Genomic DNA, 57259 nt, shown 5'->3' with positions numbered 1-57259 from the left:
CCGATCGGTGCGGGGCCGTTGTCGTGCGAGGTGTCAGCGGCGGCCGACGGCCTTCCACGCGAGCGGCAGGATGCCGGCGGCGATGAGCGCCTTGGCGACGCCACCGACGATGAACGGGTACAGGCCGGCGGCGAGCACCGACTGGACGTCGTTCGGGGCACCGAGCTGGCCGAGCGCGACGGCCAGGTACGGCAGGCCGGTCACGAACGGGATGGCACTCGCGAGCAGCATCGCGACTGCCGCGCGACCCACGTTGCGGTCCCAGTTGCGGCGCGCGAGCCAGCCGACGAGCCCGGCGGCAGGGATGAAGCCGATGACGTACCCGAAGCTCGGCAGTGCCAGGGCCTGCAGGCCGCCCTGCATGTCGGCGAAGAACGGCGCACCCGCGAGTCCGGCGACGGCGTAGACGAGCAGCGAGAGCATGCCGCGACGTGCGCCGAGGGTCGCGCCGACGAGCACGACGGCGAGCGTCTGCCCGGTGATCGGGACCGGCCACATCGGGACCTCGAGCTGCGCCATCGCGGCGGTGAACAGGGCTCCGCCGGCGACGAGGGCGGCGTCGGTGGCCAGCCCGTGCGTGCGCAGACGGTCGGCGAGGACTGCGCGGGGAGCGAACCCGGTGGCGTTCGTCATGGATTCTCCTAGAATGGACTGCTGGTTCCGTTCGGAACCATCGGTCCCGTCAGCGTAGCGGTGCACCTCACGCACACACCGTTGTGCAAACCCACCAACTGATTGGACGTCCACTGTGCTTGCCGTGCACGAACTCGAGATCCGCGTCGGAGCTCGTCTCCTCATGGAAGACGTGTCCTTCCGTGTCGAGAAGGGCGACAAGATCGGACTCGTCGGCCGCAACGGCGCGGGGAAGACGACGATGACCAAGGCCCTCGCGGGCGAGACGCAGCCCACCGGCGGCAAGATCGAGCGCGGTGGGGAGATCGGCTACCTGCCGCAGGACCCCCGCTCGGGCGACCCGGAGGAGACCGCGCGGAAGCGCATCCTCGACGCCCGTGGGCTCGGCGAGCTCGTGGAGGGCATCCGCCTCGCGACCCTCGACATGGCGAGCGACGACGTGGCCGTGGCCGAGAAGGCGATGCGGCGCTACAGCCGCCTCGACGACCAGTTCAACGCGCTCGGTGGCTACGCGGCCGAGGCCGAGGCTGCCTCGATCGCGTCGAACCTGAAGCTGCCAGACCGCATCCTCGACCAGCAGCTCAAGACGCTCTCGGGTGGTCAGCGCCGGCGCATCGAGCTCGCCCGGATCCTGTTCTCGGACGCCGAGACGATGATCCTCGACGAGCCGACCAACCACCTCGACGCCGACTCCGTCGTGTGGCTCCGCGAGCACCTGAAGACCTACCCCGGTGGCGTCATCATCATCTCCCACGACGTCGAGCTCGTCGACGAGGTCGTGAACCGCGTCTTCTACCTGGACGCCAACCGCCAGACCATCGACATCTACAACATGGGCTGGAAGCTGTACCAGCGGCAGCGCGTCGCCGACGAGGAGCGCCGCCGCAAGGAGCGCGCGGGTGCCGAGAAGAAGGCCGCCACGCTCAAGGACCAGGCCGCCCGGTTCGGCGCCAAGGCGTCGAAGGCCGCGGCAGCCCACCAGATGGTCGCGCGAGCCGACAAGCTGCTCGCCGGTCTGGAGGACGAGCGCGTCGCCGACCGGGTCGCGAAGATCCGCTTCCCCACCCCGGCGCCGTGCGGCCGCACCCCGCTGATGGCCGAGGGGCTGTCGAAGTCCTACGGGTCGCTCGAGATCTTCGCGGGTGTCGACCTGGCGATCGACCGCGGTTCGCGCGTGGTCATCCTCGGCTTCAACGGTGCGGGCAAGACGACGCTGCTGCGCATCCTGGCGGGTGCGGACCAGCCGGACACGGGTGAGATCCAGCCCGGCCACGGTCTGCGCATCGGCTACTACGCGCAGGAGCACGAGAACATCGACATCAACCGCACGGTGATCGAGAACATGGTGTCGGCGTCGACCGACCTCAACGAGACCGAGGCCCGTCGGGTGCTCGGGTCGTTCCTGTTCACCGGCGACGACGGCTACAAGAAGGCCGGAGTCCTGTCCGGTGGCGAGAAGACCCGTCTGTCGCTCGCGATGATCGTGGTCTCCGGCGCGAACGTCCTGCTGCTCGACGAGCCGACGAACAACCTGGACCCGGCGTCGCGCGAGGAGATCCTCAATGCCCTCGCCGGCTTCGAGGGTGCGGTCGTCCTGGTGTCCCACGACGCCGGCGCGGTCGAGGCGCTCAACCCCGAGCGTGTGCTGCTGCTGCCGGACGGCACCGAGGACCACTGGAACAAGGACTACGCGGAGCTCATCGAGCTCGCGTAGCTGCCTGCGAGACGGCGTCTTGCGCACTCGCCGCGGGGACAGGCGGACGGGAGGCCCGTGGCGACGCCGCCACGGGCCTCCCGTCCGCTGTGGGGTCGCGTTCGCGGACACGTCAGACGCCGTCGTGTCGGCGAGACGCCCCGAAAGCGGCGCGACGCCGCCGTGTTCGGCGGCGTGTTGCGATGACGACGGCGTCTTGCGGAACAGCACCAGCGCGTCAGCGACGTGACGCGATGAGCTCGTCCTCGATCTCGGCGTCGGTCTTCGGCTTCGCGTTCTTGCGGCGTTCGCGCTCGAGGGCGCGCTCGCGCTCCTCGGGGTCGTCCTGGTTGAGGTTCCGGTACTCCTGCACCATCACGTACGCCAGGAAGCCGAAGCCGCCGGCGGCGAACAGGAACCACTGGATGAAGTAGCTCAGGTGCAGCCCGGTGTCGGCGGTCGGACGCTCCCATCCGAGCGGGCGAGCCTCGGTCGGGGCGGGGGACTCGGAGGCGAGTTGCCCGTACGCACCGGTCCAGATCGGGTCGTCGACCTTGTTCGCCACGTCGGCCAGCGTGACCGACTGCACCTGGTCGGTGTCCTTCGGGTCGGAGCGGCCGGGGATGCGCGGCTCACTCTGCTGCAGGCGGACGATCGCGGTGACCTCGCCGGACGGGGGAGCGGGCACGTGGTCGGGCGCGTCCTGGGCGTTGCCGGTCGGCACCCACCCGCGGTCGACGATGAAGGCGCGGCCCTCGGACGTGACCAGGGGTGTCAGGACCTCGAACCCGGGCTGCCCGTTGTGCACGCGGTTGCGCACGAGCAGCTGCGCGTCGACGTCGTAGCGGCCGGTCACGGAGACCCGGAGCCACTCCTGCTCGTCCTGCCAGCTCGAGGCCTTCGGCAGCGCCCGGTCGAGGGGGACGGGGGTGTGGTCGTAGTTCTGCGCGACCTGCTCGTTCTGCCGGACGGCCTCGTTGCGGCGGTCCCACTGCCACATGCCGAACAGCGCGCAGACGACGGCGAAGGCGACGGCGATCGCGAAGTAGCCGAGCCAGCGGCGGCTCCGGACGAAGCGCCAGCCGACGAACGGTTCGCGGGGGTCGTGCTGCTGTGCCGCGGCACCCGACTCGGCGGACGCGCGCTGCAGCTTGGCGGCGTGCTTGCGGCCGTACCGGGACTGCGGGTCGAAGCCGTCGGTCATCGCGAGGTGCCGGTGGAGCGCACCCCGACGTCGTTCTTCGGCGCCGCGGTCGACTCGCGCTCGTCGTCGAGGTGGTCGACGTCCTCGTGCATGCCGGTGACGCGCACCGGGAACGAGCGGGAGCGCAGGTAGTCGGCGAGGAAGTCGCGGTGCTCCTCGCACGCGGCCCAGATCTTCACGCGGTCGATCGCGTGGATCCGGGGGTTGCGCCAGTTCACACGCCACCCGGCAGTCGACACGCAGCCGGCGCGGGAGCAGACCGGGGTGGAACCGGGTTCGGTCTGCAGGTCGAACGTCGCACCCATCAGCGGGGTCCCCACATCTTCGATCGGTCGCCGTTGCGCTGCCACTCGTCCTGCGCGTGCTGCGCCTGCTGGCGGAGGCGGTCCTGCTCGTCGCGGTAGGCCTGGGCCCGGGCGTCCTCCTGCTGTTCCCGGAGACGCGGGTCGACGGCGTCGTAGAGCTCGATGGACCCGGCGGGGGAGATCATGTCGCTCTCGGTCCGGCTGCCGGCGTTCGCGATGACGACGGCGACCCAGGGGATCACCGCGGCCAGGACGATCGGGATGACCGCCAGCCACGAGTGCCAGATCGAGTACACGAGCACCGCGGAGATGAAGAGGACCACTCGGATGGCCATCTGCCAGACGTAGCGGGACAGGCGGTGCGCCCGGTCCTGCTCCGGTGTGTCCGGCAGCGACGTGATGCTCGTGTGCGTGCTCTTCATACAGATGGTCTCCGTCTACCCGTGGTCAAGCCTAATCCCGCCGGACCGATCGTGGGTGCGCCGCGCGCGAACCGGCGGGGTGGTCCGCTCCGGTACGCTCGTCCGGGCGTGTCCGCCGGGTCCCCGGCACCGCGTGCCGAGCAGATCCCACCGAACGGAGCGACCATGAGCACCCCCCGTACCGTCCTCATCACCGGCGGCAACCGCGGCATCGGCCACGCGCTGGCCGAGCGGTTCGTCGCAGCCGGCCACCGGGTCGCCGTGACGTCGCGCAGCGGTCAGGGTGGTCCCGAGGGTGCGCTGACGGTGCAGGCCGACATCACCGACACGGCCTCCGTCGACGCCGCGTTCACGCAGGTCGAGGCCGAGCTCGGTCCGATCGAGGTCCTCGTCGCGAACGCCGGCATCACGAACGACCAGCTGCTCCTCCGCATGTCCGAGGACGACTTCACCAGCGTGGTCGACACGAACCTCACGGGCACCTTCCGCGTCGTCAAGCGCGCCACGAAGGGCATGATGAAGGCCAAGTTCGGCCGCATCGTGCTGATGTCGAGCGTCGTGGGCGCCTACGGCCAGATCGGCCAGGTCAACTACGCGTCCTCGAAGGCCGCACTGGTCGGCATGGCCCGGTCGATCACGCGTGAGCTCGGCTCGCGCGGCATCACCGCCAACGTCGTCGCGCCCGGCTTCATCCAGACGGACATGACCGCCGCGCTCTCCGACGAGCTGCAGGCCGAGTTCAAGAAGGCGATCCCGGCCGCCCGCTACGGCACGGTCGACGACGTCGCCGACGCCACGCTGTTCCTGGCGAGCGACGGCGCCGGGTACGTCTCCGGTGCGATCATCCCCGTCGACGGCGGCCTCGGGATGGGCCACTAAGCCCTCGGACTGATCAGCCGCGCAGGCCGAGCGTCGCGAGCACGGCGGACAGGTCACGGTCGACGACCGCGACGTCCGCCTGCTCCCGCACGCGCGGCTTCGCGTCGAACGCGACCGACAGCGCAGCGACGCGCATCATCTCGAGGTCGTTCGCGCCGTCGCCGATCGCGATCGTCCGTGCCGGGTCGACCCCGTCCGCGTCCGCCCACTCGCGGAGTGCGACGGCCTTGGCGTGTCCGTCGACCACGTCGCCGAGCACGCGGCCGGTGAGCACGCCGTCGGTGACCTCGAGGCGGTTCGCCCGGCAGTGGTCGAGGCCGAGCTGCTCGGCGAACGGGTCGAGCACCTCGTGGAACCCGCCGGACACGACGCCGACGGTGCCGCCAGCGGCGTGCAGCCCGCGGACGAGCTGGTCGGCGCCCCGCGTCACACGGACCGCCTGCTGTGCGCGGACGAAGACGTCTGCCTGGAGGCCCGCCAGGGTCGCGACACGCTCCCGGAGGCTCTCCGCGAAGTCGAGTTCCCCGCGCATGGCGCGCTCCGTGATCGCCGCCACCTGTGGCCGGGTCCCGGCGCTGTCGGCGAGCAGTTCGATCACCTCGTCCTCGAGGAGGGTGGAATCGGCATCGAGGACGACGAGGAAGCGGGGCACGTACCAACGGTACCGACTGACGGAGGCACGGCCGCGTCCGTGACGCGAGCCGTGCCTCCAGGCCGTCCGTCCGGGGCTGCGCCCCGGGGGTCTGCTTCCCTACGCGTCGACGCGGACGCCCTTGCCGACCACGGTGATGCCCGACTCGGTGACGGTGAAGCCGCGTGCCTCGTCGGCCTCTCGGTCGACGCCGACCTGCGCACCCGGCGCGAGGACGACGTCCTTGTCGAGGATGGCGCGGTTGACGACCGCCCCGGCGCCGATGGTGGCGCGCTCGAACACGATCGAGTCGAGGACCTTCGCGCCGGAGTCGATCGAGCACCAGGGCCCGATCATGCTGCGCTCGACCTGCGCACCCGACACCAGGCAACCGAGCGACACGAGCGAGTCCACCGTGGACCCGGTGTTGCCGTTCGCGTCGCGGACGAACTTCGCCGGCGGCAGGTTCGTCTGCTGGTTGAAGATCGGCCAGTCCTGGTTGTACAGGTTGAAGACCGGGACCGGCGCGATGAGGTCCATGTGGGCGTCGAAGAACGAGTCGATGGTGCCCACGTCGCGCCAGTAGTACTTGTCGCGGTCGGTGGAACCGGGGACCTCGTTGCGCTGCAGGTCGTACACGCCGGCGTCGCCGCGGTTGACGAAGTCGGGGACGATGTCGCCGCCCATGTCGTGGGCCGAGGTCTCGAGCTGGCCGTCGCGCAGGACCGCGTCGACGAGGGCGTCCGCGTTGAACACGTAGTTGCCCATCGAGGCCAGGATCTCGCCGGGGGAGTCGGCCAGCCCGACGGCGTCCTTCGGCTTCTCGAGGAACGCTTCGATCTTCGTCGGGTCGTCGTCGGCCACCTGGATCACGCCGAACTGGTCGGCGAGCCCGATCGGCTGACGGATCGCCGCGACCGTGGCACTGCGGCCGGAGGCGATGTGCGCCTCGACCATCTGGTGGAAGTCCATCCGGTACACGTGGTCAGCACCGACGACGACGACGATGTCGGGGCGTTCGTCGCGCAGCAGGTTGAGCGACTGCAGGATCGCGTCGGCCGAGCCGGCGAACCAGCGCTTGCCGAGCCGCTGCTGCGCGGGGACGGACGCGACGTAGGAGCCGAGCAGCCCCTCCATGCGCCACGTCTCCGCGACGTGCCGGTCGAGACTGTGCGACTTGTACTGGGTCAGGACGACGATCTTCTGCAGACCGGAGTTGACCAGGTTCGACAGTGCGAAGTCGATGAGACGGAAGTTGCCGCCGAACGGGACGGCGGGCTTCGCGCGATCGGCAGTGAGCGGCATGAGTCGTTTGCCCTCTCCGCCGGCGAGCACGATGCCGAAGACCTTCTTTGGTGCCATGCCGCTCACAGTAGGCGTCAGCACTGGGAACCGGTTACGTTGAACCAGTGCGAGTCGATCTGCTGACCAGGGAGTATCCGCCGGAGGTCTACGGCGGAGCGGGTGTCCACGTGTCCGAACTCACCGCCGCGTTGCGGTCGGGGACGGACACGGAAGTCCGTGTCCGGGCCTTCGGGGCCTTCCGTGACGAACCCGACGTGTGGGGCTACCGGACCCCGGACGGCCTCGGCCAGGCGAACGGCGCGCTGCAGGCCCTCGGCACCGACGTGGCCATCGCGGCCGACGTCGAGGGTGCCGACCTCGTGCACTCGCACACCTGGTACGCGAACTCCGCAGGCCGGATCGCGCAGCTGACCTACGGCATCCCCCACATCGTGACCGCCCACAGCCTCGAGCCGCTCCGCCCGTGGAAGGCCGAGCAGCTCGGCGGCGGCTACCGCCTGTCCAGCTGGATGGAGCGCGAGGCGTTCGAACACGCCGACGGCGTCATCGCGGTCTCGAAGGCCATGCGTGCGGACATCCTGCGCTCGTACCCGTCGATCGACCCGGCGAAGGTCCACGTCGTCTACAACGGCATCGACATCGACGCGTGGAAGCCGACCGTCGACGAGGACGCCGTGCGCGCCCTCGGCATCGACCCGACGCGCCCGAGCGTCGTGTTCGTCGGACGCATCACCCGGCAGAAGGGCCTGCCGTACCTGCTCCGTGCCGTGGCGTCGCTGCCGTCGGACGTGCAGATCGTGCTGTGCGCCGGCGCGCCGGACACCCCCGAGATCCTGGCCGAGGTCACCGAGCTCGTCGACGGGCTCCGGGCCGACCGCGAGGGCGTCGTCTGGATCGACCGGATGCTCGCGCACCAGGAGATCGTGAACGTGCTGTCCTCGGGCACCGTGTTCGTGTGCCCGTCGGTCTACGAGCCGCTCGGCATCGTGAACCTCGAGGCGATGGCGTGCGGCATCCCGGTCGTCGGCACCGGCACCGGCGGCATCCCCGAGGTCGTCGCCGACGGGCTCACCGGCCGCATCGTCCCGATCGACCAGGTGCAGGACGGCACCGGCACCCCGACCGACCCCGACCGCTTCGTGGCCGACCTCGCCGCGACCCTCACCGAGGTGCTCGCCGACGAGGGGCTGGCGAAGCTCATGGGACGCGCCGGACGGCTCCGTGTCGAGACCGAGTTCACCTGGGACGCGATCGCCACCAGGACACGGCAGGTCTACGACCAGGTGCTCGGCCAGAACCCGTAGGCTGGTCGCATGCCCTCGGTCGTGCGCTTGTCAGACGTCTCCGTGGTCCGCAACGGGGCCACCATCCTCGACGCGATCTCGTGGGAGGTGCAGGACGACGAACGCTGGGTCGTGCTCGGCGCGAACGGTGCCGGCAAGACCACGCTGCTGCAGGTCGCCGGTGCCCAGACGTTCCCGACCTCGGGCGACGTCGAGGTGCTCGGGACCGAGCTCGGCGGCGCCGACCTGTTCGAGCTGCGCCCGCGCATCGGCTTCGCGTCGACCGCGCTGGCACGTCGCATCCCGGTGACCGAGAAGGTCATCGACGTCGTGCTCACCGCGGCGTACTCGGTGACGGGTCGCTGGAACGAGGAGTACGAGGAGCTCGACGTCCGCCGTGCGCAGCGTGTGCTCGAGGAGTGGGGCCTGGGGTCCTTCACCGACCGCACGTTCGGCGACCTCAGCGACGGCGAGCAGAAGCGGGTGCAGATCGCCCGTGCCGTGATGACCGACCCGGAGATCCTGTTCCTCGACGAACCGGCCGCGTCGCTCGACCTCGGCGCCCGCGAGAGCCTCGTCCGCACCCTCGGCGGCTACGCCCAGAGTGCGGACTCGCCGGCCATCGTCATCGTGACCCACCACGTCGAGGAGATCCCGGCCGGGTTCACCCACGCGCTCGTCCTCGCCGACGGCCACGTACAGGCCGCCGGCCCCATCGACGAGGTCCTGACGGACCAGACCCTGACCGAGGCGTTCGGCATCGACCTCTCGGTCACCAAGGACGCCGGTCGCTACACGGCACGCGCCGCGTAGCGCTGCGATCCCGCCGTCTCTCTGGTATCGTGGACGGCTGGCGCAAGCCGACGACTTCCCGCGCAGTTCGCGCAATCCCATCACCGCTATCGAGGAATCTCCATGAAGACCGACACCCACCCCGAGTACCGCGCCATCGTCTTCCGCGACCTGGCCTCCGGTGAGACGTTCCTGACGCGTTCGACCGCGAACAGCGACAAGACCATCGAGCTCGACGGTGCGACCTACCCGGTCATCGACGTCGAGATCTCGTCCGCTTCGCACCCGTTCTACACGGGCAAGCAGCGCATCCTCGACTCGGCCGGTCGCGTCGAGAAGTTCAACCAGCGCTTCAAGGGCTTCAGCAAGTAAGCAGCCCCCACGCCACGCCCACGGGCGGTCCTCCTCCGGGAGGGCCGCCCGTTCGCGTTGTGCGGTCGTGGGCCCTGGACGCAAGACACCGGTGTTCGCGCGTCACGCCGCGTTCTGCGGGTGTTCGGCGCGCGAACACCGGTGTCTTGCGGGGGGCTGTGCGGGGTCAGGCGCCGTTGCGGTGCGGCCAGCGGCCGTCGGCGGTGAAGTTCGGGTCGCGCTTCTTGCGCATGTAGTCCTGGAACGACGTGGCCTGCTCGGCACACCAGCCGACCTGCTTTCGGTGGAGTTCCTCGGCGGAGATGCCGAGCTCGTCCGGGTACTTGCCCGCGATGGCCTGGGCGACACGCCCGGCAGCGATCGCGTCGGCTCCGGCGTCGTGGGCGTCGTCGAGCGTGACGCCGTAGAGCTCGGAGGCGGCTTCGAGCGTGCGCTTGCCCTTGCGGAAGGTGTCGAGCGCCTTGTCGATCACCAGCGGGTCGACGACGTTGCCGATGACGGGGGAGGCGAACCCGTGCCGCTTCGCCTCGCGGTCGAGGACGGTGAGATCGTACGGGGCGTTGTAGATCACCAGGGGGATGCCCCGGGCGAACACGGCCTCGATCGCGGCGATGATCTCGGCCACGACCTCGGCCGCGGGACGCCCCTCGGCCTGGGCACGCTCGGTGGTGTACCCGTGCACGGCGGCGGCGCCCTCGGGGATCGGCACGCCGGGGTCGGCGATCCACGCACCCTCGACGATGGAGGCTCCGGTCATGTCGATGAGGCCGACGTGGGCGGTGACGATGCGGGCCGTCTCGACGTCGACCCCGGTGGTCTCGAGGTCGAAGACGCCCAGCGCGTGCCACCAGGGGCGACCCGTGAGGTCCTGGGACGGAGCGGGCGCGTCGAGCTGTGCTGTGGGGAACGTCACGCGGTCAGGCTAACGGGACGCACCGACACCCCCGACTACCGGGTCGGCGCGCCGACGTGCAGCCAGTAGAACGACTGCGTACCCATGGTCAGCGTCACGTTGCCGTCCTCGTCGAAGGACGGGAACGAACCGCCGCCGAACAGGTCGTAGAGCGGACGCCCCGCGAACTCCGGAGCGGACACCGTGACCGAGGTCGGGTTCGTCGCGAACGAGAACACGCAGAGGACGTCCTCGGCGGACGGGCCGAACTGCTGGCCGGAGCCCTCCCACGAGCGGACGAAGGCGAGGACCGAGTCGTTCGAGGTCTCCTGCACGTGCAGGGACCCGAGGCCGAACACCGGGTGGGCCTTGCGCGTGTGGATGACGTTCCGGACCCAGTGCAGCAGCGAGCGCGACTGGGCGAGCTGCGCCTCGACGTTGACCTGCGCGTAGTTGTACACGAGCGACTGGACGACGGGCAGGTAGAGCTTGCCCGGGTCGGCGGTGGAGAAGCCGGCGTTGCGGTCCGGCGTCCACTGCATCGGCGTGCGCGAGGAGTCGCGGTCCGGCAGCCAGATGTTGTCGCCCATCCCGATCTCGTCGCCGTAGTACAGGAACGGCGATCCGGGCAGGGAGAACAGCAGCGCGTGGATGAGCTCGAGCTCGGCGCGGGAGTTGTCGAGCAGGGGAGCGAGGCGTCGGCGGATCCCGATGTTCGAGCGCATCCGCGGGTCGTAGCCGTACCAGCCGTACATCGCCTGCCGGTACTCCTCGCTCACCATCTCGAGCGTGAGCTCGTCGTGGTTGCGGAGGAAGACACCCCACGCCGCGCTGGCCGGCACGTCGAGGGTCTCGGACAGGATCGCCTTGAGCTCGGCGGCGTGCTGGGCACGGAGCGAGTAGAAGATGCGCGGCATCACCGGGAAGTCGAACGCCATGTGGCACTCGGGCTCCTCGTCGGTCCCGAAGAACGCCGCCGTCTCGCGCGGCCACTGGTTGGCCTCGGCCAGGAGCACACGGCCGGGGTACTCGTCGTCGACCATCGCGCGAAGCTTCTTGATGAACTCGTGGGTCTCCGGCTCGCCCTCGCCGTTGCCCTCCTCGGACTCGAACAGGTAGGGGATCGCGTCGAGCCGGAGCCCGTCGACGCCCATGTCGAGCCAGTGCCGGACGACGTCGTAGATCGCCTCGATGACCGCGGGGTTCTCGAAGTTCAGGTCGGGCTGGTGCGAGAAGAAGCGGTGGAAGAAGAACTGGCGTCGGACCGGGTCGAAGGTCCAGTTGGACTCCTCGGTGTCGACGAAGATGATGCGGATGTTCGAGTAGTCCTCGTCGGTGTCCCGCCAGACGTAGAAGTCGCCGTAAGGGCCGTCCGGGTCCTCCCGGGACTGCTGGAACCACTCGTGCTGGTCGCTGGTGTGGTTGATCACCATGTCGATCACGATGCGCATGTTCCGCTCGTGCGACTTCGTGACGAGCTCGCGGAAGTCGTCGAGCGTGCCGAACTCCGGCAGGATCGCCCGGTAGTCGGCGATGTCGTACCCGCCGTCGCGCATCGGCGACTGGAAGAACGGCGGCAGCCACAGGGCGTCCACGCCGAGCCACTGCAGGTAGTCGAGCTTGCCGATCACGCCCTGGATGTCGCCGATGCCGTCTCCGTTGGAGTCGACGAACGACCGGATCATGCACTCGTAGAAGACCGAGCGCTTGTACCACTGCGGGTCGAGCGTCAGGCCGGGCAGCTGGATCGGGGCTGTGAAGGTCACCGTGCTCCTCGTCGTCATCGACGGACCGGTCGACGGCCCGCCCCGGACACGATAGGCGCGAGATGCTGCGGGTGTCCGGGGTTTCGTGCGGTTCGCTCCCTAGACTGGCGCGGATGCAACCGCCCGTGCTCTCCCCGTACCAGTCGTTGATGGCCGCCACCCCGGTCGTGCACCGGGCCGTCCAGGTCGACGGCCGGACCACGCACTACTGGGTCTACGGGCCCGAGGACTCGGATCGCACCGTGCTCGCCGTGCACGGGTTCCGCGGGGACCACCACGGCCTCGAGACCATCGCCGCGCACCTGCAGGGTGTGCGGGTGATCGTGCCCGACCTGCCCGGCTTCGGCGTGTCCGATCCGCTGCCGGTGTCGGACGTCGACGCGTACGTGGCCTGGTTGACCGGGTTCCACGCCGCGCTCGGGCTCGGCCGCGACACCGTGGTGCTCGGGCACTCGTTCGGGTCGATCGTGGTGTCGGCCACCGTCGCCGCCGGGCTCGACACCCGACTGCTCGTCCTCGTCAACCCCATCGCCGCCCCGGCCCTGCAGGGACCGCGTGCCGTGGGGACCGCGATCGCGATCGGGTACTACCGCGCCGGCGCGGTGCTGCCGAAGCCGATCGGGCTCGGGATCCTGCGGAACGGCGCGATCGTCCGGGCGATGAGCATCGCGATGCTGAAGTCCCACGACCCCGCCGTCCGCCGGTGGGTGCACGACCAGCACGACCGGTACTTCTCGGCCTTCGCGAACCGCACGAGCGTGCTCGAAGCGTTCCGCACCTCGGTCACCCACGACGTCTCCGAGTACGCGGACCGGATCGAGGTGCCCGTGCTGCTCGTCGCGGCCGAGCACGACGACATCACCGCCGTCCCCGAACAGCGCGCACTCGCCGAGCGCCTGCGTGACGCCGAGCTCGTCGTGATCCCGGGTGTCGGCCACCTGGTGCACTACGAGACGCCGGCTCCTGCCGCGGCGGCGGTGCTCCGCCGGATGGCGGACACGACCCGACGTACCGGGCGCCAGGGACGCCCTGGGCGCGGCGCGGCCACGACGGACAGCCGACCGTCGGGGGCGGGGCGGGCCTCCCGGACGGCGGACGCGTCGTGACGCGCCTGCGCATCGGCATCGACTGCCGGTACGTGCGGATCGGTCGGCACGACGGCATCAGCCGGTTCACCGCCGGGGTCGTCGCGCACCTGCCGGACCGGCACGAGTACGTGCTGCTCGTCAGTGACGAGCGCCAGCTCGAGTCGCTGCCGAGCGACCTGCCGTGGGAGCTGCTGCCCGCACCGACGGACGCGGGGGAGCCGCTCGTCGCCCGGCGCGTCAACCGGCTCGGGCTCGACGCGGTGTTCTCGCCGATGCAGACGATGGGTTCGCGGGGCCGTCGGTACGCGCTCGTCCTGACGCTGCACGACCTGATCTACTACCGCAACCGCACGCCCCCGCGGGAGTTCTCGTGGCCGCTGCGGCTCGGCTGGCGGGCGTTCCACCTGTCCTGGGCACCGCAGCGGTTCCTGCTGAACGGCGCCGACGGGGTGGTGACGGTGTCGGAGACGACCGCCGGGCTGATCGCCGAGCACCGGCTGACGAAGCGACCCGTGACGGTCGCCTACAACGCGGCCGACCCGGCGACACCGCGGTCGGCCGGAGCGCCACGTCGACGCTCGCTCGTCTACATGGGCTCGTTCATGCCGTACAAGAACGTCGAGACCCTGGCGGCGGCGCTGCCGCTCCTGGGGGCGGACTGGACGCTGCACTGCATGTCGCGGGTGTCCGACGCCGACCGGGCACGGCTCGAGGGGCTCGCGCCCGCTGGGGCGATCGTGTTCCACGACGGCGCCACCGACGAGGAGTACCTGTCCGTGCTCCGTTCGGCCACGGCGCTGGCGACCGCGTCGTACGACGAGGGGTTCGGCATCCCGCTCGTCGAGGCGATGGGCGTCGGGACCCCGGTCGTCGTCAGCGACATCCCCATCTTCCGGGAGATCGGCGGCTCCGCTGCGGAGTACTTCGATCCGGCGTCGCCGTCCGCCGTCGCCGCGGCCGTCCGGCGGGTCGAGGAACGGTGGGACGAGGCCTCGCGGCAGTCGATCGAGCGTGCCGGCCGGTTCCGGTGGCAGGACTCGGCGGAGCAGGTCGTCCGAGCCGTCGAGCGGGCCGTGGGGGACCGGCGGGGCTGAGGGATGGCGCTGGCGCTGGCGCTGGTGCTGGTGCTGGTGCGGTCTCGCGGTTGGTGACGATGCGGAACGACGATGTCGATGTCGTACGACGTCGACGGTGTCGTTCCACGTCGTCCGCCCCGCCCCGCGACCACCGCCGATCACTTCGCCGCGATGACCTGCACGTCCGCCCCGGGGAACACTTTCTGCGTCTCCTGGGTCGCCCGCGCCACGATCGGCGGCACCGCGGCACCCCGACCCGGGGTCCGGACGACGACGGACTGGTCGCCTGCGGTGTCGGACGGGTCACCACCACGCTCCCACGAGCAGCGGACCTCGGTGACACCGCCGATGTGGTCGAGCGTGTCCGCCAGCGCCAGGCGCTTCGCCGCGACCTCGCCGGCACCGGTGACGCCGATCTCCAGGTTGCCGAGGTCGGCGATCACGACGACCCGGACGCCGTTGCCGCCCGACTCGTCGGCAGCCCGACTGATGGCGGCCACCAGGTCACCCCGCGCCGCGCTGTCGAGCGTGGGGTCTGCGCGGACGGTGGCGACGGCGTCGTAGCTGGCGAACGCGGTCTTCGACGGGGTGTGGTGCCGAACGTCGGTGACGCCGGGCAGGGCACTCACCCGCTCGTCGAACCGGTCGAGCGCGACGTCCGGCCGCGGGAAGACCCCACCGATGCCGTTCTGGACACTCCCGATGATCGAGCCGAGCACCACGGCGATGACCACGGCGACCGCCAGGACACTGCCGCCGATGATGAACCAGGTGCGCGCCCGCGTGCGGGTCGGGACGCTCGCCGTCTCGGGACCGAACACCCGGTCGAGGTCGTCGCCCTGTTGGTCGAGGGCATGCTGGCCGTGTCGGCTGGTCCCGTCGTCGGACATGTGGCTCCCCTCACCCCGGTGTGCGGGTGCGTCGGAGCCTAGTCCCCGGTCAGCCCCGGCGTTCCAAGGGGTTCTGGTACTCGAACGCCGACCCACCGGTGGCGTCGGACACGTCGTCGATCGGGTCGTCGAACCGGACGAGTTCGGCGTGGAAGCGTTCGGGGTCCCACCGGAACGAGTGGATGGACCCGTTCCGGATCGGGGTGTGGCGGCGGTCGGCGGTGCCGGGGGCTGCGGCGTTCACGACGCTGCGGATCACCGCCCCGTGGGTCGCGACCACGACGACGCCGGCGTCGAACCGGACCGCGATCTCGCCGAGGGTCTCGGTGACGCGGGCGAGCAGCGCGGAGCGGGACTCCCGGCCGGGGATGTCGTCGTGCGGGTACCGTGCCGACACCTCGTCGTCGGTCAGGCCCTCGGCTTCTCCGTAGGAGCGCTCGGCCAGGCCCGGGTACGTCGTCGGTGCGTCGAGGCTCAGGCGGTCGGCGATGATCGCGCCCGTCTCGGCCGCGCGCGACAGCGGGGACGCGACGACGGCGTCGAACGGCCTGCGGGTCAGGAGCTCGGCGGCCTCGGCGGCCTGCCGTCGTCCGGTGTCGTTGAGCGGGATGTCGGTGGAGCCCTGGATGCGGCGTTGCGCGTTCCAGTCGGTCTCGCCGTGCCGGACGAGGTACAGGAGGGTCGTCACCCGTCGATCTTCGCAGACGCGCCCGGCGCGCCCGTCCTGCGACCGCGCAGGCCCGTCCGGCGACGCCGCCCGCGCTAGTCGGTCGAAGCCGCTGCGCTGAGCCGCTCCGCCAGGTGCACGAGCGTCTCGGTGGTGCCGGCGTCGAGCTTCACCGCCGCACGGCGGTCACTGCGGGTCTCGCCGCGGTTCACGATGACCACCGGGTTCTTGCGGCGCGCAGCGTGGTCGACCAGCCGCACGCCCGAGTTCACGGTGAGTGAGGAACCGACGACGAGCAGCGCGTCGGCGTCGGCGACGATCGACACGGCCTCGCGGAACTTCTCGGCCGGCACGAACTCGCCGAAGAAGACGACGTCGGGCTTCAGGTCGCCGCCGCACACGGAGCACGCGGGGACGACGAACCGCTCGACGTCGGTGATCTCGACGTCACCGTCCGGCTGCAGCTGCACGGACCCGGGCTCGTCGATCCAGGGGTTCGCCCGGTCGATGGTGGCGGCGAGGTCGGAGCGGGAGAACACCTGGCCGCACCGCAGGCACACGGCGCGGTCCATCGAGCCGTGGATCTCGACGACGCGGCGGGACCCGGCGCGCAGGTGCAGGCCGTCGACGTTCTGCGTGATGACCCCGGCGACGATCCCGGCGTCCTCGAGTGCGGCGAGCGCACGGTGCCCGTCGTTCGGCACGGCGGCCGCGAAGCTCCGCCAGCCCAGGTGCGATCCGGCCCAGTAGCGCTGGCGCTTCGCGGGGTCGGCCAGGAACTCCTGGAACGTCATCGGCTTGCGCACCACCCGCCCGGCGCCGCGGTAGTCGGGGATGCCGGAGTCGGTGCTCAGACCGGCACCGGAGAGCACGGCGATGCGCTTGCCGCCGAGCACCTCGACGACGCGGTCCAGGTCGTCGGCGGTCACCGACCCGGCGGCCGCCCCGGTGGTCGGTCCGGTGGTCGGTCCGGTCGTCGACGCAGCATCATCCAGCACCCTGTTCACGGTACCCTCAACACCCGACCGTCCCGGTCGCTTCCCAGGCGGATCGGACCGTCGGCGGACCCGCGCCAGCGCCGCCACACCGGACCCACGCCGGGCCCCACACCACCCACACCCCCCGCACCACACCGAAACGAGACCCGTGCACCCCGTCCGCATCGACTCCCTCGACGATCCCCGTCTCGACGACTTCGCCCGGCTCACCGACGTTGCGCTCCGCCGGGTCTCGGAGCCCGCGGGCGGCCTGTACATCGCCGAGTCGAACACGGTCATCGAGCGCGCGGTCCGCGCGGGTCACGTGCCGCGGAGCATCCTGGTGCAGGAGAAGTGGCTCGACAGCGTCCTGCCCCTGGTCGCGGAGCACGACGGCCCCGTGTTCGTCGGTGCCGACGCCCTGCTCGAGGAGCTCACCGGCTTCCGCATGCACCGCGGTGCGATCGCCGCGATGCAGCGCCCCGAGCTGCCGAGCGTCGCCGACGTGGTGCGGGACGCGAAGGTCGTCGTCGTGCTCGAGGACATCGTCGACCACACGAACGTCGGCGCGGTGTTCCGCAGCGTCGCCGGCCTGGGCGCCGACGCGGTGCTCGTCAGCCCGCGGTGCGCCGACCCGCTGTACCGCCGGAGTGTCCGCGTGAGCATGGGCACGGTGCTGCAGGTGCCGTGGACCCGCATCGGCGACTGGCCCGCAGCGGGCGAGGAACTCCGCGCGCAGGGCTTCCACCTGGCCGCGATGGCACTGACCGACGAGTCCGTCGACCTCGACGCCTTCGTGGCGGACCTGCCCGACCGGGTCGCGCTCGTGATGGGCACCGAGGGGCAGGGGCTGACGCCGGCCGCGATCGCGTCGGCCGACACGACCGTCCGGATCCCGATGGCGCACGGCGTCGATTCGCTCAACGTGGCCGCGGCGAGCGCCGTCGGTCTGTGGGCGGTCACCCACGCCCGGCGGCTCGCCTCCTAGCGCACCACCGAGACGGTCGGGAGGCCCGGGGCGGCCTGGTCTGGCAGCATGCCCCCGGCGCGGATCACCAGGGCACGGTCGGTGGCCGGCCCACCGACCAGGCAGACGCCGACGGGCGCGCCGTCCACGGTCAGCGCCGGTGCGCTCACCGCGGGCAGCCCACCGACGCTCGCGAGCGCGGTCATCGCCGTGGTGGCGGTCCGGGTGCGCTCGAGCGCCGCGGCGTCCGCGTGGAGCAGGGGCGCGGGTCCGGGGACGGTCGGGAACAGCAGGGTCCGACCGTCCAGGGCACGGCGGATCGTCGCACGGACCTCGTCGAGACGTGCCACGGCCTCCGCGGTGGCTTCGGGGTCGTTCGCCCGTGCCACGCGGAACCGGTCACCGACGACGGTGCTCAGGGCGCCGGGGTGCGCGTCGATCCAGGGGCCGTGGACGGCGAGGGCCTCGGCGGCCTGGACGAGGCGCATCTGCTCCTGCATCACTGCGGGATCCGGGATGCCGAGGTCGCGCAGTCGGACGGTCGCGACGGGTTCGTCGAGCGCTTCGACGAAGGCGGCGAAGGCCCGGGCGACGGCCGGTTCGACGAGTGCGACGAGTTCCTCCGGCACGACGAGCACGGTCGCATCGAGCGGCCCGCCGGGCGCCGACGGTGGCGGGACGGTGGCGTCGAGTGCGGCGAGCAGCACCACGGGGCTCCGCGTGAGCCACCCGACGGTGTCGAACGACGGCGCGAGCGGGAGCAGCCCGTCGCGGGACACCGTGCCGTGGGTCGTCCGGAGTCCCCAGAGCCCCTGGTACGAGGCGGGGACCCGGACCGATCCCGCGGTGTCCGTGCCGATCCCGATCTCGGCCGTGCCGAGGCCGACGGCCGATGCGGATCCGCTGGACGAGCCTCCAGGCAGTCGGGTGGGAGCCGCACTGTTCGGCGGCGTGCCGTGGTGCGCGTTCCGGCCCGTCAGGTTGTACGCGAACTCGTCGGTGCGCGCGATCCCGCGGATCGAGGCACCGGCGGCGAGGAGCGCGGCGACCGCTGCGGCGGGCGCGGTCTCGATCGGTGCTTCGCGCAGGTACGTCGGGTTGCCCGCGCCGACCGGCTGGCCGGGGACGGCGTAGAGGTCCTTGACGGCGACGGTCAGGCCGTCGAGCGATCCGGAGGCGGTGGGGGCGACGAGCGGGTCGCCGACGGCCCGCCAGACGGTGGTGTCGACGGCCTTGGGGCGGCCGGTGACGTGGGCCGCTTCGATGCGCCAGCCGGTGCCCCCGTCGCGGCGCCAGAGCTGGGTCTGGAGGCCCTGCCCGCCCGCGGCGAACCGGGACACCGACACGACGAGGGCGCGGTCCTCGGTCAGGGGGCGGACCTCGACGTGCGTCAGCGACCGGGTGGCGACCCCACCCCGCGCCCCGCGGAACGCGCTGATCGCGTCGTGCCCGACGAGCAGGCCACGGTCGTCGCCGCGCATCGTGCCGGGGGAGTCGACGAAGGCGGCGTCGAGGGCGTCGAGGTCGTTCGCCAGCAGGGCGGTCTCGTAGGCATCGAGCGCCTCGAGCAGTCCGTCGGGTGCCGTCGACGTGGGGGGCGTGGTCATCGGACGGGCTCCTCGAAGTCGGCCTTGCGGATGCGGGCGTGGACACCGGTGACCAGGTCCACCACCTGCGAGATGTTGAAGTCGGTCGCTGCGGACAGGTACGCGTACGCCAGGTGGCGTTCCATGCCCCAGCGCGCGCCGAGGATCGCGACGGCGTGCCGGACGCACTGCCGGACGGCCTCGTCGAGGTCGGGGTCCATGCCGGTGGGCACGAGGAACTCCTGCGTCTCGGCGACGGGCCAGACCAGGTCCCCGAAGCGCGCGGTCGCCTCGGCGGCCGGGGTCAGGTCGAAGCGGATCGTGGCGCGGAGCGAGGCCTCCATGGCGGTGAGCGCCACCTCGCCGTCGCCCTGGGCGAAGTGCGGGTCACCGACGTGGGCGAGCGCGCCGGGGACGAGCACCGGCAGGTGCAGCTGCGAGCCGGCCTGCAGCAGGTTGACGTCGATGTTGCCGCCGTGGCGACCGGGCGGGACGGAGTGCAGCCGCTCCCCGGGGGTGGCGACGCCCATGATCCCGAGGAACGGGGCGAGGGGGAAGTGCGCGAAGCGGTCGCGGGCGGCGGTGAGCGGGATGCGGCCCCGCCGGCCCAGGTCGGTGTCCACGACGTCGGCGAAGACGCTCACCGTCGTGCCGTCGACCGGGAACTCACCGTGCAGGGCACCGCGGCCGTGCCGGTTCGACACGACGCCGTAGTGCACCCGGGGCAGGGTCTCCAGGACCGTCATCGTCAGCACGTCCCCGGGACGGGCACCGCGCACCGCGATCGGCCCGGACACCACGTGTGGACCGTCCACCGCGGGGTCGCGGTGGCCGGAGCGGGCGATCGCGACGGCGTCGGCGAGGACGTGCTCCGGTGCGACGCCGTGGTCGCCGAACCAGGCAACGGGGTCGCTGCCCTGGTCGGGGAGGATCCCCTCGTGGCTGACCGTGTCGATGGTGACCGACTCACCCGGGGCGATGGTCAGGGCCGGGGTGTCACCCTCGCCCGGCAGGCGACCCCACAGGACGGCCTCAGGGTCGACCGGCAGGAAGTGGTCGCCGCGGACGGGTCCGGCGCCGGGCTGCAGTGTCGCCACCGCCGGGGCGGTGGTCTCGTGTGCGGTGGTCATCGGTCCGTCCTCCGTTCGACCAGGTGGGCCACGTCGGCGAGGTGGTCGGCCATCGCCCGCGTCGCGCCCTCGACGTCGTGCTCCCGGATCCGCCCGAGGATCCGCTCGTGCCACTCGAACGACGACCGGCGCCCCTCGCTGGTGCTGTGCGAGCGAGCACGCACGTCCTGCACCCAACCGCTGCTGAGCTCGCACAACGACACGAGCAGGGGGTTGCCCGAGGTGCGGGCGACCTGCACGTGGAAGGCGACGTCCTGGGCCAGCGACTCCTCCGGGCTCAGACCAGCGTGCGTCGCGGCGAGGATGCGTTCCAGGGTCAGCAGGTCGGCCTCGCCAGCCCGCGCCGCCGCGAGTCCGGCGACCTGCGGCTCGACGACGGTCCGGAACTCGGCGACGTGCTCGGCCCGGTGGTCCAGGTCGTCGCGGTGGTGGTCGAGCAGGGCGGACGCCTCCTCCGGTCGCGGCAGCACGACGGTGCCACGGCCGGGGGTCCGGGAGACCAGACGACGGCGCTCGAGTTCCTGCAGCGCCTCCCGGATGGTCGTGCGGGACACGGCGAGGTCCTCGGCGAGGGTGCGTTCCGGCGGCAGCTTGTCGCCGGGCTGCAGGTCGTCGAGCACGAGCGTGCCGAGGTGGGCGGCGGTCGCCGCGCTCAGGGTCCGTCCACGGTGCATGCCCTCGACCGTAGGGCCGGTTGGTCTGCTTGGTTCATTGGTACGACCATCTTTTACACGGCCGTCACACGCGGCGTCGGAACCCGAAACACGGCGGGCGAATGGTGGAGCACGTCCCACCCGCACCGACCGGAAGAGGGTTCGACGTGGACCTGGTCCTCACCAACGCACGGCTGACCGACGGCCGATCCGTCGACGTCGCGATCGCCGACGGCGTGATCGACAGCGTGACCGACGCGCTGCCCGGTCCGGGCTCGGCGCACGGCACCGACACCGGTGCTGCTCCCACCCGCGTGGTCGACTGCGCCGGGCGCGTGGTCATCCCCGGGCTCATCGAGGCACACCTGCACGTCGACAAGGCCCTGCTCGACCGGGAACGCCCGAACCCCGACGGCACCCTCGCCGGCGCCATCGCCGTCACGGGGGAGCTCAAGCGCGGCTTCACCCACGCCACCGTCCGCGACCGCGCCCGCACCCTGCTCGACCAGGCCATCACGAACGGCACGACGCTCGTCCGCGCACACCCCGACGTCGACCCGATCGTCGGGCTCACCGGCGTCGAGGTGCTGCTCGACCTGCGCGACGAGTACCGGGACGCCCTCGACCTGCAGATCGTCGCGTTCCCCCAGGAGGGCATCGCCAAGGCACCGGGCACCCTCGCGCTGCTCCGTCAGGCGCTCGCCGCGGGGGCGGACGTCATCGGGGGATGCACCTACAACGAGCACACCCTGGCCGCCTGCCACGAACACGTCGAGACGGTCCTGGACCTCGCCGAGGAGTTCGGGGTGCCGGCCGACCTGCACGCCGACTTCGCCGACGACACCTCCGACCCGCGGTACGCCCTCGCCGGGCACATCGCCGACCGCGTGACCGTCCGCGGGCTGCAGGGACGGGTGGCGCTCGGCCACGTGACCTCGGTCGCGAGCCTGCCCCGCGGCGAGCGCCGGGTACTGTTCGACCGCCTCGCTGCCGCCGGGGTCGCCGTCGTGCCGCTGCCCGCGACCGACCTGCACCTGGGGGGACGGTCCGACGACCACGACGTGCGGCGCGGGGTCGTGCCGGTCCGCGAACTCTGGGACGCCGGGGTCACGAGCGCCTACGCGTCGAACAACGTCCGGAACGCCTTCACCCCGTTCGGCAACGCCGACCTGCTCGACGTCGGGCTGCTCCTTGCGCAGACCGGGCACCTGTCCGGCCCCGACGACCTGCGACGGGTGCTCGCCATGGCCACCACCGGGGCGGCCGAGGTCGTCGGCGTCGCGGACACCCACGGCATCCGGCCCGGCGCCGCCGCCGACCTCGTCGTGCTCTCCACCACCGACCCGGACGGCGTCCTGCTCGACCGGCCGGACCGCGCCCTCGTCCTCAAGCGCGGTCGGGTCGTCGCCGAGACCACCCGGACCGTCCGTCTCACCACCAGCCCCACCACGAACCGATCGAAGGAACTCAGCCATGCGTGAACGGATCCCGCACGAGATCGTCGCCTCCGTCCTGGCCGGTGCCACGGCGTTCATCGGCGGCAACGCCCTGCACCTGCCGACCTGGGCGATCTTCATCAGCTGGGCGGGGATGTTCCTGCTCGGCGGCAAGCCGACGCTGCGGAACGCCACCCGCCTGTGGGCCGCGATGCCGATCGGGTCGGCGTTCGGCCTGGTCATCGTCCTGCTCGACCAGCGGTTCGGCACCCTGTTCGGCGAGGGGCAGGCGGCGCAGAACACCGTGCTGGCGCTGCTCATCCTCGTCGTGAACTGCGCCCTGATGTACACGGGTCGCACGAAGCTGTTCGGGCTCGTCCCGGGGATGTTCCTCGGGTTCGCCTCGTTCTTCGCGACGTGCTTCGGCGGCTTCGGCTTCGACCCGGGGAACGCCTGGGCAGCCTGGGCGTCGGTCGTGCTGATGAACGCGCTCGGTCCGGTGTTCGCGTACCTGTCCCGCCGCCTGACCTTCGCCCGGCCCGAGCCGGCCGGCACCGTCGTCGAGGCCGACCCCGTCGTCGCGGCCGGCGGCGCAGTGGCCACGGCCACGGCCCAGGCCCCGGCTCCGGAACGCCAGCCCGACCAGCCCGTCGCAGCCTCGGCCTAGGAGCGGACCGGTACGCTCGGGTCCCGTGTCACCAGTCGTCCGCCGCCCCCGCTCCGCCGTCCGGAGGCCGGTCACGATCTCGGTGGTCGCCGTCCTGCTCCTCGTCGCCGGCTACCTCGTCGCTGCGGCGGTCGTGCCGTTCGCCCCCGCGAGCGCGAGCACCACCACCTACTCGGCACCCACGACGAGCGTGCCGGACCTGCGGTTCCCCGGCTACGGTGCCACGGCGGTCGAGGCGACCGACTTCCCGGAGAGCCTCCGCACCAGCGGCGACACGAAGCCCCGGCCGATCGCGAGCATCTCGAAGATCGTCACCGCTCTCGTCGTCCTCGACGCGAAGCCCCTCGAGCGGGGCGAGCCGGGGCCCTCGATCGCCTTCAACCCGGAGATGCAGGGGTTGTACGCCAAGTACGCGGCGGTGAACGGCGAGGTCGCGCCGATGCCAGCCGGACTGAAGCTGTCCGAGTACCAGACCCTGCAGGTCATGCTGATGAAGTCGGCGAACAACTACGCAGGGGCCCTCGCCATCTGGGCATTCGGGTCGCTGGAGGCGTACGACCGTGCCGCGGACGCGTGGCTCGACCGGCAGGGCCTCGACGACACCACGATCGAGGAGCCGACCGGCCTCGACGCGGACAACCGGTCCACCGCGACCGACCTGGTGGCGCTCGGTCAGCTCGCGCTCGCGAACCCGGTCGTGCAGCAGGTCGTCGGGACGAAGCAGGTGACCGTGCCCGGTGCGGGGCAGATCGAGAACTCGAACAAGCTCCTCGGCCTCGACGGCATCGAGGGGATCAAGACCGGCACCCTCGACGAGGCCGGCGCCTGTCTGCTGTTCGCGGCGACGTACGAGCGCGGTGGCAGGGACGTCACCGTCGTCGGCGTGATGCTCGGCGGTGTCGACCACGACTCCCTCGACGTCGACGTGCAGCGGTTGCTGCGGTCCGTGGCGGACAACTTCCAGGTCGTGACCCTCACCCACCAGGGGCAGACCTTCGGCACGTTCTCGACCCCGTGGCAGGACGAGGCCGACGCGGTCACGACCAAGGCGGCCGAGGTGCTCGTGTGGGGCAAGACCACCGTCACCGCGAAGGCGAAGCTGCAGCAGGTGACCTTCGGCACGAAGGGCGAACGGGTCGGGCAGGTCCGGTTCCGCATCTCCGACCACGACCCGGTCACGGTGCCGCTCGCGCTCGAGCGCACGATCGACGACCCCGGCGTCTGGTGGCGCTGGACGAACCCGTTCCAGGGGGCGTGACGCCCGTCGTCCGCCGACCGTAGAGTCGGTCGGGTGACGACGATGACGACGTTCCCCCGGACCACCCCCGCCGCCCTCGGCATCGATCCCGGCGGCGTGACCGCCCTGCTCGACGCCCTCGAGTCCACGCCCGACGTGGAGCCGCACAGCATCATGCTGCTCCGGCACGGCCAGGTGGCGGCCGAGGGCTGGTGGCAGCCCTACGCCGCCGACCGCGTGCACCTGCTCTACTCGTTGAGCAAGAGCTTCACCGCCGCGGGGGTCGGCATCGCCGTCCGGGCGGGCCTGATCGACCTCGACGCGACCGTGCTGTCGTACTTCCCGGAGCTCGACGCCGACGTCACGGACGAACGCAGCCGCCGCATCCGCGTCCGGCACCTGCTCGCGATGGCGAGCGGCCACCGCGAGGAGACGATCGACCGCGCCCGGGCCCTCGACCCGACGAACACCGTGCGCGGGTTCCTGCTGCTCCCGCCGGACGCGGAGCCCGGCACGGTCTTCGCCTACAACCAGCCGTGCACCTACACCCTCGCCGAGATCGTCCGGCGGGTGACCGGCGGTTCCCTCGTCGCGTGGCTCCGCCCGCACCTGCTCGACCCGCTCGGCATCGACGACCTCGCCTGGCGCCGCGACGACAGCGGTGCGGAACTCGGGTACAGCGGGTGCTACGCCCCGACCGACGCGGTCGCCAAGCTCGGCCAGCTGTACCTGCAGGGCGGCGTCTGGGACGGCGAGCGGATCCTCGACGCCGACTGGGTCGAGCAGGCGACCAGCACGCAGGTCGCCAACCCGGACGAGGCCAACCCCGACTGGTCCCAGGGCTACGGCTTCCAGTTCTGGATGGCCCGTCACGGCTTCCGCGGCGACGGCGCCTACGGTCAGTTCTGCGTCGTCCTGCCGGAGCAGGACGTCGTGCTCGCGATGACCGGCCAGAGCCTCGACATGCAGGCCGTCCTCGACGCGGTCTGGGAGCACCTGCTGCCCGCCGTCGACCGCACGCCCGACGCGGCCTCGGCATCCGCCCTGGAGGCCCGGCTCGCCTCCCTGGGACTGCCCGCCGTGGACGGTGGTCCGCTGCAGGGCCTCGCCGACGTCGGTCCGCTGGCCCGCGACGGCGACGGGTGGCGGCTCACGCTCGACGTCGACGGCGGCTCCCTGTCGGTGCCGGTCGGGCAGGGGGAGTGGGCCGCCGAGGGCCCGCTCGCCGCGAGCGGTGCCGTGGCGGACGACGGGACGGTCCTGGTCGACGTGCGGTTCGTCGAGACCCCGCACCTGGCGCACGTCCGGATCGACCCCGGCACGGGATCGACGACGAGCTGGCAGACCGAGCCGCTGCACGACGGACCGCTCACGCTGCGGCGCCCCGCGGACTGAGGGCCCGCGGCCCGGCCCGCGTCTACGGGGTGTCGGAGGGGTGCTCGGTGACGATCTGCAGCTCGGGTCGCTTCGCCGACACCCCGTCGCCGGACGAGGTGTGCTTGATGCGCCGGACCACCCACGGCACCAGGTACTCCCGGGCCCAGCCGAGGTCCTCGGCACGGGCCTCGCGCCACGGCCGCGCCTCGAGCGGGTCCGGGTTGAACGGTTCGAGCCCGTGCGGCACACCGAGGGTGTCGAGCACCGCCGCGGCGATCGTCGAGTGGCCCATCGGGGAGTGGTGCAGACGGTCCGGAGCCCACATCCGCGGGTCCCGGAGCACCCGGAGTGCCCACATGTTCGCCACCAGGGCGCCGTGCTTCAGGGCGATGGCGTGCAGGTTCTCGTTGTAGATCGCCGTCTTGCCGCGGACCATGCCGAGCACCGGGGTCATCCCGACGTCCGGGCCGGTGAACAGCACGACGGTGGCTCCGTCGCGGCGCAGGTCGGCGACGAGGCGGTCCACGCGCTCGGCGAGCTCGTCCGGGTCCGAGCCGGGGCGGATGATGTCGTTGCCGCCGGCGGACACCGTGATGAGGTCCGGGTGCAGGGCGACGGCGGCCTCGGCCTGCTCGTCGATGATCTGCTGCAGCAGCCGGCCGCGGATCGCGAGGTTCGCGTAGGCGAAGTCGTCGGTCTGGTGTGCGAGCACCTCGGCGACGCGGTCCGCCCAGCCGCGGTTGCCGCCCGGGACGGTGGGGTCGGGATCCCCGATCCCCTCGGTGAACGAGTCACCGATCGCGACGTACCTGGTCCAAGGATGACGATCTGACACGTTCCGGACCCTAGTCTCGTGGCATGACGAAGGCCAACACGGACGCCGTCGGCTGGTCGGTGCCGGACGAGCTGCTCGACCGCATCGCCGAGCGCGCCCCCGGCTACGACGCCGCGAACGCGTTCTGCACCGAGGACCTCGACGAGCTCCGCGCCGCCGGCTACCTGCGGATCGGCGTGCCCGTCGAGCAGGGCGGGGCGGGCCTCGGCCTCCGTGGCACCGCGCGGGTGCAGCGCGCCCTCGCCCAGGCCGCGCCGGCGACGGCACTCGGCCTCGGCATGCACCAGGTGTGGGTGCAGGCGGCCCGCGCCGTGCGTGCACGAGGCGAGTCGTTCCTCCAGGCCGTCACCGACCACGCTGCCGACGACCACCTGCTCGCCTTCGGGGTGAGCGAACCCGGCAACGACGCCGTGCTGTTCGACTCGTCGACGACGGCGGAGCCGGACGGCGACGGCGGGTACCGGTTCACCGGCACGAAGGTGTCCACGTCCCTCGCACCGGCGTGGGACGTGATGAGCGTCTTCGGCAAGGACACCTCGGGGCCGGAGCCACGGCTCGTGCACGGGTTCGTCCTGCGGTCGGACGGCGACGTCGAGCACCTGGACGACTGGGACACGCTCGGGATGCGGGCGACGCAGAGCCGCACCACGAAACTGCACGGCGTGCACGTCCCCGCCGACCGCATCGTCCGGTCGCTGCCGGTCGGGCCGAACCAGGACCCGCTCGTGTTCGGGATCTTCGCGTCGTTCGAGCTCCTCATCGCGTCGGTGTACGCCGGCGTCGCGGAGCGGGCGATCACGCTCGCGACGGCCGCCGTGGCGGTGCGCACCGCGGCCGACGGCACCAGGCGGTCGCAGGACCCCGACGTGCGCCGGGCGATCGCCGACCTGCGCGGTGCGGTCGACGCGATCACGCTGCAGGTCGACTCGCTGGCGCGGTCGGTCGACGAGCTCGACGACCTCGGAGCCCGCTGGTTCCCGCTGCTCGTCGGCACCAAGGCGCGAGCCGTGGACACCGCGCAGCACGTCGTGGACGAGGCCATGCGCGTCGTCGGCGGCTCGGCGTTCCGGTCGTCGAGCGAGCTGGCGCGACTGGCGCGTGACGTCCGGGCGGGGCAGTACCACCCGTCGTCGCGGGACTCCGCGGCGCGGACGATCGCCGCGTCGGTGCTCGGCCCGCTCGACTGAGCGCTGCGCGCGCACCGTGCGAGGCGCTGCGCTCCGGGGCACTCCGGGGCGCTCAGGTGCGAGGTTCGGCACGTGGTGGCACCCGCGCCCCCTCGCACCACGTCCGGAACCTCGCACCGTCCGATCGCGATCGGCCCCGGGCACGGCGATGTCGGCGGCGCCTGGCATCATCTCGGTGTGAGCAAGCAGGACGGACGGAACCGCCTCGTCTCCGACGCACCGGTGGACGACGTCTCGGCGACCGTGCTGCACGTCGACATGGACGCCTTCTTCGCCTCCGTCGAACTGCTCGACCGCCCCGACCTCGTGGGCCTGCCGGTCATCGTCGGGCACGACTCCGACCGCTCCGTCGTCACCGCCGCCACCTACGAAGCCCGTCGCTACGGCGTCAACTCGGCGATGCCGATGGCCGTCGCCAAGCGCCGCTGCCCGAACGCCGTCATCGTCGAACCGCACTTCGAGAAGTACCGGGCGCAGTCCGCCGCGGTGATGGCGATCTTCGACCGGTTCACCCCGCGGGTCGAGCGCCTCGGCATCGACGAGGCGTTCCTCGACGTCGCCGGCGGCCTCCGGCTGTACGGCACCCCGTGGCAGATCGGCCAGGCCATCCGCCGCACGGTCCTCGCCGAGACCGGTCTGCACTGCTCCGTCGGCGCGGCGTCGACCAAGTTCGTCGCGAAGCTCGCCTCCAGCCGGTCGAAGCCCGACGGCCTGCTCGTGGTCCCCGCCGCCGACACCGTGGCGTTCCTGCACCCGCAGCCGGTGTCCGCGCTCTGGGGCGTCGGCGGCAAGACGCAGGAGACGCTCGAACGCCGGGGCATCCGCACGGTCGGCGACCTGGCGAACACCCCGCTCGGGTCGCTGGTGTCGGCACTCGGCCCGGCCGGCGGGCAGCGGCTGCACGACCTGTCCTGGGGTCGGGACCCCCGCGTGGTCGACACCGGCGTCGGCGAGAAGTCGATCGGGCACGAGGTCACGTTCGGCCGCGACCTGACCGAGCGCGACGACGTCGCCCGCGAACTCCTGCGCCTGGCCGACAAGGTCGCCGTCCGCCTGCGCCAGGCCGACGTGCAGGCCCGGACCGTGGCACTCAAGGTCCGCTACACCGACTTCACCACCCTGACCCGGTCGCGCACCCTGGCGGAGCCCACCGACGTCGCGAAGCGCCTGCACCGCGAAGCCGTCGAGCTGTACGACGTGCTGCACCGACCGGGCAACCAGATCCGGCTGATCGGGGTGCGCGGCGAGAACCTCGTGCCCGCGGCCGCCAGCAACGCCCTGTGGGACGACGACGCGCCGTGGCGTGACACCGAGACCACGGTCGACGCGGTCGCCGCACGCTTCGGCGCCGGCGTGCTGCGACCGGCATCCCTGGTCCGCCGGACCCCTGACGGCGGCGTCCCGCACGCTCGGCAGGACTGACGGTGGCGGTAGAATCGGGTTCAGTGAGCGCAGCGGAGTACGAAGACCAGCAGCCCGCCACGCTGTGGGCGGAGTCGGGTGACGACCAGTCCGGCGCAGGCGGATCGTCGTCGACGCACGACGGCAGCCCGGCACATCAAACCCAGGCGTACCAGAGCCCGGCACACCAGACGGCGCAGGCGCAGGGTGACGCCGCCCGTGACGAAGCCGACGCCGCAGCCCTGGCCGAAGCGGCCGGCAACTCGGCCGTCCAGCACCTGTCGCCGGCGTTCCCGGACCGGGCCGCCTGGGGCACGGCGTCGAAGCTCCGTGCCTGGCAGATCGAAGCGCTCACGAAGTACTTCGAGAAGGAACCCCGCGACTTCCTCACGGCCGCGACCCCCGGCGCCGGCAAGACCACCTTCGCGCTGCGGCTGGCGACCGAGCTCCTCGCACGCGGCACCGTCGACCGCATCGTCGTCGTGGCCCCGACCGAGCACCTGAAGCGCCAGTGGGCCGACTCCGCCGACCGTGTGGGCATCCGGATCGACCCGATGTTCAAGAACGGCGACGGCATGTTCGGCCGGCACTACCAGGGCGTCGCGATCACGTACGCCCAGGTCGGCATGAACCCCGAGGTGCACAAGCGCATCACCGAGGGCGGCCGCACCCTGGTCGTCCTCGACGAGGTCCACCACGGTGGCGACGCCCTGACGTGGGGCGACGGCATCAGAGAGGCGTTCTCCGGCGCGACCCGCCGACTCTCGCTGTCGGGGACCCCGTTCCGGTCCGACACCGCACCGATCCCGTTCGTGCAGTACGCCCCCGACGAGCAGGGCATCCGCACCTCGATCTCCGACTACAACTACGGCTACGGCCGAGCCCTGAAGGACGGCGTCGTCCGCCCCGTGCTGTTCATGGCCTACGCCGGACAGATGCGCTGGAAGACCCGGATGGGCGACGAGATGTCGGCCTCCCTGGGTGAGCAGGTCACGAAGGACATCACGGCCCAGGCCTGGCGCACCGCGCTGTCACCCGAGGGCGAGTGGATGCCGGCCGTGCTCTCCGCCGCCGACAAGCGCCTGACCGAGGTCCGTCGTGGTGTGCCCGACGCCGGCGGTCTGGTCATCGCCACCGACACCACCACGGCGCGCGCCTACGCCCGGATCCTGCAGCAGATCACGGGGGAGCGTCCCACCGTGGTGCTGTCCGACGAGGCCGCCGGGTCGAGCCGCATCAGCGCGTTCGCCGAGGACACCTCGCGCTGGATGGTGGCCGTCCGCATGGTCTCCGAAGGCGTCGACGTCCCACGGCTCTGCGTCGGCGTGTACGCCACGAGCGCGAGCACGCCGCTGTTCTTCGCCCAGGTGATCGGCCGCTTCGTGCGTGCCCGTCGCCGCGGGGAGACCGCGAGTGTCTTCCTGCCGAGCGTCCCCGGCCTGATGGCCCTCGCCGCCACCCTCGAGCTCGAGCGCGACCACGCCCTCGACCGCCCGAAGGACGCCGACGACGGCATGTACAACCCCGAAGACGCAATGGTCGCCGAGGCCAACAAGGAAGACCGCGCGTCCGAGAGCCTGCTCGAGGTCCAGCCGTTCGAGGCGCTCGACTCGCAGGCGTCGTTCGACCGCGTCCTCTACGACGGCGGTGAGTTCGGCACCGGCGGCGAGGTCGGTTCCCTCGAGGAGCTCGACTTCATCGGCATCCCCGGGCTGCTCGAACCCGATCAGGTGCGCGACCTCCTGCGCGCCCGGCAGGCCACCCAGGCCAAGCGCTCCAAGGGCCGCACGGCCAAGGACGGCATGCCGAAGGCGCCCGAGCCCGACCGCCCGATGTACATGACGATCAAGGAGCAGCGCACCGAGCTCGCCCGGCTCGTGTCGATCTGGTCCCGGCACTCGAACGAACCGCACGGTGCGATCCACGCCGAACTCCGGCGGATCAGCGGTGGTCCGGCCGTGGCGCAGGCGAGCATCGAGCAGATCCAGAAGCGCATCGACATCCTGCGCTCCCGCATCGGCGGACGACGGTGACCGCGGCGTGATCGAGCCGGTCGACGACCGCACCTGGTACGTCAAGCGTGACCCCGAGGCGTCACCCGAGGCGATCATCGACCGCTTCGGCGGCGGCTACCGACTGCGCCGCTTCTCGCTCACCGAGTCCCGCCGCACCCCGCACGGGGTGTTCACGGGGCCCGAACTGGCCGAGACCGCGTGGTGGCGGCTCCGCGACAGGCCGCGGAACTCATGACGCGCCAAGCCAAAGTCCGGTAGACCGGAGGAATGGCAGACTCGATCCCTCACGTCCTCGTCCTCGGCGGCGGCTCCGCTGGCTACACCACGGTCAAGCAGCTCCAGAAGCACGCGGCCACGGTGCCCATGCGCATCACGCTCGTGGACCAGAACACCTACTACACGTACCTGCCGTTCCTGCCTGAGGTCGCCGGTGGCCACATCGCGCCGAAGGACGTCACCGTCGAGCTGCGCCGTGCACTGCGCAAGACCCGGGTGATCCAGGGCAAGGTCACCGCGATCTCCTCGGCCGACAAGACCGTCTCGATCGCGACCGCCGGCGGCGACGACCGCACCCTCGGCTACGACCACCTCGTCGTCGCCCTCGGTTCCGTCACCCGCACCTTCCCGACCCCCGGGCTCGAGGAGTACGGCGTCGGCTTCAAGAGCGTCGAAGAGGCCGCCTACGTGCGCGCCAAGCTCCTCGACAACATCGCGAAGGCCGCCGCCACCCGCGACGAGGACGAGCGTCGCCGTCTGCTGACCAGCGTCTTCGTCGGCGGTGGCTACACCGGCGTCGAGGCGATCGGTGAGCTGTTCGACGTGTCGCAGGCCGCCATCAAGACCTACCCGTCGCTCGCCGGCGAGCAGCCCCGCTGGGTGCTCATCGACGCCCTCGACCGCGTCGCGCCCGAGGTCGGCCCCGAGCTGTCCAAGTGGACCCTCGAGTCGCTCCGTGCCCGTGGCATCGACGTCCGCCTGAAGACCACCATGCCGAGCGCCGAGGGCGGCGTCGTCAAGTTCTCCGACGGCGACGAGTTCGCCACCGGTCTGCTCGTCTGGACCGCGGGCGTCAAGCCGAACCCGCTCCTGGACGCCTCCGACCTGCCGCGCGGGCCGAAGGGCCACCTCGCCGCGAACGCGAAGCTCCAGGTCGAAGCCGAGGACACCCACCAGGTCGTCGAGGGCGTCTGGGGTCTCGGTGACGTCGCGCAGGTGCCCGACCTGACCGCCGACAAGCAGCCGGCGTTCTACCCGCCGAACGCGCAGAACGCCGTGCGTCAGGCCGTGGTCGCCGCCGACAACATCGTCGCGACCATCACCGGCAAGCCGCTCGAGGAGTACCGCCACCCCTCCATCGGCACCGTCGCGTCGTACGGTGTCGGCAAGGGTGCCGCGAACATCAAGGGCATCAAGATGACCAACCTGCTCGCGTGGCTCGCGCACCGCGCGTACCACGTGTACGCGATGCCGACCCTGAACCGGAAGGCCCGCATCATCATCGGCTGGATCACCGGTGCGGTGTCGGGTCGCGACGCGACCTCGCTCATCAAGGAGACCGATCCGCGACGCAACTTCGTCGAGGCGTCCAAGAGCTAGACGCACCCACAGATCGGACGGGAGGCGCGGTGCCAGCTGGCACCGCGCCTCCCGTCCGTCTGTGCGGACGTCCACCGCCTGTCCGCCATCTGCGGTCCTGTGTCCGTTCCAACGTGGCGCGCGGCAGCGTGGACGGACGAGTGAGAGGAGCGTCCATGCGCGCCATGACGTACCGCGGCCCCTACCGGGTCCGCGTCGAGGAGAAGCCGGACCCACGGATCGAACACCCGAACGACGCCGTGGTCCGCGTCGAGCGGGCGGCGATCTGCGGCTCGGACCTGCACCTGTACCACGGCATGATGCCCGACACCCGCGTCGGGCACACGTTCGGCCACGAGTTCATCGGGGTCGTCGAGCAGATCGGCTCGTCCGTCGAGACCCTGTCGGTCGGGGACCGCGTGATGGTCCCGTTCAACATCTTCTGCGGAACGTGCTGGTTCTGCGCCCGCGGACTCTTCGCGAACTGCCACAACGTGAACCCGAACGCGACCGCGGTCGGCGGGATCTACGGGTACTCGCACACCACCGGCGGGTACGACGGCGGGCAGGCGGAGCGCGTGCGGGTGCCGTTCGCCGACGTCGGACCGCAGGTGATCCCGGACTGGCTCGACGACGACGACGCCCTGATGATGACGGACGCGCTGAGCACCGGGTACTTCGGGGCGCAGCTGGCGTCGATCCGCGAGGGCGACACCGTCGTGGTGCTCGGTGCCGGGCCGGTCGGGCTCTACGCCGCCAGGTCGGCGTGGTTCATGGGAGCCGGCCGGGTGATCGTCGTCGACCAGCTCGAGTACCGGCTCGAGAAGGCCCGGAGCTTCGCGCACGCCGAGACGATCAACTTCGCTGAGGTCGACGACGTCGTGCTCGAGATGAAGAAGCAGACCGACTTCCTCGGTGCCGACAGCGTGATCGACGCGGTCGGAGCCGAGGCGGACGGCAACTTCACCCAGCAGGTCACCGCCTCGAAGCTCAAGCTGCAGGGTGGGTCCCCGACGGCGCTCAACTGGGCGATCGACGGCGTCCGCAAGGGCGGCACGGTCTCGGCGGTCGGTGCGTACGGGCCGATCCCGAGCGCGGTGAAGTTCGGGGACGCGATGAACAAGGGCGTCACGATCCACACGAACCAGGCGCACGTGAAGCGCCAGTGGCCGCGGTTGCTCGAGCACGTCCAGGCCGGGCACTTCAAGCCCAGCGACATCATCACGCACCGCATCCCCCTCGAGCACATCGCCGAGGGCTACCACCTGTTCTCGTCCAAGCTCGACGGTTGCATCAAGACCGTCGTCGTGCCGTGAGGAGGCCCGACATGTCCGACCACACCCCGTACATCGCCGATCCGCCCCGACGGGTGCCGTCCGCCGAGGAGCTCCGTGCCCGCATCCCGGGGTGGGGGAGCGACCTCGACCCGGCAGACCGGCCGTCCGTGCCGAAGCTCTCGCGCGAGGCCGGTTCGGTCACCGGCGCCCACTGGGACCTCCCGTCGCAGCAGGACGGTGCGCACGGCCGGGAGCGCTCGATCGAGCACGCCCACGTGACGCCGGTGTTCGGCACCGCGCAGCCCCTGCACGGCGTCGCCGGGATCGTCCGGCGGTACGCCTACCGGCGGTTCAGCGAGGGGCGCCTGGCGCACTGGATGCTGCTCGTCGTCGGGGACCGCCTGGACGTCGCGACGCACCGGGTGACCGATGCGCTCCGGGGTCGGCCGGACCGGCTGATCAGCGAGACCGGCGTCGCGGCGGAGCGTGGGACCCACCCCGTTGCGTCGCGCCTGGGGTCGAGCCGGTCGGACTGGCGGCACCAGGTGCTCGACCCGGTGGTCGCGAACTGGGGCTGGCTCGCGGCGCTCGGTGCCGTGGTGCTGGTGGTGCGGCGGGTGCGCCGCTCGCGCTGACCGCGCGTGCCGCCGGGCTTGCACCTTGGTGCGACGTTGCCCACTCGGTGCGACCTTGTTCCGTCACACGGAGTGCGCAACGTCGCACCGGCCAGTGACGTGCGCACGTTCCGGCCTGGAGGCGCGCTGCGGCCCCGCCCCGCGCCTCCAGTCCGCACGTCCCGCGTCCACCGCCCGCCCACCTGCCCCGGTCCTGATCGCCCCGAGCGCAGCGAAGTGGCACGTGGATCGCCCTGAGCGCAGCGAAGTGGCGCCGGCGTGGATCGCCCTGAGCGCAGCGATGGCGGCACTCGCCGGGAAGACACAACAGAAAATGCCCCCCGACCGAAAGGTCAGGGGGCACGCATTTCCTGTGTCCGAGAGGGGACTTGAACCCCTACGCCCTAATACGGGCACTAGCACCTCAAGCTAGCGCGTCTACCAATTCCGCCACCCGGACAGGGTGTCTGGTGTCTGTTTCCCGGGTTGAACCCGGCGTTCCTGCCGAGAGAAGACACTAGCACGGGTCTGAACGCGCGATGAACACGGTCGCGCATCCCGGGCGAGTCCTGTGGGTCGGGCTTCGGCGACGGGGTCGGTGCCGACCGATACCGTGGAGCCATGACGAACCGGGAGCCCTCCGAGCCGCAGTCCGTGCCCGAGCTCGAGGCCACCGCGGCGATCGCCCGCGACCTCATCCGCATCGACACGACGAACTGGGGCGAGGGGAAGTCCCGTGGGGAGACCGAGGCGGCCCACTACGTCGAGGACAAGCTCCGCGCGCTGGGTCTCGAGCCGCAGTTGTTCGAGTCCGAGCCGGACCGGGTGAGCGTCGTGGCGCGGGTGCCCGGCCGGAATCGTGACAAGCCGGCGCTCGTGGTGCACGGGCACCTCGACGTCGTGCCGGCCGACCCTGAGAACTGGTCGGTCGACCCGTTCGGTGGCGTGGTCAAGGACGGATCGCTGTGGGGTCGGGGCGCCGTCGACATGAAGAACATGGACGCGATGATGCTCACGTCGCTGGCCGACGTCATCGAGCAGCACGGTGCGCCGGAGCGTGACCTGGTGATCGCGTACTTCGCCGACGAAGAGGCCGGGGGAGTCCTGGGGTCCCACCACGTGGTCGACCAGCACCCCGAGGTCTTCGCGGGGGCGTCGGCGGCGATCAGCGAGGTCGGCGGGTACTCGATCACGCTCGGTGACCGTCGCGCCTACCTGCTGCAGACCGGCGAGAAGGCGCTCATGTGGGTGAAGCTGATCGCGCGCGGCACCGCCGCCCACGGCTCGCACGTGATCCGTGACAACGCCGTCACGAAGCTCGCGGCGGCGGTCGCCCGGATCGGCAGCGAGGAGTGGCCCGTCCGGCTCTCGGCCACGACGGACGCGATGGTCGCCGAGGTGGCGCGGTTCCTCGGGGTCGACCCGACGGTCACCGGCCCGGACGAGGTCGCCCTGGCCACCGGCTCGGCATCGCGGTTCATCCACGCCGCGCTGCACACCACGTCGAACCCGACGGTGCTGACCGCCGGCTACAAGCACAACGTGATCCCGGACACCGCCGAGGCCCTGGTCGACATCCGCTGCCTGCCGGGTGACGAGGAGACCGTGCTCGAACGGGTGCGGGAGCTCGCCGGACCCGACGTCGAGGTGGTCATGTCGTTCCGCGACATCGGCCTCGAGCAGGACTTCGGCGGCCCACTGGTCGACGCCGTCCGCGACGTCCTCGGCCGGCACGACCCGGGCGCCCCGGTCCTGCCGTACCTGCTGTCCGGCGGCACCGACAACAAGGCGCTCTCGACGCTCGGCATCGCGGGGTACGGGTTCGTGCCGCTGCAGCTGCCGGCCGGTGTCGACTTCCCCGCGATGTTCCACGGCGTGGACGAGCGGGTGCCGCTCGACTCGCTGGCGTTCGGTCGGCGGGTGCTGGCCGACCTGCTCGCCACGTACTGATATTGTTCACGGTCGCCGTCGTGGCGGTGCCCTGACCGACCTCCCCCTGAAAGGCCCGTGCGATGCACATCCTCGAGGCGATCTTCCTCGGCTTCGTCCAGGGGCTCACCGAGTTCCTGCCGGTGTCCTCCAGCGCGCACCTGCGCATCGTGGGGCTCTTCCTGCCCGACGCGAAGGACCCCGGTGCGGCCTTCACCGCCGTGACGCAGCTCGGCACCGAGACCGCGGTGCTCATCTACTTCTGGAAGGACATCACCCGGATCATCGGGCGGTGGTTCCGATCGGTGGTCAAGCGTGACGTGCCGAAGGGTGACCCCGACGTCCGCCTCGGCTGGCTGGTGATCCTCGGCACGATCCCGATCGGGGTCGCCGGGCTCCTGCTCAAGGACTCGATCGAGACCACGTTCCGGTCCCTCTGGATCGTCGCGATCGTCCTCATCGTGTTCGGTGTCGTGCTCGGGGTGCTCGACCGTGTCGGCCGCAAGGAGCGGCGCATCGAGCAGATGACGTTCCGCGGTGGCCTGCTCATCGGTCTGGCGCAGATGCTTGCCCTGGTGCCCGGTGTGTCCCGTTCCGGTGCGACCGTGTCGATGGGTCTCGCCCTCGGGTACACCCGGCCAGCGGCCGCGCGCTTCGCGTTCCTGCTGGCGATCCCGGCGGTGTTCCTGTCCGGCTTCTACGAGGCCGCGACGAGCCTCGGCGACCACGGTTCGCCGTTCGGACTCGCCGACACGCTCATCGCCACCGTCGTCGCGTTCGTGGTCGGGTTCGTCGTGATCGCGGCGTTCATGAACTACATCAGCAAGCGCAGCTTCATGCCCTTCGTCGTCTACCGGATCGCACTCGGTATCGTGCTCATCGTGTTGTTGTCGCTCGGAGTGATCCAGCCGTGAGGGCCTGGCAGGCCCCATCCGTCCCCGACGTCCCCGGCGCCGCGCCCCGACCGGTCGTCCACGACACCGCAACGGGCAAGCCGGTGGACCCCGCCCGCGACGAGGACCGCGCTGCGCTGTACGTCTGCGGCATCACGCCGTACGACGCCACGCACCTCGGCCACGCGGCGACCTACCTGGCGTTCGACACGCTCGGCCGCGCCTGGCGTGACGCGGGGCTCGACGTCGAGTACGCGCAGAACGTCACCGACGTGGACGACCCGCTGCTCGAGCGTGCCGCCCGCGACGGCGTCGACTGGCGTGCCCTGGCGTCTGAGCAGGTCGACCTGTTCCGCCGCGACATGGAGTCGCTGCGGATCCTGCCGCCGGACGACTTCGTGGCCGTCACCGACGAGGTCGAGCGCGTCGCCGAGGCGGTCTCGTTCCTGCAGGAGTCGGGCTACGCCTACGAGGTCCCGACCGACGGCGCCGAGGGCGACGACCTGTACTTCGACGTGAACCGCCCCACCGACGCGTGGACCCTCGGTGACGAGAGCGGCCTGGACCGCGAGACGATGCTCGCCCTCGCCGCCGAACGCGGCGGCGACCCGGAACGTCCGGGCAAGCGGGATCCGCTCGACCCGCTGCTGTGGCGCGCCGCGCGCGACGGCGAACCAGCCTGGGACACCGAGATCGGCCCCGGTCGCCCCGGCTGGCACATCGAGTGCAGCGTCATCGCCGGTGACCGCCTGGGGCTGCCGATCAGCGTGCAGGGCGGCGGGAGTGACCTCGTCTTCCCGCACCACGAGATGAGCGCTGGGCACGCTGCCGCCCTCGCGCACCAGCCCCTCGCGAACGCCTTCGTGCACACCGGGATGATCGCCTACCAGGGCACGAAGATCTCGAAGTCGCTCGGCAACCTCGTCACCGTGCGCGGGCTGCTCGACGACGGCGCCGATCCCCGTGCCATCCGGCTCGCACTGCTGTCGCACAAGTACTCCGACGACTGGGAGTGGTTCGACACCGAGCTGACGAGTGCCCAGACACGGCTCGCCGGCTGGGATGCCTGGGCCTCGGGAGCCTCCGCCGGGCACGCCGACGACGCAGCGGACGTGGCGGCACGAATCCGCGCACGGGTCTCCGACGACCTCGACACCCCCGGTGCCGTCGCCGCGGTCGACACCGCGATCGCGGGCGGTACGGCGTGCACGGCGGAGCTCCTCGACCTGATCGACGCCCTGCTCGGCATCCGCCTGGCCTGACCTCGGCGCACGGGCCGTCGCGCCGGTGCTGTGACCGTCCGCTGAGTGGTCGCGACACGTCGCGTGCGTGCGGCCGAGGGGTCAGGAACTGTCGCTCGGGCGGGCCGCAGCCGACAGTTCGCGACCACTCGCCGGAGGTGAGCGGGGTGTCGTGACCGCGCGGCGAGTGGTCGCGACACGTCGCGTGCGCGCCGCCGAGGGGTCAGGAACTGTCGCTCGGGCGGGCCGCAGCCGACAGTTCGTGACCACTCGCCGGAGGTGAGCGGGGTGTCCTGACCGTTCGCGTTCGCCGGACGGGAGGCCCGTGGCGGGTCCGACCCGCGCCTCCCGTCCGGCGAGTGGTCGCGACGCGTCGCGTGCGCGCTGCCGAGTGGTCAGGAACTGTCGTCCGGGCGGGTCGCAACCGACAGTTCGTGACCACTCGCCGGAGGTGAGCGGGGTGTCGTGACCGTTCGCGTTCGCCGGACGGGAGGCCCGTGGCGGGTCCGACCCGCGCCTCCCGTCCGCGGAGTGGTCGCGACACGTCGGGTGCGCCCTGCCGAGGGGTCAGGAACTGTCGCTCGGGCGGGCCGCAGCCGACAGTTCGTGACCACTCGCCGGACGTGAGCAGGGTGTCGTGACCGCACGCCGCCCACCGACGGGAGGCGCGGTGCCAGCTGGCACCGCGCCTCCCGTCCGTCAGTGGGTGACGGCTACTGCTGGGGCCGCCACGGCCCCTCGCCACCGGCGGTGCCGCCGTCCTTGCCGTCCTTGCGCTCACGGCGACGGAGGTACTGCTCGAACTCCTGCGCGATGGCGTCGCCCGAGGCCTCGGGGGAATCGACCGTGTCGCGCGCCTGCTCGAGCTGCCCGATGTAGGACGCCATGTCCTCGTCGTCGGCGGCGAGGGCGTCGATGCCCTCTTCCCACTCGGTGGCGTCGTCGAGCAGCGACCCGCGCGGCACCGTGACGTCCGTGAGCTCCTCGATCTTGTCGAGCAGCGACAGCGTGGCCTTCGGCGAGGGCGAGTTGTGCACGTAGTGCGGCACCGAGGCCCACAGGGACAGCGTGGTCAGCCCGGCCTTGTCCATCGCGTCGGCGAGGACCCCGAGGATGCCGGTCGGGCCCTCGTACGAGGACTTGTCGACGTCGAAGGCGGCGCGGACCCCGGCGTTCTCGCTCGACACGAAGACCGAGATCGGTCGGGTGTGCGGGACGTCGGCGAGCATGGCGCCGACGAAGACGACAGCGTCGATCGAGTAGACGTCCGCCAGGTCGATGATCTCCGAGCAGAAGCCCCGCCAGGTGCGCGACGGTTCCGGACCGACGAGCACGAAGACGTCACGGTCGGTGGGGGAGCCGGTGGCGCCGATGACCGGACGCCCCTCGGCACCGGGGCCGTGCAGCACGATCCGGGGCCACTGCACGCCGCGGTCGCCGTTGTCGTCGGTGCCGACGGTGGGCCGGTTGAACTGGTAGTCGACGTACCGCTCGCCGTCGAGTTCGCGCAGCTCGTCGAGCCCGAGCGACTCGACGATGCGACGCGCCAGACCGCTCGCGGCCTCGCCGGCGTCGTTCCAGCCCTCGAAGGCGACGACGAGCAAGCGACCGTCGCTGAAGGGGGAGTGCTGTGGCACGGAGCGGACCTCCTGGTGGTGGAGCGGAGCGGGGCGGGAGCGATGCCCCCGGCCGGACACGATTCAGGCATCCACTGTAGGCCCAGGGGGTGTCGGCGCACGCGCGCGTCCGCGCCCAGCGGAACGGCCCCGGTAGACTCGTCGCCCGTGACCGCGCATCCTCCTGCCCTCGTCCCGCCCGCAGCCGTGCTGTGGGACATGGACGGCACGATCATCGACACCGAGCCGATCTGGCAGCGGTCCCAGGTCGACCTGACGAACCGCTACGGCGCCGAGTGGACGGAAGCGGACGGCCTGTCCCTGGTGGGCAGCGGTCTCGAGCGCTCCGGTGAGCTCCTGCGTGCCAAGGGCGTCGACATGGAGGTCGAGGAGATCATCCAGTGGATGACCGACTACGTGATGGAGCACCTGCGCGCCGGTGAACTGCCGTGGCGGCCGGGTGCCCGTGAGCTTGTCGAGGAGCTCCACGCCCGCGGCATCCCGACCGCCCTGGTCACGATGTCCCGTCGCAAGATGGCACTCGTCGCCGCCGAGGCCCTGGGCGAGCGCGGCTTCCGCGTCGTCGTGGCCGGCGACGACGTCGACCGCCCGAAGCCGTTCCCGGACGCGTACCTGTCCGCTGCCGCGCAGCTCGGCGTCGAGCCCACCGCGTGCGTCGCGATCGAGGACTCCGCCACCGGCGTCGCGTCGGCCGTCGCCTCCGGCGCTGTCACGGTCGCCGTCGAGCACATCGTCCCGCTGTCCGAGATCGCCGGCGGCGACGTGCACCTGACCACCCTGGCGGGGGTCGACGTCGACCGTCTGGTCGAGTTGACGACGCCGGCACTGGCCGCACGGACTGGAGGCGCGGTGCCGGACCCGGCGCACGCTGCGGACACCGAAGGGGTCACCCGATGAACCACACCGACGACGCACGCGACGAGGCGGACGCGAGCAGCGCCTCCAGTCCGACCGCGGACCCGACCGCAGCGCTCCCGCACACCGCGGGCGGCGCACCGCACACGCCGCCGCGCGGCCCGTTCCGGGCCGGCGACCGCGTCCAGCTGACCGGTCCGAAGGGCAAGCTCACGACGCTGTCGCTCGAGACCGCGGGTGAGTACCACACGCACCGCGGGGTGCTCCGGCACGACGACGTCATCGGGCAGCCCGACGGCTCGGTCATCCGGGCGAGCACCGGTGACGAGTACCTCGCACTCCGCCCGCTGCTCAACGACTACGTGATGTCGATGCCGCGTGGCGCCGCGATCGTCTACCCGAAGGACGCGGCACAGATCGTGGCCTTCGCGGACGTCTTCCCCGGGGCCCGTGTGGTCGAGGCCGGCGTCGGCTCGGGGGCGCTGTCGCTGTTCCTGCTCCGCGCGATCGGCCCGACCGGGCAGCTGCAGTCGTTCGAGCGCCGCGAGGAGTTCGCGGCGATCGCGAAGGGCAACGTCGGCACCTTCCTCGGCGCCGTCCCGGACAACTGGTCCGTCACCGTCGGTGACCTCGTCGAGTCGCTGCCCGACGCGACCGAGCCGCAGAGCGTCGACCGCGTCGTGCTCGACATGCTCGCGCCGTGGGAGTGCGTGGACGCCGCAGCCGACGCCCTCGTGCCCGGCGGACTCATCGTCTGCTACGTCGCGACCGTCACGCAGCTGTCCCGCACGGCCGAGGCCCTGCGCGACACCGGACGCTTCACCGACCCGATGCCGAGTGAGACCCTGGTGCGCACCTGGCACGTCGAGGGCCTCGCCGTCCGCCCGGACCACCGCATGGTCGGGCACACCGGGTTCCTCATCACGGCACGACGCCTGGCCGACGGGACGGTGCTGCCGAACCTGAAGCGCCGCGCGGGCAAGGCGGAGTTCTCGGACGAGGACATCGAGGCCTGGACCCCCGGCGCCGTGGGCGAGCGGGCGACGAGCGACAAGAAGCTCCGCAAGGTGGCTCGGCAGTCGGCGGCGCAGGCGCGCAAGGTCGCGGCGGCCGAGGCGTCGTCGGCGGCGGAGGGTGCTGCGGCGCTGTCCGACACCGCTGCGGCTCCGTCCGGGGCCGTCGAGGACGAACGGTAGGCTGACGGCGTGCCCGTCCTGCATCGAACGGAAAGAGGGTCCGTGCGCACCATCCCCGCACTCCTGGTCACCATCGGTCTCGCGGTGTCGCTCACCGCCTGCGCCTCGAACGGTGCCGGCACCACGCCCTCGAGCTGTGCCGCTCCCGGCGCCGCGTCCGAAGCGGTGACCGCCACCGGCAAGTTCGGCTCGGAGCCGAAGGTCAACGTGCCGAAGGGCCTGACCACCAAGGGCACCCAGGTGTCCGTGCTGAAGCAGGGCAGCGGTCGCACGATCGACGACGGCACCCCCGTCCTGGTCGAGTACACCCTGGTCGACGGCTCCACGGGCGAGGTCGCCCAGACGAGCGGCTACTCGGGCCAGACGGCACCGATCACCGCCGGTGCGAGCAACTACGGGGCCCTCGGTGCCTCGCTGCAGTGCGCCCGCGTCGGCGACCGCCTGGCGGTGGCCCTGCCGAAGAGCGCCCTGAGCAGCACCGGCGGCACCGGTGCCAGCTCCTCGTCGAAGAAGACCGAGGACGCCGTGATCGCCGTCATCGACGTCAAGCGCGCGTTCGACGCCCGCGCCACCGGCACCCCGCAGCTCGCCGGCGACAAGATGCCGGCCGTGGTGCTCGCACCGTCCGGCGCCCCCGGCATCACGATCCCGTCGTGGAGCGCCCCCAAGTCGAACGAGACGCACCTGCTCCGCAAGGGCGACGGTCGCGAGCTCACCGCGAAGGACACCGCGGTCATCAAGTACACCGCCGTCACCTGGGGTGCCGACCCGTCCGTCGCCGGCTCCAGCTGGACCGACGGTTCCGGCGCGCAGGCCATCCCGCTCACCAAGGGCCAGGTCGACGAAGGCGTCCGGACCGCGATCGTCGGGCACCACGTCGGCGACCAGGTCCTGGCCATCGTCAACCAGCAGGGGACCGCGTACGCGTACGTGATCGACGTCCTCGGGGCGATCTCGAACTGACCCGGTCCGACCGTCCACGGACCGCGGCGCGGGTGCACTCCGGTGCACCCGCGCTGCCGTAGGATCGGCTCGTGCCAGCGACCCGTGTGCCCCGTGTGCCCGCCGAGGAGCGGCTGTTCAGCCTCGTGCTCGCGCTGCTCTCGACGGAGTCCGGGCTGACCAAGGCCGAGATCCTGGCCAACGTGCAGGGGTACCGGCAGCGGTTCTCGACCGGTGGCGACAACGCCTCGCTCGAGCGCCAGTTCGAACGCGACAAGGACGACGTCCGCGAGCTCGGCATCCCCCTCGAGACCATCGAGACCCCGGGTGCCGCGGGCAACAACCAGACTCTCCGGTACCGGATCCCGAAGGGCGAGTACGACCTGCCCGTCGACGTCCGATTCACCCCGGACGAATCCGCGTTGCTCTCCCTGGCCGCGATGGCCTGGCGCGAAGGCGCACTGTCCGCCGACTCCCGTCGTGGCCTGCTGAAGGTCCGCTCGGCCGGTGCCGAGGACGACGACGGTGCCCTGCAGCTCGGGGTCGACGCGTACGCCCCACGGCTCCGCGCCCGTGATGCCTCGTTCGAGCCGCTCCGTTCCGCGCTCGACCGCGGTGCAGCCGTGCGCTTCGACTACATCACGCCGGGCCAGCACGACGCCCGTCGGCGCGAAGTGGCTCCACTCGCCCTGGTGCAGCACGGCGGCCGGTGGATGCTCGCCGCCCACGAGTTCGCGACGGACTCGGACAAGAACTACCTGCTGGCCCGCATCGTCGGACCCGTCACCCAGTACGAGGTCGGGCAGCACACCGCTCCCGTCGGCGCGGGGGAGCGCACCCTCGCCGAACTCGAGCGGATCTGGGCCGAGCGCACCGCGCGCATCGCCGTGACGCCGGGTTCCGACGCCGAACGCCGACTGACCCGTCGCCGCGACACCGAGACCGACGCCGACGGCGCGCTCGTGCTGCACCACGTCGACCCGCAGATCCTCGCCGAGGAACTCGCCGCCTTCGGGCCCGAGGTCCGGGTGCTCGAGCCCGACGACCTGCGGGCACGGGTCGACGAGCGCCTCCGTGCACTCGTGCGCGACCACACCGACGACGATCGTGCCGCAGCCCCCGGAGAGGACCCCGTTCGTGGCTGACGCCCAACCCCTGCAGGCGCAGGACAAGCTCGCGTTCCTGCTCGCCCTGGTGCCGTACCTGATCGACCGCGAGCGGGTCTCGGTGGCCGAGGCCGCTCGGCACTTCGGTGTGCCCGAGGCCCGGATCCGGCGCGCCGTCGAACTCATCGCGGTGTCCGGGGTGCCCGGCGAGACGATGCAGTACCAGCACGGTGACCTGTTCGACATCGCCTGGGACGACTTCGACCAGAACGACATGATCGTGCTGACCAACCTGGTGGCGATCGACGACTCACCGCGTCTGTCGGCTCGTGAAGCGTCGGCGCTCATCGCCGGCCTGCAGTACCTGTCCGCGCTGCCCGAGGCCGCCGACCGTGACGCCATCCGCGCGCTCATGGCCAAGCTGTCCCGCGGTGCCGGGGGAGCGGCGTCGACCGTCGCCGTCGGGCAGGACCTGCACGACGTCGCCCTCGCCACCATCCGCCGGGCGATGTCCGACGGCCGCGGCCTGGTCTTCGAGTACGCCGGACCGCGGACCCAGGGCGGGACCCGACGGGTCGATCCGCTCCGGGTCGAGTCCATCGACACCGACTGGTACCTGCGCGCCTGGGACCTCGACCGGCAGGCGCTCCGGACGTTCCGGCTCGACCGGATGTCGGAGGCGCGCGTCGACGACCGCCCGGCCGAGAAGACCATCGACCAGGTCGTGATCCCGGACACGCTGTTCCAGCAGGCTGCCGACGACGTCATCGTCACGGTGGAACTCGATTCGACGTCGCTGCCCCTGGTCGCCGACTTCCTGTCCGACACCGCCGACGCGCCCGACGGTGACGGTCGTGTGCGCATCCGGCTCGCGGCGTCGCACGGGTTCGACGGCGTGGTCCGGCTCGTCGCGGGGTTGCCGGGTCGCGCCGTGGTGCTCGACCCGCCCGCGGCCCGTGACGCCGTGCGCGACTTCGCGGCCGCGGCCCTCGCTGCGGGCTGAGGTCTGCCGCTGCGGCGCCTCCGAGCACTGCACGTTCCGACCAGGTACGCCCGATCCTGAACGGTGGGCTTCGGGTACCTGGTCGTTCCGGGCGTCCCTGGTGTGTTGCTCTGACCAGGTATGCCCGATCTCGCCAGGTACGCCCGATCTCGCCATGTACGCCCGCTCGCGCAGGGTGGGCTTCGGGTACCTGGTCGTTCTGGACGTACCTGGTGTGTTGCTCTGACCAGGTATGCCCGATCCCGCCGGGTACGCCCGATCATGGACGGTGGGCTTCGGGTACCTGGTCGTTCCGGGCGTACCTGGTGTGTTGCTCTGACCAGGTATGCCTGATCTCGCCAGGTACGCCCGAACTCGCCAGGTACGCCCGCTTCCGCCTGGTACGCCCGATCTCGCACGGTGGACTTCGGGTACCTGGTCGTTCCGGGCGTACCTGGTGTGTTGATCCGACCACCTATGCCCGATCTCGGCAGGTACGCCCGATCTCGCCAGGTACGCCCGATCTCGGTCGGTACGCCCGATCTCGCCAGGGACGCCCGAACCCGCTAGCGCCCAACCCCCCCCCCCCCCCCGCCCACCCGCCACGCGGCCGCGCCGACCCCCGGCGGACTGTCGGTCCCGACCCCGTAAGATCGAGCACATGGCTTCGACGACCGCGCGCGGGCGAGCGAAGCGGCAGGGGCGCCAGAAGACCGACGCCGAAGGCCGCATGTCGCTCGGGCAGCACCTCATCGAGCTGCGCAACCGGCTCTTCCGCGCAGTCGTGGCGATCGTCGTCGGTGCGATCGGCGGCTGGTTCCTCACCCCGTGGGTGCTCGACTCGCTGCGGGCACCGGTGACCGAGCTCGCCAAGGTCGGCGGACACACGGCCGAGCTGAACTTCCCGATGATCACCGGGGCGTTCGACCTCAAGTTGCAGATCGCGATCACCATCGGCATCGTCATCGCCAGCCCCGTCTGGCTCTACCAGATCTGGGCGTTCATCGTGCCCGCGCTCGTCCGGCGTGAGCGGCAGTACGTCTGGGGCTTCCTCGGCACCGCGATCCCGCTGTTCTTCGCCGGGTGCTACTTCGGGTGGTACATCCTGCCGCACGTGGTCGGCATCCTCGGCAGCTTCGTGTCGAGCCAGGACACCTCGATCGTCGATGCGAAGGCGTACTACGACTTCGTCATCAAGCTCATCGTCGCGGTGGGCATCGCCTTCGTCCTGCCGGTCTTCCTCGTCCTGCTGAACTTCGTCGGCGTGCTGTCGGCGTCCGCGATCATCAAGAGCTGGCGCGTCGCGATCCTCTGTATCCTGGTCTTCTGCGCCATCGTGACCCCGAGCGCCGACGTCATCTCGATGTTCCTGCTCGCCGTCCCGATGGTGGTGCTCTACATCGCGGCCTGCTTCATCGCGTGGCTCCACGACCGCCGTCTGGCCAAGCGCCAGGCGAAGCTCGACGAGGAGTACGGCCTGTGAGCGGCACGAGTGCGGCCGAGCGGTTCGCCGCGGCCAAGGTGCGCAACCGGTCGCGCAACCTCGAGCTCTTCCGGACGGACCTGCGGTTCGACCTCGACCCGTTCCAGTTCGCCGCATGCGACTCGCTCGACCAGGGCCGCAGCGTCCTGGTCGCCGCCCCGACCGGCGCCGGCAAGACCATCGTGGCCGAGTTCGCCATCTGGCTCGCCATGCGCCAGCCGACGGCGAAGGTGTTCTACACGACGCCGATGAAGGCGCTCAGCAACCAGAAGTACGCCGAGCTCGTCGACGTCTACGGTGAGTCCGAGGTCGGGCTGCTCACCGGTGACACGAACGTGAACCCCCGTGCCCGCGTCGTCGTGATGACCACCGAGGTGCTCCGGAACATGATCTACGCGGACTCGGACCTGCTCGACGACCTCGCCTGGGTGGTCCTCGACGAGGTGCACTACCTCGCCGACCGGTTCCGCGGTGCCGTGTGGGAAGAGGTCATCCTGCACCTGCCGACCGAGGTCCGCCTGGTCTCGCTCAGCGCGACGGTGTCCAACGCCGAGGAGTTCGGCGACTGGCTGCAGACCGTCCGCGGCGACACGGACGTCATCGTCTCCGAAGACCGCCCGGTGCCGCTCGAGCAGCACGTCCTGGTCGGTTCGAAGATGGTCGACCTGTTCGACTCGAGCGGTGCCGCGGCGACGAACCGCGTGAACCCGGAACTGCTCCGCATGGTCGGCGGCGGTTCCCGGAGTGAGCGGAACGGCGGCGGCCACCGCGGTCGGCGCGGTCGTGGTGGCTACCCCGAGCGTCGCGGGCCCCGCACCGAGAAGGTGCACCGCGAACAGATCGCGCACATGCTCGACGAGCGGATGCTCCTGCCCGCGATCTTCTTCGTGTTCAGCCGCAACGGCTGCGACCAGGGCGTCCGCAACGTCCTGCGCTCGGGCCTGTCCCTGACGACGGTGCAGGAGCGCAACGAGATCCGCGAGACGGCGGAGTACCACTGCCGCACCCTGCTCGACGAAGACCTGGCCGTGCTCGGCTACTGGGAGTGGCTCGAAGGGCTCGAGCGCGGGGTCGCGGCGCACCACGCCGGCCTGCTCCCCGCCTTCAAGGAGGTCGTCGAGAACCTCTTCCAGCGCAAGCTCCTCAAGGTCGTGTTCGCCACCGAGACCCTGGCACTCGGCGTGAACATGCCGGCGCGCACGGTCGTGCTCGAGAAGCTCGAGAAGTTCAACGGCGAAGCCCGTGTGCCGATCACGCCGGGGGAGTACACGCAGCTCACCGGTCGTGCCGGTCGTCGTGGCATCGACGTCGAGGGGCACTCGGTCATCCAGTGGACCGACGGGCTCGACCCGCAGGCCGTCGCGTCGCTGGCCAGCCGTCGCACGTACCCGCTCAACTCGTCGTTCAAGCCGACCTACAACATGGCCGTCAACCTGATCGACCAGTTCGGCCGGCAGCGCACGCGCGAGGTCCTCGAGACGTCGTTCGCCCAGTTCCAGGCCGACCGGTCGGTGGTCGACCTCGCCCGCAAGGTCCGCTCGCAGCAGGAGTCCCTCGACGGCTACCGCGAGGCGATGCAGTGCCACCTCGGCGACTTCACCGAGTACTCGGCGCTCCGTCGTGAGCTCTCCGACCTCGAGCGCACGAACGTGCCCGGCGGTCGCGAGGCGTCGCACGGCGCCCGCCAGGAACGTCAGGCCGCGATCACGGCGGTCCGCCGCCAGCTGCAGCGCCACCCCTGCCACGCCTGCCCCGAACGCGAGGCGCACGCCCGCTGGTCCGAGCGCTGGTGGAAGCTCAAGCGCGCCAACGACAAGCTCGTCCAGCAGATCCGGTCCCGCACGGGTGCCGTCGCGACGACGTTCGACCGCGTCACCGAGGTCCTGCTCGAGCTCGGCTACCTGGTGGACGCCGGCAACGGCGAAGCCACGGTGGCCGCGGGTGGCCGTCGCCTGCAGCGCATCTACGGTGACCGCGACCTGCTCGTCGCCGAGTGCCTCGAGGCGGGGGTCTGGAAGGACCTCACCCCGGCGCAGCTCGCCGCCATGGCCGCGACGATCATCTACCAGCCCCGCCGCGAGGACGCTCCCGGCACGGAGCACGCCCTGCCCCGCGGTGCGTTCCGCCCCGCGCTCGACGAGACACTGACCATCTGGTCGCGCCTCGACGACATCGAGCGAGCGGCGCGTCTGGCCGGTTCGCAGCCGCCGACCCCGGCGATGGCGGTCGGCATGTTCCGCTGGGCCTCGGGCTCGGCCCTCGACGACGTCCTCCGCACCCTCGACCTGCCGGCTGGCGACTTCGTGCGCTGGTCGAAGCAGGTCATCGACCTGCTCGACCAGATCCGGAACGCCGGCGACGACGAGCTCGCCCAGACCGCCCGACGGGCGACGGACGCGGTTCGCCGCGGCATCGTCGCCTACGCGGCGGTCTGACTGGAGGCACGGTGCGGGTTCCGGAGACCAGTGTGCGCGGGCTGCCCGCGCGCGTCGGCCGCGGGGCGGTCGCGACCGGCCCGTTCGCCGCGTTGCCGCTCGGCACCGCGCTGCCGTTGGCCGTCATCGGCGGGATCCTCTTCGCCCTCGCGTTCCCGTCGCCCGGGTGGTGGTTCCTCGCCTACCCGGCACTCGCCTGCATGCTGCTCGCGGTGATGGGACAGCGGGCGCGGCGCGCGGCGTGGATCGGCTACCTCGCCGGCGCGGCGTTCTGGATCCCGGCCATCTCGTGGGCCGGTCGGTACCTGGGCCCGGTCCCGTGGTTCGCACTCGCCCTGCTCGAAGCCGCGTTCTTCGCACTCGGCAGCGTCGCCATCGCCCTGGCGTACCGCTGGGTCGCGCGCGTGGTGCCCTCGACCGCCGGACGCGTGTGGGGCCTCCCGGCCGTCGTCGCCGCACTCTGGACCGGACGCGAGTGGTTCTCGGGGAGCTGGCCGTACGGTGGTTTCGCCTGGGGGCGCGTCGGCCTGTCGCAGTCGCAGGGGCCGTTCGCGCACGTGGCCGCGTACGTCGGTGTCCTCGGCCTGACGTTCGTCGTCGTGTACTGCGTCGCGGTCGTGGTGTCGCTCGCGCTCGTGGCACCCCGTGTGCCGGGCGTCACGCGCCGGCTGCCCGTCCGGGTGGCCACGGCGGGGCTGCTGGTCGCGGCAGTCCTGGCCGTGCCCGCCTGGCCGACGGCGACGAGCGGCACGATCCGGGTCGAGGCGGTGCAGGGCAACGGACCCGCGGGGTACTTCGACCGTGCGGAGCCCGGCGACGTCCTGGCTGCGCAGGTCGCGGCGACGGACGTGGACGCGAAGGGGGTCGACCTCGTCGTGTGGCCCGAGGCCGGTGCGGAGTACGACCCGCGTCAGCAGCCGGTCATCGCGTCCGCTCTCGACTCGGTGGTGGGGTCGCTCGACGCCCCGATCGTGGCGGGTGCCATCACGCAGACCCAGTCGGGGGTGCTGCACAACACGTCGTTCGTGTGGACCGCCGACGGCTGGCAGTCGTCCTACGACAAGAAGCGCCCGGTGCCGTTCGGTGAGTACGTGCCCGACCGCTGGTTCTTCTCCAAGCTCGCGCCGACCCTGATCGGACTGCTGCAGCGCGACTACACGCCGGGGACGAAGCCGAACGTCCTGTCGGTGGCGGGGATCCGTGCCGGCATCTCGATCTGCTTCGACATCGTCGACGACGGGCTGACCGCCGACATGGTGCGCGGGGGAGCGCAGGTGATCCTCGCGCAGACGAACAACGCCGACTTCTCGGGCACCGACGAGAACCTGCAGCAGCTCGAGATCGCACGGATGCGGGCCATCGAGACCGGTCGGTCGCTCGTGAACATCTCGACCGTCGGAGCGTCGCAGGTCATCGACCCGAGCGGTCGCACGATCGACCGGGTACCGGAGTACACCGCGACCTCGATGGTGACCGATGTGCCGCTCGGCACGTCCACCACCCCTGCGTCGATCCTGTCCGGCTCGATCACGCTCCTGCTCTCCCTCGGCGGACTCCTCGTGCTCCTCGCCTGCGCTCCCTGGGGTCGTCGAACCCGCTCCTGAACCGACTCGCCGCGCCCAGCCACTGGGAACGGACTGTGAATGCGCCGGTACGGGATTGATGGGGCGTGGGACAGTGTTGTGGAGGGCAGACGAGCGAGAGGAGCACACACATGGCTGATCGGAGTCTCCGCGGCATGCGGCTCGGGAGTCAGAGTCTCCAGAGCGAAGAGGGCGTCGAGCTCTCGGATCGCAAGCGTGCGGTCTACCAGACGGATTCGGGTGAGACGTTCGACATCGTCTTCTCCGCTGACGCGGACGTCCCGCAGACGTGGTCCGAGCCCCGCTCCGGCCGTGAGGGCCGGCTGCTCGGTGACGACGGGATCCCCGTCGAGGTTGCCGAAGAGGACGTGAAGGCACCCCGCACCCACTGGGACATGCTGCTCGAGCGCCGCTCGCGCGAGGAACTCGAGGAGCTCCTCGAAGAGCGCCTGCAGGTCCTCCGCGCACGACGCGGCGCCTGACCCCACCGAACACACGACGACGCCCGCCCCGGTTCCCCGGGGCGGGCGTCGTCGTTCGTCCGTGCCGGAGTGTCAGCGCCGACCGGAACCGTCGCTGGTCCGGTGACCGGAGGCGTCGTCGCCCGGCGTGGGCGGAGTGTCCTCGACCTGCTCGGCGGTGGCATCGTCGGCGGCCGCCAGGTGTGCGTCGACACTGCGGTTCGACTCGGCCAGGCGTGCGTCGAGGTCGGACTCGGGGACGATGTCCGCGGCAGTGGCATCCGCGCGCGGCATCGTGGTGTCCGCGGCTGCGGTGTTCGCCAGGCTCTCGTTCGCGAGCTTCGAGATCCGGGACAGGAAGTCCGTCCCGCCGGCAGCGCCGCCGATCGGACCGGCACCACCGCCACCGCGGCTGGCACTGAAGCCCTTCGCGATGCCGGACAGGGCCTCGGTGAACTCGCTCGGGATCATCCAGAGCTTGTTCGACGTGCCCTCGGCGATCTTCGGCAGGGTCTGCAGGTACTGGTAGGAGAGCAGCTTCTCGTCCGGGTCACCGGTGTGGATGGCCTCGAACACCGTCGCGATGGCCTGGGCTTCACCCTCGGCGCGGAGCACCTGTGCCTTGGCGTCACCCTCGGCGGCCAGGATCGCGGCCTGCCGCTGCCCCTCGGCCTCGAGGATCTGGGACTGCTTGGTGCCCTCGGCCTGCAGGATCGCGGCACGACGGCTGCGCTCGGCACGGAGCTGCTGTTCCATGGCGTCCTGGATGGACACGGGCGGCTCGATCGCCTTGAGCTCGACTCGGCCGACACGGATGCCCCACTTGCCCGTCGCCTCGTCGAGGACGACGCGGAGCTGGCCGTTGATGTTGTCGCGGCTGGTCAGCGCCTCTTCGAGGTTCAGGCCACCGACGACGTTGCGGAGCGTGGTGGTGGTGAGCTGCTCGACGGCGCCGAGGTAGTTCGCGATCTCGTACGTCGCGGCACGGGCGTCGGTCACCTGGAAGTAGACGACGGTGTCGATCGAGACCACCAGGTTGTCCTCGGTGATCACGGGCTGCGGCGGGAACGAGACGACCTGCTCACGCATGTCGAGCAGCGGCCGCAGGCGGTCGATGAACGGCACCAGGAGGTTCAGGCCCGGGTTGAGGGTCTTGTGGTACTTGCCGAGTCGCTCGACGATCCCCGCGGTGGCCTGGGGAACGATCCGGATCGCCTTCGCCAGGACGACGATCACGAAGATGACGACGACGAGGATGAGCACGAGCAGTGCGATCGTCCCCGGGGAGATGCTGGTCACGAGGTGGCCCTTTCTGCGAGGCGCACGACCGCGGTCGACCCCTCGATCGACTCGACGACCACGGGGGTCCCGAGTGGCGGTGTGCGGTCGACGGAGTCCGCGGCGAACCGCGCACTCCAGGTCTCGCCGTTGGCCAGGCGCACCTGACCAGGACTGGAGGAGGTGAAGGCGACCGCGACCGTGCCGGCGAGCCCGATGAGCCCCTCGACGTTGGTGCGGTGCGGGTCGGCACCGCGGCCGAGCGCCACGAGCAGGCGCGGCCGGACGAGCGACAGCAGCACGAGGGCGGCGACCGCGGCGACGATGGCGGACAGCCACCACGGGGCGCCGAGCAACGCGGCGATCAACCCGCCGGCGGCACCCGCCGCGAGCATGATGAAGATGAAGTCGAGGGTGAAGATCTCGACCACGCCCAGGAGCAACACCAGGCCGATCCAGACGGTGCTCTGGATCCAATCGATTCCGTTCACGCGATCTCCCTCCCTCGGTCGCGCGCGGCGGCTCGCTGCGTCGCGACAGCCGGTACAACTCCGTTCAACATATCAGGGCCGTCCGACCCTCGTGCAGGCGATTGGTAGGCTCGGTGCGCCCGACCGGCCGGAACCAGACCTGGAGAACACGACTGTGAGCAACCCCCTCGCCCCCGGATCCCTCACCGACAAGCGCGCCGTCGTCACCGGTTCGTCCCGTGGCATCGGCGCCGACACCGTCGGGTACCTCGCCGAGGCCGGTGCGAAGGTCGTCGTGAACTACCGCAACAAGGCCAAGCGCGCGGAGCAGATCGCCGAGAAGATCGTCGAGGCGGGCGGTTCCGCCCTGGCCGTCGGAGCCGACCTCACCGAGCACGCCTCCGTGCAGGCCCTCGTCGACACCGTCGTCCAGGAGTGGGGCGGCATCGACCTGCTCGTGCTGAACGCCTCCGGCGGCATGGAGTCCGGCGTCGGTGAGGACTACGCGCTCCGCCTGAACCGCGACGCGCAGGTCGACATGCTGCAGACCGCCGTGCCGCACATGCCCGCCGGGTCCCGCGTGGTGTTCGTCACGAGCCACCAGGCCCACTTCGTCGAGACCGCCGAGACGATGGACGAGTACGTCCCGGTCGCCAAGAGCAAGCGCGCCGGAGAACTCGCCCTCCGCGAGCTCATCCCGCAGCTCGAGGCCGCCGGCATCGAGTTCGTCGTCGTCTCCGGCGACATGATCGAGGGCACGATCACCGCGACGCTGCTGAACCGCCTGAACCCCGGCGCGATCGAGGGTCGTCGGCAGGAGGTCGGCAAGCTCTACAGCGTGTCCGAGTTCGCGGCCGAGATCGCCCTGGCCGCCGTCGAGCCGATCCCCGCCGACCACACCAAGCTGGTCGGCGACGTCAGCGGCTTCGTCGGCTAACGTCGGGCGGGTGACCGCCAACCCCGGCCTGCGCCGCACCTCCCGCATCCTGCTGCTCGACCCCGAGGGCCGCGTGTTCCTGATGGACACGAAGTCGCCCTCGTCGGACGGTGCCCACCGCTGGATCACGCCGGGTGGCGGGGTCGACCCGGGGGAGTCCCACCGCGACGCCGCGATCCGCGAGCTGCGCGAGGAGACCGGGATCGTCATCGACGAACCCGGCGAGCCGGTGTGGTCCTGGGACTTCACCGTCGAGTGGGACCTCGCCGACCACGACCGCGGGCACGCCGAGTTCTACGTCGTCCGCACGCCCGGCTTCGAGCTGTCCGACGCCGAGTGGACCGACGACGAGCGCGTCGACATCCTCGCCTCGCGGTGGTGGACCGCCGAGGAACTCGACGCGACCGACGAGGAGTTCGAACCCGCCGAGCTGCCGGACCTGGTGCGCCGACACGGCGCCTGAGCACTGCACCACGGCCTGAGGGCCGACCCAGGACCGGACGGGAGGCCCGTGGCGGCCCCGCCACGGGCCTCCCATCGGTACGCTGACCCGCATGCACACCGATCCGGTCGACGACGACCCCACCGGCGCCGACGCGCACCCTGCCGACCGGCACGACCGGATCCGGGTGCGCGGTGCCCGCGCGAACAACCTGCGCGACGTCGACGTGGACCTGCCGAAGCGGCGGCTGACGGTGTTCACCGGGGTCTCCGGCTCGGGCAAGAGCTCGCTGGTGTTCGGCACCGTCGCCGCCGAGTCGCAGCGGATGATCAACGAGACCTACAGCGCGTTCGTGCAGGGGTTCATGCCCTCGCTCGCGCGTCCGGACGTCGACCTGCTCGACGGCCTGACCACCGCGATCGTCGTCGACCAGGAGCGCATCGGTGCCGACCCGCGCTCCACCGTCGGCACCGCGACGGACGCGAACGCGATGCTGCGTGTGCTGTTCAGCCGGCTCGGTCGACCGCACATCGGGGGGCCGAACGCGTTCTCGTTCAACCTCGCCACCGTGACGGCCGGGGGAGCGATCACGGTGCAGAAGGGAGCGGACGCGAAGGCCCAGAAGGTCTCCTTCACCCGGCTCGGCGGCATGTGCGCCGACTGCGAGGGTCGGGGGATGGTGAACGACATCGACCTGACGCAGCTGTTCGACGACACGAAGTCGCTCGGGGACGGCGCGCTCACGATCCCCGGGTACGGGACCGACGGGTGGAACGTGCGGCTGTACGCCGAGTCGGGCTACTTCGACCGGGACACCCCGATCCGTGACTTCACCGAGCAAGAGCGGCAGGACTTCCTGTACCGCGAGCCGACGAAGCAGAAGATCGCTGGCATCAACATGACCTACGAGGGGCTCGTGCACCGGGTCCGGCGCTCGTTCCTGCAGAAGGACCGCGAGGCGATGCAGCCGCACATCCGCGCCTTCGTCGACCGTGCGGTGACCTTCACGACCTGTCCGGCCTGCGACGGCACCCGGTTGAACGACACCGCCCGCTCGTCCAAGATCGCGGGCCGCAGCATCGCCGACGTCTGCGCGATGCAGATCACCGATGCCGTCACCTGGCTGCGGGGGCTCGACGACCCCGGGGCCGGGCCGTTGCTCGAGGGGCTCCGCGACCTGCTCGAGTCCTTCGTCGAGATCGGACTCGGCTACCTGTCGCTCGACCGCCCCACCGGCACGCTGTCCGGGGGAGAGGGGCAGCGTGTGAAGATGGTGAAGCACCTCGGCTCCTCGCTCAGTGACGTCACCTACGTCTTCGACGAGCCGAGCACGGGGCTGCACCCGCACGACATCGAGCGGATGAACGAACTGCTCGTCCGGTTGCGCGACAAGGGCAACACCGTGCTGGTCGTCGAGCACAAGCCCGAGGTGATCGCGATCGCCGACCACGTCGTCGACCTCGGACCCGGTGCCGGATCCGGCGGTGGCACGCTCTGCTACCAGGGGCCCGTCGACGGGCTGCGTGCCAGCGGCACCGTGACCGGTCGGCACCTGGGCGACCGCGTCACCGTGAAGTCCGCGGTGCGTCGTCCGGACGGGGCGATCGCGATCCGCGGTGCCTCGGCCCACAACCTGCACGACGTCGACGTGAACGTCCCCACGGGTGTGCTCACCGTCGTCACGGGGGTCGCCGGCTCGGGAAAGAGCACGCTCATCCACGGGTCGCTGGCCCGGCGCGACGACGTGGTCGCCATCGACCAGAGCGGGATCCGTGGCTCGCGGCGGAGCAACCCGGCGACGTACACCGGCTTGCTCGAGCCGATCCGGAAGGCCTTCGCGAAGGCCAACGGCGTGAAGCCTGCACTGTTCAGCGCCAACTCCGAGGGCGCCTGCCCGGCGTGCAACGGTGCCGGTGTCGTGTACACCGACCTCGGCATGATGGCGGGCGTCGCGAGCCCCTGCGTCGAGTGCGACGGCAAGCGGTTCGACCAGTCCGTGCTCGGGTACCACCTGGGCGGGAAGGACATCAGCGAGGTGCTCGGCATGTCCGTTGCCGACGCGCTGGCGTTCTTCGCGGCGGGGGAGCCCGCACTGCCGGCGGCCCACACGATCCTCGCCCGGCTCGCCGACGTGGGGCTCGGGTACCTGACGATCGGGCAGCCGCTCACCACGTTGTCCGGGGGAGAGCGGCAGCGGCTCAAGCTCGCGACGCACCTCGGTGACCGCGGCGGCGTCGTGGTGCTCGACGAGCCGACCACCGGCCTGCACCTGGCCGACGTCGACCAGCTGCTCGGCCTGCTCGACCGGCTCGTCGACGCCGGTCGGACGGTCGTCGTGATCGAGCACCACCAGGCCGTGATGGCGCACGCCGACTGGATCATCGACCTCGGGCCGGGTGCCGGTCACGACGGCGGGCGGATCGTGTTCGAGGGGACGCCCGCCGAGCTCGTGGCGGCACGGTCGACGCTGACCGGGCAGCACCTGGCGGCGTACGTCGGAGCCTGAGCCGGGGGAACATGTGAGTGGTGCGCTTCGCATCGTGAGCAGCAATGGTCG

Annotated in this window: 52 protein-coding genes and 1 tRNA gene; 34 read left to right on the top strand and 19 right to left on the bottom strand. The window is 71.4% G+C overall.

Annotated features, from left to right (window positions below; all coding sequences use genetic code 11):
- Positions 1–33 precede the first annotated feature (33 nt).
- A complete protein-coding gene (locus BIU89_RS03100; RefSeq protein WP_071244729.1) occupies positions 34–633 on the bottom strand; it encodes a biotin transporter BioY in 600 nt (199 codons plus the stop codon).
- Between the two features lie 115 nt (positions 634–748).
- Here BIU89_RS03100 and BIU89_RS03095 point away from each other — a divergent pair, with 115 nt between their 5' ends.
- Positions 749–2347, top strand: coding sequence for an ABC-F family ATP-binding cassette domain-containing protein (locus BIU89_RS03095; protein WP_071244728.1), 1599 nt, complete (start codon positions 749–751; stop codon positions 2345–2347).
- 217 nt (positions 2348–2564) lie between these two features.
- On the opposite strand, the gene BIU89_RS03090 is transcribed toward BIU89_RS03095, so the two are convergent.
- Genes BIU89_RS03090 through BIU89_RS03080 form a run of 3 tightly spaced genes read right to left on the bottom strand, consistent with a single transcriptional unit; the run spans position 2565 to position 4257 of the window.
- Positions 2565–3530 (bottom strand): SURF1 family cytochrome oxidase biogenesis protein, encoded by a 966-nt coding sequence (locus BIU89_RS03090; RefSeq protein ID WP_083404129.1) that lies wholly within the window; start codon positions 3528–3530, stop codon positions 2565–2567.
- Positions 3527–3835, bottom strand: a complete 309-nt coding sequence (locus tag BIU89_RS17610; protein WP_371830589.1) for a hypothetical protein — start codon at positions 3833–3835, stop codon at positions 3527–3529. The genes BIU89_RS03090 and BIU89_RS17610 overlap by 4 nt, the downstream gene beginning before the upstream one ends.
- The gene (locus tag BIU89_RS03080; RefSeq protein ID WP_051596733.1) at positions 3835–4257 is read right to left on the bottom strand and encodes a DUF3099 domain-containing protein; all 423 of its coding nucleotides are present in this window, start codon (positions 4255–4257) and stop codon (positions 3835–3837) included. Before BIU89_RS03080 ends, BIU89_RS17610 begins: the two co-directional genes overlap by 1 nt.
- A gap of 165 nt (positions 4258–4422) precedes the next feature.
- Between BIU89_RS03080 and fabG the strand changes: the two genes are divergently transcribed.
- Positions 4423–5136: a 3-oxoacyl-ACP reductase FabG gene (fabG, locus tag BIU89_RS03075; RefSeq protein ID WP_027465673.1), complete on the top strand. Its 714-nt coding sequence runs from the start codon at positions 4423–4425 to the stop codon at positions 5134–5136.
- Positions 5137–5149: 13 nt separating this feature from the next.
- Here fabG and serB read toward each other — a convergent pair whose 3' ends face one another.
- Positions 5150–5788 (bottom strand): phosphoserine phosphatase SerB, encoded by a 639-nt coding sequence (serB, locus tag BIU89_RS03070; protein ID WP_071244726.1) that lies wholly within the window; start codon positions 5786–5788, stop codon positions 5150–5152.
- Between the two features lie 99 nt (positions 5789–5887).
- On the bottom strand, positions 5888–7129 hold the full coding sequence (locus BIU89_RS03065; RefSeq protein ID WP_071244725.1) for a glucose-1-phosphate adenylyltransferase: 1242 nt from the start codon (positions 7127–7129) through the stop codon (positions 5888–5890).
- 47 nt (positions 7130–7176) lie between these two features.
- On the opposite strand from BIU89_RS03065, the gene glgA reads away from it, so the two are divergent.
- The 3 genes from glgA to BIU89_RS03050 all read left to right on the top strand — a co-directional run bounded on the left by glgA (position 7177) and on the right by BIU89_RS03050 (position 9519).
- A complete protein-coding gene (glgA, locus tag BIU89_RS03060; RefSeq protein ID WP_027465670.1) occupies positions 7177–8376 on the top strand; it encodes a glycogen synthase in 1200 nt (399 codons plus the stop codon).
- Positions 8377–8385: 9 nt separating this feature from the next.
- Positions 8386–9168, top strand: coding sequence for an ABC transporter ATP-binding protein (locus BIU89_RS03055; protein WP_017887279.1), 783 nt, complete (start codon positions 8386–8388; stop codon positions 9166–9168).
- A gap of 102 nt (positions 9169–9270) precedes the next feature.
- Positions 9271–9519 carry a type B 50S ribosomal protein L31 gene (locus BIU89_RS03050; RefSeq protein ID WP_017887280.1) on the top strand — a complete coding sequence of 83 codons (249 nt, stop codon included), beginning with the start codon at positions 9271–9273 and terminating at the stop codon, positions 9517–9519.
- Between the two features lie 166 nt (positions 9520–9685).
- On the opposite strand, the gene BIU89_RS03045 is transcribed toward BIU89_RS03050, so the two are convergent.
- The gene (locus BIU89_RS03045) at positions 9686–10432 is read right to left on the bottom strand and encodes a 3'-5' exonuclease (protein ID WP_027465668.1); all 747 of its coding nucleotides are present in this window, start codon (positions 10430–10432) and stop codon (positions 9686–9688) included.
- A 35-nt stretch (positions 10433–10467) separates the two neighbouring features.
- On the bottom strand, positions 10468–12177 hold the full coding sequence (treS, locus tag BIU89_RS03040) for a maltose alpha-D-glucosyltransferase (RefSeq protein ID WP_027465667.1): 1710 nt from the start codon (positions 12175–12177) through the stop codon (positions 10468–10470).
- Between the two features lie 113 nt (positions 12178–12290).
- On the opposite strand from treS, the gene BIU89_RS03035 reads away from it, so the two are divergent.
- Together BIU89_RS03035 and BIU89_RS03030 are read left to right on the top strand one after the other, a co-directional pair.
- Positions 12291–13283, top strand: coding sequence for an alpha/beta fold hydrolase (locus BIU89_RS03035; protein WP_232750104.1), 993 nt, complete (start codon positions 12291–12293; stop codon positions 13281–13283).
- Between the two features lie 5 nt (positions 13284–13288).
- A complete protein-coding gene (locus BIU89_RS03030) occupies positions 13289–14359 on the top strand; it encodes a glycosyltransferase family 4 protein (RefSeq protein WP_071244909.1) in 1071 nt (356 codons plus the stop codon).
- Positions 14360–14499: 140 nt separating this feature from the next.
- On the opposite strand, the gene BIU89_RS03025 is transcribed toward BIU89_RS03030, so the two are convergent.
- The 3 genes from BIU89_RS03025 to BIU89_RS03015 form a co-directional block, all read right to left on the bottom strand.
- The gene (locus tag BIU89_RS03025) at positions 14500–15231 is read right to left on the bottom strand and encodes a hypothetical protein (RefSeq protein ID WP_071244724.1); all 732 of its coding nucleotides are present in this window, start codon (positions 15229–15231) and stop codon (positions 14500–14502) included.
- 49 nt (positions 15232–15280) lie between these two features.
- Positions 15281–15919, bottom strand: a complete 639-nt coding sequence (locus BIU89_RS03020; RefSeq protein WP_071244723.1) for a histidine phosphatase family protein — start codon at positions 15917–15919, stop codon at positions 15281–15283.
- Positions 15920–15993: 74 nt separating this feature from the next.
- Positions 15994–16827 (bottom strand): Sir2 family NAD-dependent protein deacetylase, encoded by an 834-nt coding sequence (locus BIU89_RS03015; protein WP_027465663.1) that lies wholly within the window; start codon positions 16825–16827, stop codon positions 15994–15996.
- Positions 16828–17044: 217 nt separating this feature from the next.
- On the opposite strand from BIU89_RS03015, the gene BIU89_RS03010 reads away from it, so the two are divergent.
- Positions 17045–17863 carry a TrmH family RNA methyltransferase gene (locus BIU89_RS03010; RefSeq protein ID WP_071244722.1) on the top strand — a complete coding sequence of 273 codons (819 nt, stop codon included), beginning with the start codon at positions 17045–17047 and terminating at the stop codon, positions 17861–17863.
- On the opposite strand, the gene BIU89_RS03005 is transcribed toward BIU89_RS03010, so the two are convergent.
- The 3 genes from BIU89_RS03005 to BIU89_RS02995 are packed head-to-tail and all read right to left on the bottom strand — an operon-like array spanning position 17860 to position 21232.
- Positions 17860–19449: an AtzH-like domain-containing protein gene (locus BIU89_RS03005; RefSeq protein ID WP_071244721.1), complete on the bottom strand. Its 1590-nt coding sequence runs from the start codon at positions 19447–19449 to the stop codon at positions 17860–17862. The genes BIU89_RS03010 and BIU89_RS03005 overlap by 4 nt on opposite strands.
- Positions 19446–20558: an acetamidase/formamidase family protein gene (locus tag BIU89_RS03000; protein WP_071244720.1), complete on the bottom strand. Its 1113-nt coding sequence runs from the start codon at positions 20556–20558 to the stop codon at positions 19446–19448. The genes BIU89_RS03005 and BIU89_RS03000 overlap by 4 nt, the downstream gene beginning before the upstream one ends.
- The gene (locus BIU89_RS02995; RefSeq protein ID WP_071244719.1) at positions 20555–21232 is read right to left on the bottom strand and encodes a FadR/GntR family transcriptional regulator; all 678 of its coding nucleotides are present in this window, start codon (positions 21230–21232) and stop codon (positions 20555–20557) included. Before BIU89_RS02995 ends, BIU89_RS03000 begins: the two co-directional genes overlap by 4 nt.
- 146 nt (positions 21233–21378) lie before the next feature.
- Here BIU89_RS02995 and BIU89_RS02990 point away from each other — a divergent pair, with 146 nt between their 5' ends.
- Genes BIU89_RS02990 through BIU89_RS02975 form a run of 4 tightly spaced genes read left to right on the top strand, consistent with a single transcriptional unit; the run spans position 21379 to position 25946 of the window.
- Positions 21379–22692, top strand: a complete 1314-nt coding sequence (locus BIU89_RS02990) for an amidohydrolase family protein (RefSeq protein WP_071244718.1) — start codon at positions 21379–21381, stop codon at positions 22690–22692.
- Positions 22685–23314, top strand: coding sequence for a DUF1097 domain-containing protein (locus BIU89_RS02985; protein WP_071244717.1), 630 nt, complete (start codon positions 22685–22687; stop codon positions 23312–23314). Before BIU89_RS02990 ends, BIU89_RS02985 begins: the two co-directional genes overlap by 8 nt.
- Before the next feature lie 25 nt (positions 23315–23339).
- Positions 23340–24572, top strand: a complete 1233-nt coding sequence (locus BIU89_RS02980; protein WP_081827297.1) for a D-alanyl-D-alanine carboxypeptidase family protein — start codon at positions 23340–23342, stop codon at positions 24570–24572.
- A 42-nt stretch (positions 24573–24614) separates the two neighbouring features.
- Positions 24615–25946, top strand: a complete 1332-nt coding sequence (locus BIU89_RS02975; RefSeq protein ID WP_071244908.1) for a serine hydrolase domain-containing protein — start codon at positions 24615–24617, stop codon at positions 25944–25946.
- A 22-nt stretch (positions 25947–25968) separates the two neighbouring features.
- On the opposite strand, the gene BIU89_RS02970 is transcribed toward BIU89_RS02975, so the two are convergent.
- Positions 25969–26763 (bottom strand): SGNH/GDSL hydrolase family protein, encoded by a 795-nt coding sequence (locus BIU89_RS02970; protein ID WP_071244716.1) that lies wholly within the window; start codon positions 26761–26763, stop codon positions 25969–25971.
- A 23-nt stretch (positions 26764–26786) separates the two neighbouring features.
- On the opposite strand from BIU89_RS02970, the gene BIU89_RS02965 reads away from it, so the two are divergent.
- From BIU89_RS02965 to BIU89_RS02935, 7 genes are all read left to right on the top strand, one after another.
- Positions 26787–27950, top strand: a complete 1164-nt coding sequence (locus BIU89_RS02965) for an acyl-CoA dehydrogenase family protein (RefSeq protein WP_071244715.1) — start codon at positions 26787–26789, stop codon at positions 27948–27950.
- A 177-nt stretch (positions 27951–28127) separates the two neighbouring features.
- On the top strand, positions 28128–29372 hold the full coding sequence (gene dinB, locus BIU89_RS02960; RefSeq protein ID WP_071244907.1) for a DNA polymerase IV: 1245 nt from the start codon (positions 28128–28130) through the stop codon (positions 29370–29372).
- Between the two features lie 221 nt (positions 29373–29593).
- Positions 29594–31384: a DEAD/DEAH box helicase gene (locus BIU89_RS02955; RefSeq protein WP_027465652.1), complete on the top strand. Its 1791-nt coding sequence runs from the start codon at positions 29594–29596 to the stop codon at positions 31382–31384.
- Positions 31385–31391: 7 nt separating this feature from the next.
- Complete coding sequence (locus tag BIU89_RS02950) at positions 31392–31601, top strand: hypothetical protein (protein ID WP_017887301.1); 210 nt, start codon at positions 31392–31394, stop codon at positions 31599–31601.
- Between the two features lie 32 nt (positions 31602–31633).
- Positions 31634–32962, top strand: coding sequence for an NAD(P)/FAD-dependent oxidoreductase (locus BIU89_RS02945; protein ID WP_027465651.1), 1329 nt, complete (start codon positions 31634–31636; stop codon positions 32960–32962).
- 155 nt (positions 32963–33117) lie between these two features.
- On the top strand, positions 33118–34257 hold the full coding sequence (locus BIU89_RS02940) for a zinc-dependent alcohol dehydrogenase (RefSeq protein ID WP_071244714.1): 1140 nt from the start codon (positions 33118–33120) through the stop codon (positions 34255–34257).
- 11 nt (positions 34258–34268) lie between these two features.
- Positions 34269–34853, top strand: a complete 585-nt coding sequence (locus tag BIU89_RS02935) for a hypothetical protein (RefSeq protein ID WP_071244713.1) — start codon at positions 34269–34271, stop codon at positions 34851–34853.
- Between the two features lie 353 nt (positions 34854–35206).
- Here the strand turns inward: BIU89_RS02935 and BIU89_RS02930 are convergent.
- Positions 35207–35292, bottom strand: a tRNA-Leu gene (locus BIU89_RS02930).
- 161 nt (positions 35293–35453) lie between these two features.
- On the opposite strand from BIU89_RS02930, the gene BIU89_RS02925 reads away from it, so the two are divergent.
- From BIU89_RS02925 to mshC, 3 genes are all read left to right on the top strand, one after another.
- Positions 35454–36782, top strand: coding sequence for a M20/M25/M40 family metallo-hydrolase (locus BIU89_RS02925; RefSeq protein WP_071244712.1), 1329 nt, complete (start codon positions 35454–35456; stop codon positions 36780–36782).
- Between the two features lie 62 nt (positions 36783–36844).
- Entirely contained in the window at positions 36845–37675 is an 831-nt protein-coding gene (locus BIU89_RS02920; RefSeq protein ID WP_027465647.1) for an undecaprenyl-diphosphate phosphatase, read from the top strand.
- On the top strand, positions 37672–38916 hold the full coding sequence (gene mshC, locus BIU89_RS02915; protein ID WP_071244711.1) for a cysteine--1-D-myo-inosityl 2-amino-2-deoxy-alpha-D-glucopyranoside ligase: 1245 nt from the start codon (positions 37672–37674) through the stop codon (positions 38914–38916). The genes BIU89_RS02920 and mshC overlap by 4 nt, the downstream gene beginning before the upstream one ends.
- Positions 38917–39608: 692 nt before the next feature.
- On the opposite strand, the gene BIU89_RS02910 is transcribed toward mshC, so the two are convergent.
- Positions 39609–40532: a proteasome assembly chaperone family protein gene (locus BIU89_RS02910; RefSeq protein ID WP_027465645.1), complete on the bottom strand. Its 924-nt coding sequence runs from the start codon at positions 40530–40532 to the stop codon at positions 39609–39611.
- Between the two features lie 147 nt (positions 40533–40679).
- Here BIU89_RS02910 and BIU89_RS02905 point away from each other — a divergent pair, with 147 nt between their 5' ends.
- From BIU89_RS02905 to BIU89_RS02865, 9 genes are all read left to right on the top strand, one after another.
- The gene (locus BIU89_RS02905; RefSeq protein WP_254791467.1) at positions 40680–41429 is read left to right on the top strand and encodes an HAD family hydrolase; all 750 of its coding nucleotides are present in this window, start codon (positions 40680–40682) and stop codon (positions 41427–41429) included.
- Complete coding sequence (locus BIU89_RS02900) at positions 41426–42583, top strand: tRNA (adenine-N1)-methyltransferase (protein WP_083404127.1); 1158 nt, start codon at positions 41426–41428, stop codon at positions 42581–42583. Before BIU89_RS02905 ends, BIU89_RS02900 begins: the two co-directional genes overlap by 4 nt.
- A 42-nt stretch (positions 42584–42625) precedes the next feature.
- Positions 42626–43546: an FKBP-type peptidyl-prolyl cis-trans isomerase gene (locus BIU89_RS02895; RefSeq protein ID WP_083404126.1), complete on the top strand. Its 921-nt coding sequence runs from the start codon at positions 42626–42628 to the stop codon at positions 43544–43546.
- Between the two features lie 71 nt (positions 43547–43617).
- Positions 43618–44670, top strand: a complete 1053-nt coding sequence (locus BIU89_RS02890) for a helix-turn-helix transcriptional regulator (RefSeq protein ID WP_035808308.1) — start codon at positions 43618–43620, stop codon at positions 44668–44670.
- Complete coding sequence (locus tag BIU89_RS02885) at positions 44663–45634, top strand: helix-turn-helix transcriptional regulator (RefSeq protein ID WP_071244904.1); 972 nt, start codon at positions 44663–44665, stop codon at positions 45632–45634. The genes BIU89_RS02890 and BIU89_RS02885 overlap by 8 nt, the downstream gene beginning before the upstream one ends.
- Before the next feature lie 709 nt (positions 45635–46343).
- Entirely contained in the window at positions 46344–47096 is a 753-nt protein-coding gene (gene tatC, locus BIU89_RS02880) for a twin-arginine translocase subunit TatC (RefSeq protein ID WP_027465639.1), read from the top strand.
- Positions 47093–49531 (top strand): DEAD/DEAH box helicase, encoded by a 2439-nt coding sequence (locus BIU89_RS02875; protein WP_071244709.1) that lies wholly within the window; start codon positions 47093–47095, stop codon positions 49529–49531. The genes tatC and BIU89_RS02875 overlap by 4 nt, the downstream gene beginning before the upstream one ends.
- A gap of 11 nt (positions 49532–49542) precedes the next feature.
- Complete coding sequence (gene lnt / locus BIU89_RS02870; protein WP_254791465.1) at positions 49543–51135, top strand: apolipoprotein N-acyltransferase; 1593 nt, start codon at positions 49543–49545, stop codon at positions 51133–51135.
- A 110-nt stretch (positions 51136–51245) separates the two neighbouring features.
- Entirely contained in the window at positions 51246–51596 is a 351-nt protein-coding gene (locus BIU89_RS02865; RefSeq protein ID WP_027465636.1) for an RNA polymerase-binding protein RbpA, read from the top strand.
- Between the two features lie 72 nt (positions 51597–51668).
- Here the strand turns inward: BIU89_RS02865 and BIU89_RS02860 are convergent, their stop codons facing one another.
- Both BIU89_RS02860 and BIU89_RS02855 read right to left on the bottom strand, forming a co-directional pair.
- Positions 51669–52874: an SPFH domain-containing protein gene (locus BIU89_RS02860; RefSeq protein WP_071244707.1), complete on the bottom strand. Its 1206-nt coding sequence runs from the start codon at positions 52872–52874 to the stop codon at positions 51669–51671.
- A complete protein-coding gene (locus BIU89_RS02855; RefSeq protein WP_071244706.1) occupies positions 52871–53344 on the bottom strand; it encodes an NfeD family protein in 474 nt (157 codons plus the stop codon). The genes BIU89_RS02860 and BIU89_RS02855 overlap by 4 nt, the downstream gene beginning before the upstream one ends.
- A 154-nt stretch (positions 53345–53498) precedes the next feature.
- Here BIU89_RS02855 and BIU89_RS02850 point away from each other — a divergent pair, with 154 nt between their 5' ends.
- From BIU89_RS02850 to BIU89_RS02840, 3 genes are all read left to right on the top strand, one after another.
- Positions 53499–54260 (top strand): SDR family oxidoreductase, encoded by a 762-nt coding sequence (locus BIU89_RS02850; protein WP_027465633.1) that lies wholly within the window; start codon positions 53499–53501, stop codon positions 54258–54260.
- 10 nt (positions 54261–54270) lie between these two features.
- On the top strand, positions 54271–54723 hold the full coding sequence (locus BIU89_RS02845; RefSeq protein ID WP_071244705.1) for an NUDIX hydrolase: 453 nt from the start codon (positions 54271–54273) through the stop codon (positions 54721–54723).
- Between the two features lie 91 nt (positions 54724–54814).
- Positions 54815–57208: an ATP-binding cassette domain-containing protein gene (locus BIU89_RS02840; protein WP_071244704.1), complete on the top strand. Its 2394-nt coding sequence runs from the start codon at positions 54815–54817 to the stop codon at positions 57206–57208.
- The last annotated feature ends 51 nt before the right edge of the window (positions 57209–57259 follow it).

The organism is Curtobacterium sp. MCBA15_005 (assembly GCF_001864855.1).
In the GTDB taxonomy this organism is placed as follows: Bacteria; Actinomycetota; Actinomycetes; order Actinomycetales; family Microbacteriaceae; genus Curtobacterium; species Curtobacterium flaccumfaciens.
Note: the sequence above shows the minus strand (reverse complement) of the source record. Positions and strands in the feature narration are given on the sequence as shown.

What these genes read in the sequence shown, in the direction of transcription:
- BIU89_RS03100 (WP_071244729.1), bottom strand. Translation starts at nt 633, where the DNA reads ATGACGAACGCCACCGGGTTCGCTCCCCGCGCAGTCCTCGCCGACCGT.
- BIU89_RS03090 (WP_083404129.1), bottom strand. Translation starts at nt 3,530, where the DNA reads ATGACCGACGGCTTCGACCCGCAGTCCCGGTACGGCCGCAAGCACGCC.
- BIU89_RS17610 (WP_371830589.1), bottom strand. Translation starts at nt 3,835, where the DNA reads ATGGGTGCGACGTTCGACCTGCAGACCGAACCCGGTTCCACCCCGGTC.
- BIU89_RS03080 (WP_051596733.1), bottom strand. Translation starts at nt 4,257, where the DNA reads ATGAAGAGCACGCACACGAGCATCACGTCGCTGCCGGACACACCGGAG.
- fabG (WP_027465673.1), top strand. Translation starts at nt 4,423, where the DNA reads ATGAGCACCCCCCGTACCGTCCTCATCACCGGCGGCAACCGCGGCATC.
- BIU89_RS03065 (WP_071244725.1), bottom strand. Translation starts at nt 7,129, where the DNA reads ATGGCACCAAAGAAGGTCTTCGGCATCGTGCTCGCCGGCGGAGAGGGC.
- BIU89_RS03055 (WP_017887279.1), top strand. Translation starts at nt 8,386, where the DNA reads ATGCCCTCGGTCGTGCGCTTGTCAGACGTCTCCGTGGTCCGCAACGGG.
- BIU89_RS03050 (WP_017887280.1), top strand. Translation starts at nt 9,271, where the DNA reads ATGAAGACCGACACCCACCCCGAGTACCGCGCCATCGTCTTCCGCGAC.
- BIU89_RS03035 (WP_232750104.1), top strand. Translation starts at nt 12,291, where the DNA reads ATGCAACCGCCCGTGCTCTCCCCGTACCAGTCGTTGATGGCCGCCACC.
- BIU89_RS03025 (WP_071244724.1), bottom strand. Translation starts at nt 15,231, where the DNA reads ATGTCCGACGACGGGACCAGCCGACACGGCCAGCATGCCCTCGACCAA.
- BIU89_RS03005 (WP_071244721.1), bottom strand. Translation starts at nt 19,449, where the DNA reads ATGACCACGCCCCCCACGTCGACGGCACCCGACGGACTGCTCGAGGCG.
- BIU89_RS03000 (WP_071244720.1), bottom strand. Translation starts at nt 20,558, where the DNA reads ATGACCACCGCACACGAGACCACCGCCCCGGCGGTGGCGACACTGCAG.
- BIU89_RS02995 (WP_071244719.1), bottom strand. Translation starts at nt 21,232, where the DNA reads ATGCACCGTGGACGGACCCTGAGCGCGGCGACCGCCGCCCACCTCGGC.
- BIU89_RS02985 (WP_071244717.1), top strand. Translation starts at nt 22,685, where the DNA reads ATGCGTGAACGGATCCCGCACGAGATCGTCGCCTCCGTCCTGGCCGGT.
- BIU89_RS02975 (WP_071244908.1), top strand. Translation starts at nt 24,615, where the DNA reads ATGACGACGTTCCCCCGGACCACCCCCGCCGCCCTCGGCATCGATCCC.
- BIU89_RS02965 (WP_071244715.1), top strand. Translation starts at nt 26,787, where the DNA reads ATGACGAAGGCCAACACGGACGCCGTCGGCTGGTCGGTGCCGGACGAG.
- BIU89_RS02945 (WP_027465651.1), top strand. Translation starts at nt 31,634, where the DNA reads ATGGCAGACTCGATCCCTCACGTCCTCGTCCTCGGCGGCGGCTCCGCT.
- BIU89_RS02940 (WP_071244714.1), top strand. Translation starts at nt 33,118, where the DNA reads ATGCGCGCCATGACGTACCGCGGCCCCTACCGGGTCCGCGTCGAGGAG.
- BIU89_RS02935 (WP_071244713.1), top strand. Translation starts at nt 34,269, where the DNA reads ATGTCCGACCACACCCCGTACATCGCCGATCCGCCCCGACGGGTGCCG.
- BIU89_RS02925 (WP_071244712.1), top strand. Translation starts at nt 35,454, where the DNA reads ATGACGAACCGGGAGCCCTCCGAGCCGCAGTCCGTGCCCGAGCTCGAG.
- BIU89_RS02920 (WP_027465647.1), top strand. Translation starts at nt 36,845, where the DNA reads ATGCACATCCTCGAGGCGATCTTCCTCGGCTTCGTCCAGGGGCTCACC.
- BIU89_RS02900 (WP_083404127.1), top strand. Translation starts at nt 41,426, where the DNA reads ATGAACCACACCGACGACGCACGCGACGAGGCGGACGCGAGCAGCGCC.
- tatC (WP_027465639.1), top strand. Translation starts at nt 46,344, where the DNA reads ATGTCGCTCGGGCAGCACCTCATCGAGCTGCGCAACCGGCTCTTCCGC.
- BIU89_RS02865 (WP_027465636.1), top strand. Translation starts at nt 51,246, where the DNA reads ATGGCTGATCGGAGTCTCCGCGGCATGCGGCTCGGGAGTCAGAGTCTC.
- BIU89_RS02840 (WP_071244704.1), top strand. Translation starts at nt 54,815, where the DNA reads ATGCACACCGATCCGGTCGACGACGACCCCACCGGCGCCGACGCGCAC.